Below are 56,879 nucleotides of genomic sequence, written 5' to 3'. Positions count from 1 at the left end.
TTTGACGTTATGAAAAAGATTTTCTCTTTTGTTGTCGTTATGGCTGCCGTCGCAATGGTAAGCTGCTGCGGTAATTCGAACAAAAAGGCTGCCGAAGGCGAAGCTGCCGCCGCTGCCGCTACGACCGAAGCCGCTGCCTGCACGGAGTGCACCGAGAAGTGCGACTCGACGGAGGCTTGCTGCGCCGAGAAGTGCGATTCGACCAAAGACTGCGCCGAGAAAGCCGAGGGCGAGTGCTGCAACAAATAGTTCTTGTCAGGCATGAGAGTGAAGGAGATTCGAAAGAATCCCCTTTTTTTATGCCCGGATTTCCGGTTGCGGGGGCGGTGCGGAGTTCTCCGGCGCGGAATGTGCGGCTTATCGCTAAAAAATATATCTTTGCGAAAACTCTTTTACGATGAAAGTACTGCTGATAAACGGAAGCCCCCATCGCGAGGGAAACACTTTTATAGCCCTTTCCGAGGTCGCACGGACCTTGGAGTCGGAGGGCGTGCAGGCCGAGATCGTCCATATCGGGACCAAGGCCGTGCAGGGATGTATCGCCTGCGGAAAATGCGCCGAGCTGGGGCATTGCGTCTTTTCGGACGCGCTCTATACGACGGTGCGGGAGAAACTCGCCGATGCCGACGGAATCGTCGTCGGTTCGCCGGTCTACTATGCCGGTCCCAACGGGTCGCTCTGCGCCCTGCTCGACCGTGTGTTCTATTCCTGCGGGAAATATCTCGCCTACAAGCCCGGCGCAGCGGTCGCCGTATGCCGCCGGGGCGGGGCGAGCGCGACGTTCGACCGGCTGAACAAATACTTTACGATTATGAACATGCCGGTCGTTCCGTCGCAGTATTGGAACAGCGTCCACGGACGTCTGCCGGGCGAAGCCCGCGAGGACGCCGAGGGGCTGCAGACGATGCGCGTATTGGCCCGCAACATGGCCCGCCTGCTGAAGGCGGGCGTCGGTCCGGCGCTGACGCCCGAAGCCGAGGAGCGGCAGTGGACGCATTTTATCCGGTAGCGGAGCGCGGCCGGACGCGGTGCGCCGGATTGAGTGCGTCGCGGATATGTACGAAGGGAGCTTGGCTCCCTTTTTTTGTCGCACGGACTTCGTCCGGGGTGCTTCCGCGCTATTGTCCACGCATACAGCGGGGTGCGGAAAAGCCCGAAAAAATATCGGCCGGAGGGGGGCGGTTTTATGGAAAAAAACGATAACTTGCCGCCATGAAAGAGACCGTGCTCGAAAAACTCAAGGTGCTGGCCGAATCGGCCAAATACGACGTCTCGTGCGCGTCGAGCGGCGTTACGCGCCGGCATCGCGCGGGCGGTGTCGGCAGCACGGCGGGGTGGGGCATATGTCACTCTTTCACGGCCGACGGCCGCTGCGTCTCGCTGCTGAAAATCATGCTCACCAACGTCTGCATTTACGACTGCGCCTACTGCATCAACCGGCGCAGCAACGACATTCGGCGGGCGGCTTTCACGCCGGACGAGCTGACCGAGCTGACCATCGAGTTCTACCGGCGCAACTACATCGAAGGACTGTTTCTCTCGTCGGGCGTCGTCCGCAACCCCGACTATACCATGGAAAGGATGGTCCGCGTGGCGCGCGACCTGCGGACGGTGCACCGTTTCAACGGCTACATCCACCTGAAAAGTATTCCCGGCGCCAGTCCCGAACTGGTGGCCGAGGCGGGGCGTTACGCCGACCGCATGAGCGTCAATATTGAAATCCCGACCGAACGCAACCTGTTGCTGCTGGCTCCCGACAAGAACTATGAAAGCATCTACCGCCCGATGAGTTACATCCAGCAGGGGGTGCTGCAGAGCGCCGAGGAGCGCGGCCGTTTCCGCCATGCGTCCCGTTTCGCCCCTGCGGGGCAGAGCACGCAGATGATCGTCGGGGCCACCGACGAGAGCGACCGCGACATTCTGCTGCTTTCGTCGTCGCTCTACGACCGTCCCACGATGAAGCGCGTCTACTATTCGGGGTTTATTCCGGTGAATCCCTACGACAAGCGGCTGCCTGCGCTGGACAAAGCTCCGCTCGTGCGCGAAAACCGGCTTTATCAGGCCGATTGGCTGATGCGGTTCTACGGATTCCGGGCCGAGGAGATCGCCGACGAGCAGACGCCCCGGCTTGATCTGGAGATCGACCCCAAACTGGCGTGGGCGCTGCGGCATCCCGAATTTTTTCCGGTCGATGTGAACCGCGCGGACTACGAGGCGCTGCTGCGCGTGCCGGGCGTCGGGGTCAAGTCGGCGCGGCTGATCGTCAGCTCGCGCCGTTACCGCACGCTGACCATGCAGTCGCTGCGGCAGATCGGCGTGGTGATGAAGAAGGCGCAGTATTTCGTCCGCTGCCGCGAGCTGACCACGGGGCAGGGGGTGAACGAACTGCGGCCGGAGCAGGTGCGCCGCCTGCTGACTGCGCCTAAACGGCAGAAACCGGATAAAAACGAAGGTCAGCTGACCCTTTTCTGAATGCGATGTTGGTTTTTCGTTACGATAAATCTTTCGACGGGCTGCTCTCGGCGCTGTTCGACGCCTATGCGATGCGGGCGTTCCCGGAGCAGCTGATCGGTCCCGGAGAGCCGGAACCGCTTTTTACGGAGCGCGTGCACGAGGTCGCGACCGATCCGGCGCACGCCGCCCGTGTCTGGCGCGGACTGGAACGCAGGCTTGTCGTCCGGGCGCGTTCGATGCTCGTCTACGCATGGCACGGAGAGCAGGAGCGGAGCGATCTGCTGATGCTGCGCTGCATGCGCCGGGTTTTCGACGAGGGCGGAGGCGTGCTGGCCGATCAGGCCGATCCCGACATGAAGGCGCTGCACCGGCTGGCGCTCAAAGTTTCGCACGAGTGCGAGCGGCTCAGGCAGTTCGTCCGGCTTCAGAAGGCTGCCGACGGCACCTATTTTGCCGCAGCCACTCCCGAACACGACGCCCTGCCGCTGTCGCTGGATTACTTTACGGACCGTTTCGCCGACCAGCGGTGGCTTATCTACGACCGGCGGCGCGATTACGGATATTATTACGACGGGCGGACGGCGCGCCGGGTGACGCTCGAAGACGACCGCGGCATGATCGCCGACAAGCTCGCCGACCGTTGGCTGGCCGAGGACGAACGGCAGTTTCAGCTGCTCTGGAAGAATTATTTCCGGGCGCTGGCGATTCCCCAGCGGATCAACGAGTGTCAGCAGCGGCGCATGATGCCCCGCCGTTACTGGAAGCATCTGACCGAAATGGAGTGAGCCGCTGATGGCGGGGCAAAAGAAAAAGTCCGCAGATTATTTCTGCGGACTTCGGTTTTGCGGGGCTTGCGTGTTTCACGCCTCTGGCGGAGAGGAGGGGATTCGAACCCCTGAAACCCTTTAGGGGTTTACTCGCTTTCCAGGCGGGCCAGTTCAACCACTCCTGCACCTCTCCTTGCGGTTCGCAAAGGTAATAATTATTTTCAGAATTTACCAATGATCGGCGATTTTCCGCTGCCGAAAAGATAAATTCGGCCCCTCCGGCGGCCCGGCCGTTTTGCCGGGCACCGATCCGCAGCCGTTTTCGGAGGGGAATCCTCCCCGTCGCCGATTTAGAACGGATAGCCGATGGCCAAATGGAAACCGAGTCCGTCCTTGAAGCTGGAGATGTTGTAATAGCCCGTTTTGTCCGGATTCGGATAGGGCGTGTGCAGGCCGATTCCGAGATCGGCGCGGATGACCAGATAGCTGATGTCGTAACGCAGTCCGAAGCCCGTTCCCAGAGCGATTTCGTTGAGCAGCCCTTTCCATTTGAGTTCGGCGCCGGGACGCTTGGGGTCCTTTTTCAACAGCCAGATGTTGCCCGCGTCGAGGAAAACAGCCCCGTTCAGCCGTCCCATGATGCCGAAGCGGTATTCGACGTTGGCCTCCAGCTTGAAGTCGCCGGTCTGGTCCAGATAGCCGTTGCGGTCGTCTGCGGGCGGGCGGTAGCTGCCCGGACCCAGCGACCGGATCGTGAAGGCCCGGATGCTGTTGGCTCCGCCGATATAGAACTGTTCGCTGTAGGGCATCACTTCGGAGTTGCCGTAGGCGTATCCCACTCCGACGAGAAAACGGGTGGCCAGCCAGTTGTTGCGGCGTCCGATGCGGTGGTAGAACTTCACTTCGCTCACCTCCTTGACGAACTGCGAGAAGCGGTTGCCGAACAAATGCTGCGGCTGTTTGCTGCCGAACAGGCTCAGGACGCCCGAAAGGATGTTTCCGGCCGAGGTGACGCTGTTCTGCCAGTAGAAACGGCGGTTGCCGGTGCGGCCGTAGGTTTTGTCGAAGGTGTAGGTGTAGTTGATCGACGGAACGAACTGGTTGCGGAAACTCATGGCGATCGCCGGATTCTCGTCCATCGTCTTGTCGAAAGCTTCGGTCGTGTGCAGCAGTTTGTTGTAGGTCAGCTTGAATACGGTCAGCGAATGGCGGCTGTAGGGCGAAGTCTGGAAATTGTAGCCCGCCGAGCCGCTGAAGGCGATCAGCCGGAAGAAGCTGGGGCGGTTCATCAGGTCCACGCCCAGCTGGAACGTCGTGCTGCCGGGGTATCTCAGCCTGCGCGTTGCGAACGACGGCAGCAGCAGCCGCGGAATGTTGAGGTTGGCGTTCAGCCCCAGTTCGTAGGAGTTGAGCCGCGACGAACGGCCCCCGGAGTTCTTGTTGCCCGTCTGCCATTCGTACGAGCCGTTCAGCTTCACGGCGAGCACCTCGCCGCCCCGGAAGAGGTTGTTGTTGCTGACCTTGAAGGTGATACCCGGACCGATGAAGCTGTTCGACTTGGAGGTTACGTCGGTCTCCAGCGCCGCTTCCAGCGGATAGTCGAACTGGGCGTCGATGACCACGTCCAGCGTGTCGGCGCCCCGCAGCGAGTCGAGCGGCGTGACGCCCAGATTGACCGAGCGGAAAATGCCCAGTTTGTTGAGGGCGGTCTGCGTGCGGTTCTGAGCGTCCACGGTGAAGAGCTGGCCGGGTTCGAGCGAGAGCGTCCGAGAGAGTATCTTCGGGCGTATTTTCATCGGCCTTTGGGCGATGACCCGCACGTCCCGCAGGCGGAACGTATCGGCCGGACCGGGTTTGATGTTGGTGAGGCGGACCGTGATGTCGCCCACGCGGTAGGGTTTGAGGGCCACCTCCGGGACGTTCGGTTTGAGGTTCAGCCGCAGGTCGACCCGTCGCCGTTCGACGGTCGTGTCGGCGAGGTATTCCATGTATTCGGGCCGGAAATAATAATAGCCCCTGTTGCGCAGCAGCTGTGATATGCGCTTGCGTTCGAGCGTCAGCGAGTCCATGTTGTACTGCGCCCCGACCCGCAGCAGGGAGGTCGCCCGCATGCTGTCGATCAGGGGCTGCAGGCCGCCCCCGGCCTGCGGGTAGGAGATGTTCGAGTAGTACCACGGCGGCGCGATGCGGAGCGTATAATAGACCTTGGCCTTTCTGCCGTGCTTGCGGTAGAGCAGGGAGTCTTCGGCTTGGGAGCCGAAATAACCGTAGTTTTCGAGCACCTGCTCGGCGACTTTGGTCCGCAGTCCGGGCTGTACCTTGGAGATCAGCACGGGCTGTTTGGCCAGCCGCTTGTAGAGCCAGTATTTGAATCCCTTCTCCTTCGGCGTGTAGAGGTAGTTGTAGACCCAAAGGCCGATCGGCAGCGGCGTGCGGAGATAGGGGCTGTAAAGCGGGTTGTTCGGGGCCACGGAGAGCGGCTCCTTCACGGCCGATTCGGCCGCTGCGGAGAGCACGACGCCCGAATCGGGTTCGATCCGGATCTTCCTAACTCCCGTGTACAGGACTTCGTCCGTTCCCAGACGCCGGGTCGTGGAACAGGCCGCCGCGAGCAGTGCGGCGCAGAGGAGTATGCAGCTATTTCTGACGCGCATCGGACTCGTTTCGTTTTTGTTTTTCCTTTTCCGCTTTGGGACGCATCGGTTTGAACAGGTCGCCCAGCCGGAGCAGTTTCTTCCGGATGACGAAGCCCACGCCCGTCTCGGTGATCTCGCCTTCGAGGATGCTTTCGTAGCCGGTGTGGCGGAAGACCTTCAGATACATGTTGTCGCGTTTGGTCAGCATGTATTCGAGCGAAATGTCGTCGATCAGGTTCTCCTTCAGGTTCTGCGACGGGGCGGCGTCGGTGCTGAACTTGCCCCCGATGACGGCGCGCACGCGGTTGCTGAAGAGACTTTTGGACAGCCGGTACGAATAATCGGTCCGCTGGCCGTTCGGGTCGTCCTCGCCGTAGGAGTCGATGCCGAAGCTGAGGTCCACGCCCTTCAGGTTGTTCTGCGCCCACTGGTTCAGCTCTTTCTGTATGAACGAGTTGAGCGGGTTCTCGGTGCTGACCTTGGCGGTCGTTCCCGGACCGGTGTAGGTGTTGTAGATGAGCAGGTTCATCGCCTGATTGGCCCGCTGTTCGGCCGTCAGCGAATTGAGCTGGTTCTGCATCGTGAGGTCTTCGGGGGCGGACAGTCCGAAGCTGACTTCGAGGTCGTTCAGCGTATTGCGGATATTGATGGAGATGTTGAAATTCACCGAGCGCGAATCCTGCCCGTCCGCGGAGACGCTGGCCCGGACGGTTTCGACCGCCGTAATGTTGAAGGCCGGGTCGGCGACGTTTCCGACCCAGTCTACATAGCTGTCCGGCGTGATCTTGAATATCTTCTGGGAGATCACGGGCGGATTGTAGCGCACCGTCCCGCCCGAAAGGACGTATTTGCCCGACAGGCTGACGTCTCCCAGCGGATTCATCGTGAAGGTCAGGTTGCCGCCGCCCTGCAGGTCTATCCGGTTGCTGCCGTCGGCGGAGAGGTCCACGGCGGCTTGGACGTCGTCGTTGATGTCGACGTTCAGGAGGATGTCCATACCGCCGATCCGCACCGTCGGGGTGGCCTCGGCGAAGCTTTGGTTGTCCATGTCGCGGAACGAAACGAAGGTCACGATGTTCTGCGGACGCTCCTTCACGTCCATCGGCGAGTCCTGCATGACATAGTTGATGTCGGTGTTTTTGAGCAGTGCGACGCTGCCGCGGACGACGAGTTCGTCCAGAGGGCCTTTGGCCGTCGCGTCCAAATCGAGATAGGCTTTCCCGTAGACGTCCGTTCCCTCCTTCCGGGCCACGTTCACGAACTGGAAATCCGACGCCCGCAGCGCGATGTCGGCCGTTATGCGGCCGAAGTCGGTCAGATCGACGTAGCCTCCGATCGTCAGCGGGCTTTTGTTGGGGGCGGTGACCGCAAAGTCGTCGAACAGGACCCGGCTGTCGTCGATGCGGATCGTGTCGGAAGAGAGACGGAACGAAGTGCCGATCATCGGCACGCGGACCTCCGTCTGTGCGAACTGCAGACCGCCGTTCAACTGCAGCCGTTGCGGCGTTCCGCCCGCGTGGAGCTTCCCGGAGAGGATGCCGGAGAGACGGAGCATGTCGGCGGGCAGAAAGACGTCGGCCCGCTGCAGGGGGAATCCGGGGATCGACGCCGTGAGGTCGAGCGGGCTTTCCCGCTCTTTGCGGTAGTCGCCCCGCGCGGTCAGGACGTCGGCGCCGTCCAGCGTGAGCCGCACGTCGGCCTGCTGTTCCCGCCCTTGTGCATAGCGTACGCCCAGCCCGACGTCCCCGAAGCGCTGCTTGTCGTACGAGAGTCCGGCGACTGAAACGTCGCCCCGGACGGCCAGCGAGTCGGCGCCCGTGTTCAGGGTCACGGCGGCGCCCAGCACGCCGCCGACGGGCGGGGCGGAGGGGAGCATCGCCAGCGCTCCGCCGATGTTCAGCCCTGCGATGTCGAGCCGGATGCCGCGGAGCGAGTCGGTTTCCGGAACGGTATGGATCGCAAACCGCTGGTCGCCGTGAGTCATGTCGAGGTCGGCGCTCAGGTTTCCGTCGAACCGGTAGACGAGGTAATTGCCGGGATTCACCGTCCACGGCTCGGAGCCGAATACCGGGGCGAGGGGCGTTACGGACGCACGGATCAGGCTGTCGTTCCACGCTGCGTCCACCCCGAAGCGGAATCCTTCCCGGCCTGCGCGGTTCTTTTGGTAGAAATTCACCGCTCCCGTGTTCCGTACGACGTGGCCGTACACTCCCGCGAGGGCTATGTTGTCCAGATTTCCGGGGGCGTTCGCCACGCGGAGGGCGTATTCCAGCCGGCTCCCGTTCTGCACCGCGGATGCCGTCAGGGTGTCGAGAACGATGCTGCCGTAAGCCAGTTTTTCCACGCGCATCCGGAGCGATACGGGCAGGGAGTCGCAGTTCGTGCCGGCGATGTCGAGGTTGCTGAAAGCGATTCTTTTGGTTCTCAGGAAACTGCTGAGGATGTTGTCGCGTCCTGCCGAGACCCGCAGTCCGAAATCGGGCAGGACCGTTTTGAGCGAATCCATATCGACGTGCTGCGAGCGGATCTGCTGTGCCAGCACCCCGGCGCTCCGGGACGCGGCGGCGGTCAGCGAATCGAGCGGTTCGGGGGCGGCGAACGAGAGCGTCAGATCGCCGGAGGTCAGTCCGGCGCGGGTGGCTGCGGTGTCGGTGCCGAACGTGACGTTCGTCCGGCGGATGCGGTCCGTGCGGTTTTTGCTGCGGATTACGATGCTGTCCAGCGTGAGACGTGCGGCCATGCCGCCGGCATCCGAAGCGGAAGCGTCGGCGTCGAGCGCGAACGATCCGCCGATCTGCTCCGGGGTGATTCCCATGTCGGCCAGATCGAAGTCGAAGACATTGCCCGACACGCCGATCCGCTGTTCCCGCTCCGTCAGCGTTCCCGAAACGGACAGCAGCAGACGGAGCGCTTCGTCACGGTCGGAAAGACGGCCGGAGAGGTGCTGGTTTTCGAGGTCCGCATCCAGCTCTATTCCGCCGAAATCGTGGCTCCGGTACTCCGCGCGGCCGATCCGCATCCGGACGCTTCCCCGTGTCTGCGGCAATAACGGATCGAATCCGGCGCCCCCGGCCGTCAGCGTGAAATCCAGTGCGCCCAGCGAGTCGGCCGGAAGGAACCGGTTCAGCGGAAGGCTGTCGCATCGGACTTCCGCATCGTATATCTGTTTTTCCGGGTCGATCCGGCCGTTCAGCGTCAGCTGGCCGCCGTCGGCGTTCAGCGTCGAAGCGAGCGAGTAAAGTCCCCGGTCCGCGTCCGCCGCTCCGCGGAGCGTGATCCGTTCGGGAATCGTCACGCGCCGCCGCAGGGCCGTGTCGGGCAGCATCTCCAGCAGAAAAGCCATGTCGCGGAACTCCCCTTCGAAACGGGCCGCGGCTTCCAGCCGCTCCGGGGCGAGCAGGTTTTTCGCGGTGCCGTTCACCGCAAGGTCGATATGTCCGGGCGACGAGATGTCCAGCCCCGCCTTTTTGATGTCGCCCAGCGTTCCCGCCGCCGAAAGCTTGATCCGGACGATCCGGTCGTCCAGCGCGGCGGGAATCAATTGCGGATAGAGCAGTTTTATCTCCTCCGTATTCAGGCTCGCCGAGAGGTCGGCGGTCAGCGGGGTGTCGGGCGCCATTCGCATGATTCCGGCTCCGGCGTGCGCCTCGGCCCGGACGCCGGAAAGCGGCGTCGCAAGTTCGAACCCGGAGAGCGAAATGCCGGTGGAGTCCATTGCGAACGCCCCGGCGGCATTCCGTACGGACAACCCGCTGCGCTCGGTGAATGCCAGCCGGCGGATCCGAAGGGCGATGTCGGCGCCCCGGTTGTAGATCGAATCGACCGACAGGTCGAGCGGCGAGAGGACGATGAACGCCGGATCGAATCCCGCCGCGGGGCGGTGGTGCAGCGTTCCGTATTCGAGGCTGTTGTCGTTCAGCGTGACGCTGCCGACCCGGACGGTCCACGGCAGGGCGGGAGCTTCGCCGTCGTCGGCCGCTGCGTCGTGGGGTGATGATGCGTTATCGGCGGCCGCTGTTTTATCGGGGTGCGCCGCTTTGCCCTGAGTCGCTGTCTTGTCCGGAGCCTTTTCTCCGGCGTCCGCCGGGGCTGTCAGGTAGGCGTATCCGCCCCGGTTCAGCAGGATGCTTTTCACGGATACCTGCCGGCTGTCCAGCAGAACCCGGCAGCTATCCACCTCCCCGTCCGGCAGCCGGACGGAGAGGTCGGTTACCGCGGGGGCGGTCCGCATCCCGAAGACGAGGTTTGCGACCGTCAGTTTCCCGACGTCGATCTGCCACGGCAGGGCCGCGGCGCTGTCCGCCTTTTCGGCGGGAGCGCTCTCCGCCGTATTCAGAAATACATCCCCGTCCGTCAGCGCGATGCGGGAAATGCCGACCGTTTTGGCCGGCAGGCCGACCCGGCAGTCATTCACGGCGAACTGTCCGGCGGCGACCTTCAGGTCCATGCCTGCCGTGGAATCTCCGTAATGCGCCGCGAGTTTTGCCAGTTCGAGACTCCGCACGGCGACCTCTTTGCGGAGCAGGGGCCACACGGCGACCTCCAGCGAAAGGTGTCCGCAGGAGAGGAGCGTGTCGCCCTTGTCGGTCAGCAGCGTATTGTCCACGGACAGCCGCAGCGGGAAGGAGAGCCGCAGACGCTCCACCGACAGGTCCATTCCGAGCGTCCGGGATGCGTAGCCGACCGCTTTGCTCCGGACGAAATCCTGAACGGCCGGGATGTAGAGCAGGGCGGGGACCAGTATCAGGACGAGGAGGATGACGAGCAGCGTCCGGAACGTATATTTCAGTATCTTTTTCAGCATTTGCAGAGTGACTGATTCCGTGTTTGTCAGGCGGCGACGCGTCTGCGTGCGATTGTCCGCCCGGTGCGCGGGGCCTGCGAAATTTCGCGCAAATTACTAAAAACCCGATGATCGGGCAAGGGCTCCGCTCCCCATAAACGGTCTCTTTTTAAACAATTATCGTCTTTTCCCTTCCCGTGTTGCCGCCGGTCGTGCGAAAAGTCGTTTAAACGTTCCGGGCGGATTCCCCGAAATCGAACCGCAGCTGCACGCACTCGGTGCAGGCTTCGGGCGAATTGCCGACCGTAAGGCCGATCAGGCGGATCTTCCGTCCGCGGAAATCGACCGCCGCCAGCAGCTCCTCGGACACCTGTCTGAGCGTTTCGGCCGAATTGACGGGAGCGAAAAGCGTCTTCGACCGGGTTATCTGGCGGAAATTGTCGAACTTGAGTTTCAGCACGACGGTCTTTCCCTTGAATTCGTGCCGCATCAGGCGGTTCCAGACCTCTTCGCGCACGGCCGACAGCTCCAGCCGCAGCTGTTCCCGGTCGTCGGTATCTTCGGCGAAGGTCGTCTCCGCGCCGAGCGATTTGCGGATGCGGTTCGGCGTGACCTCGCGTTCGTCGATGCCGCGGGCATAGCCGTAATAGCTGTGTCCGGCCTTGCCGAAATGGCGGACCAGCTCCGCTTCGTCCCGCAGCCTGAGGTCGGCGCCCGTATGGATTCCCATGCCGTGCATCTTCCGGGCCGTCACCTCCCCGATGCCGAAGAACCGCTCGATGGGAAGAGCCGCGACGAACTCTTCGATCTGTCCGGGCGGGATCGTGAACAGTCCGTCGGGTTTCCGGTAGTCCGAAGCGATCTTGGCCAGCATCTTGTTGACCGATATTCCGGCCGATGCGGTCAGTCCGGTTTCGGCGAGGATGCGGGCTTTGATCTCGCGGGCGGCGAGGGTCGCCGAGCGCAGGTGCGTCACGTCGAGGAACGCCTCGTCGAGCGAAAGAGGCTCGACGAGTTCGGTGTAGTCGCGGAAGACGGCGCGGATCTGCCGCGACACCTCCTTGTAGACGTCGAAACGCGCCGGCACGAAGATCAGGTTCGGACAGAGCCGTTTCGCCAGCGCGGAGGATATCGCCGAACGCACCCCGTAGGGCCGGGCTTCGTAGCTGGCCGTGGCGACGACGCCCCGCGGGCCGTCATGGCCGACGGCGATCGGCTGGCCCCGGTATTCGGGGCGGTCCCGCTGTTCGACGGAGGCGTAGAACGCATCCATGTCGATGTGTATGATTTTCCGTTGCGTCATGGTGGTGATTCCTGCAAAGATAGTGAATAAATGCCGCTCTTTCGTCCGGTGATTTTGCGTATCTTTGTCTCCGGATTAATTCTGAAGAAAATGGCGGACGACTATTTAGGACGGAAAATGGAAGAGTATCTGGCCCGGACGGCATCGGGGCCGCGCAATCGCAGGCCGTTGGCGACGCTGGGCAGGCTACTGCTCAAAAACCGGAGCCATCGCGGTTACGACGCGCGGTTCGTCGTGCGCGGGGATCAGCTCCGGCGCATTATCGGCGTGAATGCCAAAATCCCCTCGGCGCGGAATCAGCAGGTGCTGCGCTTCCGGCCCGTGCTGGCGGACGAGGCTCCCAAAGTATTGCCCCATATCCGGCTGGGAGGGGCTTTGCCCGAACTTCATCTGCCCCTGCCGGGGACCGAGCCGAACGCTTTCATCATCATCTGCTCGACGGTCGCCGAGGATCGCTATGTCGATATCGATCTGGGCATTTCAGCCCAGAGCATGCTGTTGCAGGCGGTCGAAATCGGGTTGAACGGCATCTGCATCGGAGCGTTCGACAAGGAGCCGATCAGGCGGGAGTTCGGACTGGATGCGGAGCCGCTGCTGATTCTCGCACTCGGCAAGGGCATCGAGAAGATCGAGCTGACGGAGATCGGCTCCGACGGCGACCGCGCCTATTACCGGAAAAACGGGACGCACTATGTCCCCAAAGTCCGTCTGGAGGATCTGCTGATCGGATGATGCGCCCTCTTTCCGCGTCGGGCGGGTGGCCGTGCGGCAGCTTAAAGCTCCGTGCCGTTGGCCGCGAGGATGCCGGCGTTGAGATAGGTGGCGAAGAGTATCCAGCAGAGGTACGGAACGAAGAGCCACGCCGCTCCGGCCCGGATTTTCCCGCTCTGCGCAATGTAGGCGGCGACGAGAATGTCGAGCAGCGCGATGTCGATCATTCCCAGCAGGGGGCTTCGGCATACGAAGAAGAGGATGCTCCACAGCACGTTGAATCCCAGCTGTGCGAACCATAGCGCCATAACCCTCCGGCGCAAGGGCGAGACGGAGGTCAGAACCAGTCCGGCGGAGAGGCCCATGCAGAGGTAGATGATGCTCCATGCGATGGGAAATGCCGCATTGGGCGGCGTCAGCGCAGGTTTTACCAGATGCGGATACCATTCGCGGATCGCGTCGTTCTGCCACCATCCGACCAGCCCTCCCAATACGAAGCAGAGCAGTGTGGGAAGAATATAAGCCCAAGCCTTTTTCATCGTTCAGCCGTTTCTGATTGTGTGTGCAAAATCGGTGCCCGCCCTGTTGCCGGACGATCCGGCGGCGTGAATCCCCTGCAGGTCTGCCGGACGGTCGGCGGATAAAAGACGGGACTGCCTGAACCCGGTCAGACAGTCCCTTGCGACACTCTATCGAAAGACGAACTGCGTCGTTAGCAGTTGCCCTGCGATTTTTTGGTGTACTGGTTGTGTCCTTCGGGATTGTTGCTGCGCGATACGCGGCCCGTGGCGGACGACTGGCTTTTGGCGGTTCCTCGGCTCGTCGAGCTGGCGTGCGAGGTGGTCGTGCGGGACGACTTGGTCGCCGATTTGTTTTGTCCGGTCTGCGTGCGGCCGGCGGTCTTGTTGGTTGACTCTTTCATGACTGATAAAGAATTTAGTTTGACATTGTGCTGTCGTTCGTGCCGAAAAAACCTTTCGGCCGAAAGCAAGTTTGTAACGCTGCACTGTTGACGCAATATGCGGCGTTGCTCGGAAAGAATACAAAACGTATACCATTCCGGCCCGGCAGGCCGTTCTTTCGGCTGTTTCGGCCTATAGGGGACGCATTATTTTTTGACCCAGACGGCCAGTTTTCCTCCGTGTACCCTGAAGAGGGCCTTGCCGTCGTCTCCGATGACTATTTCGTCGTCGTAGCTTCCCGTGATCTCGTGCCACGTCTCATTGGCATGCGTTACGCCTACGGACATCACCTTTTCGCCGTCTTCGCCGTTGGAGAGCAGCAGCGCAAGTCCCGAATCCGGATGCTGCTCGTCGCCTGCGCGGGTGAACCCCACGGTGTTGGGATGGTCGAAGTAGTCGGTCTGCTCGCCGAAAGCCCGCGAGCGGCGTGCGTCGAGCAGTATGTCGAGAACGGCCCGGTGGGGCGACGCTTCGCCCTTCATGCTGTAATAGTCGCCGTAGAAGATGCAGGGGTACCCCTCCTTCATCAGCAGGATCAGGCCGTACGCCAGCGGCTTGAACCACGACTTGACCTGCGATTCGAGCGAACTGCCGCGCTGCGAGTCGTGGTTGTCCACGAACGTCACGGCGAGCGTGGGATGTTTCCGCACGAGGGTGTCGTCGAGCAGCGTCCGCAGGTCGAAATCGCGCCCCTGCTGCGAAGCGGTGAAGAGTTTGAAGTGAAGCGGCGCATCGAACAGGTCGATCTGGTGGTCCACGGCGTCGAGGTAGGCTTCCAGCGACTCGAAATCGCCGCTCCAGTATTCGCCGACGGCGTAGAACTCCTTGCCGCGCGAAGCCCGGACGCTGTGCATGAATTCGCCGATAAAGGTGTTGCGGATGTGTTTGAGCGCATCGAGACGCATGCCGTCGGCATCGAGCGTTTGGGCGATCCATGCGCCCCAGCGTTTCATCTCCTCGATCACTTCGGGATGGTCGAAATCCACGTCGTTGAAGATCAGGAAGTCGTAATTCCCGTTCTCGCCGTCTACCCCTTCGCTCCACTTCTTGCCTTCGCCTTGGATGAGGTAGATGGCCCGCTTGCCGGTCTCGTAAACCTGATCGGTTCCGGAGAAGTGGTACCAGTGCCATTTGAAGGGGGAGTACTTGTCGCCGCGCCCCGGAAAGGTATATCCGGTCCAGCCTTCGACTTCGACGGGGGCGCCGATCACCTGCTCGCGGTTTTCGGGATCGACTTCGCAGGCCATGAACTTCTCGGTGTAGTCGGCGCCGGTTTTCTGGTTCATCACCGTGTCGATATAGACCGAAATCCCGTTGGCGTGCAGCGCCGCGATCGCCTCCTCCAGCTCTTGTCGCGTGCCGTACTTGGTGCGGACGGTGCCTTTCTGGTCGAACTCGCCCAGATCGTAGAGGTCGTAGACGGCGTATCCCTCGTCCTGCTGTTCGTCGGCTTTGTAGGCCGGCGGGATCCAGACCGAGGTGACGCCGACGTCGTGCAGGTGTCGGGCGTCCTCTTTCAACTGCGTCCACAATTTACCGTCATTGGGCAGATTCCATTCGAAATACTGCATCATTACTCCGTTTTTCATAAATATATGTATTTGATGTTTGCGGTATTTTGCTGCAAAGCGCATGCAAAACAGGAAGAACGCTCCGGCTGAAATTCCGGAGCGTTCACACCCAGCGGGCCGACGGGATATTTAGTCCTGTTCGACCGGCTGGCGGCGGGACGCCTTGGTGTCTTGCGGTTCGTACTCGCACCACCGGAGGTTCTTCTCCGGCGTCGCCTTGCGGATTTCGCCGCTGCGCTCCTTGCTGAGTTTCTTGTCCGCACTGCGCACCGAAGCTTCGGTGCGGGGTGTTCCCTGCGGTTTGAGCTGCGTGAGTCCGTCGGTTTCGAGCACCTGCTCGCGCGGGTCCTCGACATAGAGCCACTCTTCGCCCAGTCCGGTGCTTTCGCCCTCGTTCCACGGGCCGCGGGCATCCTCTCCCGTCGAATGATTGGAGTAGATGTTGCTGTAGCGGGGATCGCTCTGGAGCACTCCCGGCGGGAAGTTGGGCTGGATGGTCCCCAGCGCCGCTTCGAACTGCTGGAAGTGCGCCACTTCGCGTGTCATCAGGAAGTTGAGCGTCGCCAGCACGTCTTTGTCGTCGGTGAACTGCATCAGGTATTCGTAGACGATCTTGGCGCGCGATTCGGCAGCTATGTCCGAACGCAGGTCGACCGTCAGGTCGCTGTTGGCATTGACGTAGGAGCCTTGCCAAGGCACGCCGTTGCTGTCGGTGAGACGCGGACCGCCGCCCGTCAGTACGCCGAACTGCGGATTGATCGAAAAGGCCGAATGGATGAAATCGTCCTTCGAAATGCTTTCGCCGAAGACGTCGTTGCGCTCGGCCGCATCCTTCAGGTTGCCGTTGACGCCGGCGAGCAGCATCTGGATCGTGGCGCCGACGATTTCGAGGTGGCCCAGCTCTTCGGTGGCGATATCCATCAGCATGTCGTATTTGTCCGGATAGGGGTTGTGGCAGGCGAACGCCTGCACGAAATACTGCATCGCGGCTTTCAGCTCGCCGTTGCCGCCGCCGAATTGTTCGAGCAGCAGCCGCGCGAAGCGGGGATCGGGTCTCGACACCCGCGCTTTGAACTGGAGTTCTTTGGAATGGTAAAACATATATTCGCTGTATTAAGTTGAATATGCCGGAAGCCGGCCTGACTATTGTTTCTGCTTGAGACTCTCCTCGTTCATGCGGCTTCCGACGCTCTGTTTCCGGTCGGAACCCTTCTCCTGCCAGTAGGAGCTCTTCTTCGAGCCGTATTGCTCCTTGTTGTCCGGCTGCTGCCGGTAGCTGCTGCCTTCGGTGCTGCCTGCGTGCATGCCGCTGTTGTCGCGGTTGTGGCTCCGGCTGTCGAGGTCGTTCGTATTGCCGTTTTGCATCGGGGAGGTCTGCGTATCGTTTTGCTGTTCACGGCTTTCGCCGTGCATCTGGTTTGTCTTGTCCATAATCGTGATTTTTAAATGATTCGGTTTAATCTGTCCGTCCCGGATTCGGGGCGGTCGTGACCTTCGGTCTTGACGATCTTGTTGTAAAGGCCCATGATCAGCAGCGGGGCGGCCCACTGGCCGACGAGCAGCGCTGCGGATTTACGGCCGCGGAACATCATGCAGGCCGAGACCGCCAATGCGCCCAGACCGGCGCTCAGGTAGACCATCGAGGGAATTTTGGAGGTCTTTTTTTCTACGGCAACGGTAACCTTGCCTTCTTGTGATTTGTCGTTTGTCATGATTGTACGGGTTTAAAAACCGGAGCAGTTTCCTGCTCCGGCCGCAATTAACACACACGACGATCCTTAGTAGATCGTTATCTTGACGATTCCGTCGACGGCGGGAACCGGGTAGGTGTCGCCGACTGCGCTGATGGCCTTGTCTTCGGGCATCAGCGTTCCGCCGAATACGGACTGGGCATTGCCGGCGCCGGGATACTGGCTTACGGCCGTACCGTCGTCGAGCAGGACGGTCTTGCTCGTTATGTCGCCTTTGGTCAGTGCGTTAAGCTCAGGACCGTTGGCGAAGAACCAGTCGTTCGAATAGCCGAACATCGTTGCGAACGCTACCTTTTCGTTGGCTGCGGCCTCATAGGTGCATTCCATGCTCTCGCCCGGCAGGGCGGTCTTCGTAATCGTGTAGATCTTGCGCACCTGCGGGACTTTTTCGAGCGAAGCTTTCAGCTGTCCCGGATCGCCGCGCTGTGCGAGAGCCGCCAGACCGAGCTGTGCGTCTTTCTGTCCCAGCTGATAGATCGGGTTGGTGTTGCCCGTGTAGACTACTACGATGGCGCCGTGCAGCGTGGTGATGATTCCCGTCTGATCGGCTACGAGCGACTTCAGGGGATCGACGTTGCCCGCTTCGGCCAGCTTGGTCAGCTCCACGCCCGATTTCTGATCGACGTTGAAGAACGGCTTCTCCATCACCAGCTTGCCGTCGAGCATATTCGATACGACGAATACGCCGCCGGAGAACGGAGTCTCGTTCGAGGTGCCGTTAGAGATGTTGGAGATCGTGCAGGTGAACAGCGACTGTACGGCGTCGAAAGTCAGACTTACCTGAAGCAGGCTCGAAGCCGCCGGGTAGGTGTGACCCTCCGTGTCCGTACCGTTCACCTCGCTCACTACGCCGGCCTGAGCTACGCCCGGATGGTTGACGTTGGGGCCGGGCTGTTCATTGACGCGGGTTCCGTTGTCCCAGAGTTTCACGGCATTGGCTATGACGCCGGTATAGGGGACGCCCGCATCGTTGAAGAGCGCGATGCCCGGATTCTCAGGGGCGAAGAAGAGGTCGTTGGAGTAGGAATACATCGTGGCGAACATCAGCCGCTGTCCTTTGGCCGCATGGAATGTGAACGAAGTCGTCGCACCGGGAGCCACGGCGGCGAACGTGCCGCTCTGAACGTAATTCTTCGTCGGGATTACGTTTTCGAACTTGATCGTCGGCTTCGTGCCGGGGGCGCTGTTGTCGTCATCGTCGTCACAGGCCGTAAAGGCGAATCCTGCGAAAAGCAAAGCCGCAGCGAATGCGGTGAAAAAGTACTTTTTTTTCATAGTTGATAGAATGATTAATTAAGTTAATACTCGGTTAAACCGTTATTGCCATTTATATTAAGGTATATGCTCGTATTTGTTGTCCGGCACCCTTTTCGATGCAGTTGCGTGCATCATTTATGCCATGAAAAATACTTTTGGATGGATTGAAAAAACGGGAGGATGGATATTCCTGCAAAACACGCAGTAAGGGGTGGATGGATTTTTTTCGGGTTTTCGGACCCTGAGGTAGAAGCTTCTTCCTGCGGAGGTTCGGTCGCTGTTCGGCAGATTTTTTGCGGACCCCGGAGTGTAGGCCCGCCACTCCCCGGCCGGGGAGGCTCCGGGTGAAATAACCACACAAACGGGACTGCGATGACAAAAAACCTTTTGACCCTGCAACGGGACGAGACTACCTTGTGCGAAGTTTACCGCCGGCTGGCCGGACTGGAAAAGGATCCGGTCCGCCGACGGACGCTGCTGCGTATCATGCAGGACGAAAGACGGCATTGCGAGGTCCTCAGAAGCCGTACGGGCCGTACGGTGACTCCCGATCCCAAACGTGTTTTGTGGTATGTGGGCATGGTCAGGGTGCTGGGACGGGCTTTCGTGGTCCGGCAGATGGAGCAGTGTGAGAAAGGCACGGCGGCAAGCTATTCGCGCTATCCCGAACGCGAGGAGTTCGTGCGGATAGCTTCGGAGGAGCGACGTCACGGGGAGGAGCTGACGACGCTGGCCGGCGGGATGCGATTGTGCTACATAAGTTCGGTCGTGCTGGGGTTGAACGACGCTTTGGTCGAGTTCACGGGGGCGTTGGCCGGATTCACGCTGGCGCTGAACGAGCCGCGGCTCGTGGCGCTTACGGGCGGCATCACGGGCATTGCCGCGGCCCTCTCGATGGCGGCTTCCGAATACCTCGCGACCAAGTCGGAAAAGGGCCGGGAGAAGCATCCGCTGCGGGCTGCGGTCTGCACCGGAGTCACCTATCTGGTGACGGTCGCCATACTGATACTTCCCTATCTGCTCTTTTCGAGTGCGCTTGCCGCGCTGGGCGTCATGCTTCTGGCGGCCCTGACCGTGATCGCCCTGTTCAATTACTATTACGCCGTGGTCCTGTGCGAGAGTTTCAGACGGCGTTTTTTCGAAATGGCCCTGCTGAGTTTCGGCATCGCCGGAATCAGTTTCCTGATCGGCTATATCCTCAAGTTGTTTACGGGTGCGGACGTATGACGCGGCCCCTGAAAAAATTGATTCTCAGTATGAAAAATATTTTTCGAACAATTTCAACCTCAATGGAATACCATTTGCAGGTATTCCGGTATCATTCATCACTTAAATTCTTTATATTATGAAAAAAATTCTTTTACTCGTCGCGGCTGCGGTATTTGCTTTTGCCGTAAGCGCTGCTCCCCAGAAGGTGGATTTCGGTAAACTGCCGAAGAACTCGCAGGAATTCATTCAGAAAAATTTCCCCGGCGAAAAGGTGAAGGCCGTGGAGATGGACCGCGAGGCGTCGTGGGACAAGTACACTGTCTACTTCAACAGCGGCAACCAAGTCTCTTTCGAGGGCGGCAGCGGCGATTGCTCGCAGATCATCATGAAGAACGGTTCGGTTCCCATGTCGGTGATTCCCGCCAAGATCAAGACCTATGCAGGCAATAACTATGCGGGGCAGCGGATCGTCATGATGGAGACGACCGCCGACGGCTACAAGGTGGCCCTCGCGGACAAGACGGTGCTCGATTTCGATAAGGACGGCAACTTTACGAAAGCTACGAAATAGTTTTTGCCGTATGAAAAGCGCAGGGGGCGACCGTCGTCATGCTCCCTGCGTTTTTATGTCTCGAACGGGCCGTGCAGGTCCGAATTGTAATCCTATCATGCCATGTGTTATCATATTTTCCTCGCTGCCGGGCCTGAGGAACTTGCCCGGCATTTCGGCCGGAAGGCCGATCTGATCCGTAATCTCCGCCCGCCCGTCCGTGCCTGCGCGTTTTCGCACCTCCCCTATCCGGTCCTGACCGGGGACGAACAGATCCGGTATTCCCGGTGGGGGCTGATTCCCTATTGGCTGCGCAGACCGGAGGATGTCGTGACGGTCCGCAACCAGACGGTCAACGCCCGTGCGGAAACCATTTTCGAAAACGCGTCGTTCCGGGTTCCGATCCGTCAGAGACGGTGTCTGGTTCCCGTGAGCGGATTCTACGGATGGCGCCATGAACAGCATCGGAAAATCCCCTTGTACGTGACCCTGAAGGAGCGTCCTCTCTTCTCATTGGCCGGGATTTACGATCGCTGGTACTGCCGTGCGACCGCTGCGTGGACGACGACATTCTCGATAATCACTACCGAAGCCAATCCGTTGATGCGCTACGTCAACAACGCCAACGGCCGGATGCCCGTCATTCTCCGTCCCGACGATGAGAGCCGCTGGCTCAGTCCCGCGCTGTCCGATGCGCAGATCGCCGCCCTGCTCAAATCTTATCCGGAGCAGGAGCTGCACAGCGAACCCGTGCGGTGCGACTTCATGCACGAAGTCGCTGCCGATCCGGGCATACTCGTACCGGCTTAGGCGGGCGCAGCAAAAAAGGGAAGTCCGAAGACTTCCCTTTTCTGTTGCCGGGACTGCCGGGTCATACTTTCTCCTTGATCCGGTTCGCCGCCTGCGTCGCCGTCTCTTTTACCTTGTGGGCGGCTTTGGTCATGCCCTCTTTGGTGGCATTCTTGACTTTTGTGCCGGCCTCTTCGATTTTGCCGGCCATCTTGTGAACGCCCGTTCGGGCTTCGTTCTTCGCTTCGATGGCCGCCTCTTCGGCGTCATCCTTCAGCTTCTGCATGTTTTCCTGCAGGTTGTGTCTGGCCTTCTGGCCGTGTTCTTCTACCTTGTGAACCGCTTTTTCGGCGTGCTCCCGGTAGGTTTCATTCTCTTTAGTCGAATACTTTTCCATAATTACATCGTTTTAGCGGGTTTGTGCCGTGTGAACAGCGATACGATCCACAGCAGGACGATGGCGCCGATGATCGAGGCGAGGAAAGTTCCCCATGTGCCCGTCGGAACCCATCCGAACAAAGAAACGAGCCAGCCGCCCAGAATGCCGCCGATCAGACCGACGATCAGATTGACCAGCAATCCGGAGCCGCTGCCCTTGAAAATCAGGCTGGCGATCCATCCGGCCGCCAAGCCGATGAGTAAATACCATAAGAAATACATAATTTTTATAATTTTGGTTGACAGTCAATGTAATACAAAATTTGTACCCCGGAGGATGAACTTCCGGGAAATTATTCGCAATATGCGATAAGCGCCGAGGAGGGGGCCATGCGGACGACCTCTCCGGAGAGACGCTCGCGGCTGTCGGGATCGATCCGGCCGTCGCGGCAGACCACGATCCGCTCCGCTTCGGGAATCCGGAATTCGGCCGGATGGCGATTGCCGTTGTAGGCCACCAGTATCTCTTTCCACGCATCGCCGTTGGCGTGTTCGCCCAAAGTATAGGCGATCACGCCCGAATCGCCCGTGTCGAGGAACCGGAGCCACTGCCGCAGCCCTTCGGCCGTCGGGATGCGGAACGCCGGATGCGCTTTACGCAGGGCGATCAGTTGCCGGATGTAGTCGAACAGCCCGCGGTGTTCGGCTTTCAGCGCCCAGTCGATTTGGTTGACGGCATCGGGCGAGCGGAAGCTGTTCGGTTCGCCCTGCTTGTCCTGCATCATCTCCTCGCCGGCGCGGATGAAGGGAACGCCCTGCGCCGTGAGCAGGATGGTGTGTATCAGTTTGTCGATCGGGAGCAGCTCCTCTTCTGCCCGGTCGCCCGTGACGGAGAGCCGGAGTTTGTCGATGACCGTGTAACCGTCGTGGCTGGCGACGAAGTTGACCGCTTGGGACGGGGCGGCCGCGTAGGGCACGGAGCTGTACAGCAGTCCGTTGTAATCTACCTGAGGATGCTGCGTGGCGCCGACGATCCCGAATTTTACGGGTTCGTAGTGTCCGCCGATATTTCCGGAAGCGTATCCGCAGGCGTGTTCGTCGAACGTGCTGCCCCGCACGGCGTCGCGGAAGTCGTCGCAGAAGACGGCGATGCCCTCCATCTGTCCGACGTGGTCCCGCACGGCGCGTTTTTCCGGCGGCAGGGGAGAGTCGGCCGCAAGCCACCCCTCGCCGTAGATGAAGATGGTCGGGTCGATTTTCGACAGCTCCTCCCGGATGCGGTTCATCGTCTCGATGTCGTGTATGCCCATCAGGTCGAACCGGAAGCCGTCGATATGGTACTCCTTCGCCCAGAATTTGACGGACTCGACGATGTAGTGCCGCACCATCGCGCGCTCCGAAGCCGTTTCGTTGCCGCAGCCGGAGGCGTCGGAATAGGAGCCGTCGGCGTTGTGGCGGTAAAAGTAGCCGGGGACGGTAAGGTTGAAATTCGAATGCTCCACCGAGGCCGTGTGGTTGTAGACCACGTCGAGAACGATGCGCATGCCGTTCCGGTGCAGGCTTTGCACCATTTGCTTGAACTCCCGGATGCGTGCCGCGGGGTCGGCCGGATCGGTGGAGTAACTGCCTTCCGGAACGTTGTAGTTCTTCGGGTCGTATCCCCAGTTGTAGGTCTTGTCGTTCAGTCGGGCTTCGTCCACGGTCGCGTAATCGAAGGAGGGCAGGATGTGTATGTGCGTTACGCCCAGCTCTTTGAGGTGGTCCAGTCCCGACGCCTCCCCTTGGGGTGTCTTGGTGCCGGTTTCGGTCAGGGCGAGGAATTTGCCTTTGTTTTCGATCCCGGAATCGGGGGCGACGCTGAAGTCGCGGTGGTGCAGTTCGTAGAGAATGATGTCGGAATACATTTTCAGTTCGGGCGCACGGTCCGCCTCCCAGCCTTCGGGATCGGTCTCGCGCAGGTCGATTACGGCCGCCCGGTCGCCGTTTACTCCGACCGCCTTGGCCCAGATGCCGGGCGTTTCGTCCAGCCATTTCCCCTCTTTCTCGATCTGGAAGGTATAGAAAGTCCCTTTCAGATCGCGCTCCGCGGCGACGCGCCATGTCCCGTCGTCGGAGGGCCGCATCTCCAGCCGCTCCTCCGGTTCCCCGCCTTCGCCCGAAGCGTAGAGGTTCAGCCGGACCTTGTCGGCCGTGGGCGCCCAAAGTGTAAAGACGGAACGCTGGGGAGTGTACGCCAGCTCCAGATCGCTCCCGTAATAACAGGGATATTTGTCGAACGCATCCGGCTGGCCGGTCGCGGGACGGTTTTGCTGAGTCGTCATGGGATGTTTTTTAGGAGTTCTGAATTTGCGTACCGTCTGCGGCTGCCGGTTCGCCGCCGGCTTTTTCCGCGTCGTCCTGATGCACGAGCAGCGTGCGTGTGGGGAAGGCGAATGTGAGTCCCGCTTTGGCGAAGGAGTCGAGGATCTCCAGATTCACGTCCGATGTCGTTTTCAGGACGTCGCCCTGCTTCTCGATGTAGTAGTAGAACGTGACGACCAGCGCCGAGTCGGTGTAGTCCGAGAAGTAGGCCGTGACGTCCGACGGATTTCCGGAAACGTCCTTGATTTTCGCGGGGATGGCCCGCAGTATCTCCAGCGCCTGTTTCATCTTTTCGGCTCCCGTGTCGTAGGTCAGCCCCAGCTTCACCATGGCCCGCCGCATCGGCTCCGAGGAGATGTTGACGATGGAGGCGTCCGTGATCTTGTAGTTCGGATAGCTCGTGATGCGCCGGTCGTAGCCCAGTATCCGCGTGCTGCGCATGCCCACGTCGATCACGGTTCCCTCCAGTCCGTTCACGTTGATCGTGTCGCCGATGCCGAAAGGCTTGTCCGTAAAGATGGTGAATGCGCCGAAGATGTTCTTCACCGTGTCCTGCGCGGCCAGCGCGAAGGCGATGCCGCCGATGCCCAGCGTACCCCACAACGCATTGATGTCGACACCCACGTTGCTCAGGGCCGTTACCAGACCGATGATCCAGATCAGGACCAGAATCGTCCGCCTGACCACCGGCATCATTTTCACCGCATGGCCGTCCGACCTTTGTCCCCAGTACTGCTGGAGCAGGGCCGTGGAGAGACGTGCGAGGACCCACGTTATGTCCAGTATGATCAGTATGCGGTAGGCGTTGTCTACGTACTTCACCAACTGGTCGGGATAGACCAGCCGGTGAATGGCGATCCAGATGCCCAGCAGCATCACGGCGAATTTCAGGGGCGCTTCGAGGGAGTAGTAGATGATGTCGTCCACCCGGTTGTTCGTGCGGGCGATAAACGGCTTTATGACCTTCCTGCCCAGCAGGGAGAGCAGTTTTACGACGACGAACGCCCCTATTACGATGAGTATGGAAACGATCCATGTCTGGACCGTATTTCCCCAAATTTCATATTCCAACATTTTTCGATCGGTTTTAAATTATCTGTTCAATTTGTTATTTATGTCTCCTCTTTTGCCATCCGGATTTTTACAATGGCGCATGCCGCGAGGTTTTTTTTCTTATCCGGAGATTCAATTTTTATGCCTTTGGAGACAAATTTGCACGATTTCGAAATGAAAATCTGGTTGAGGATGAGGATGATAATTCATAAATCGAGGAAGAAGGCGGTGTGTATCACCGTCGCAGGACTGCTTGCGGGCATCGCCGGCGGACTTGTTCTGTACTATGTCCGCGACGTCGTTCTGGGGTGGTGTTTCGTGATAACGGCGGGCTTCGCCCTGTTGTACGGCATGGGATCGCTGTTCGACCGCCGGACCTATATCGTCCTGACCGAATACGGCATCACCGAACCGTTCGCGATCCGCGAGCAGATCGAGTGGGATGCCGTCCTTTACGCGGACGACTTCTATTTCCGGGGCCGGTACTGGGTCCGGCTGCTGCTCGGCCGCGACTACAAGCCGCAGCTCATAAGGCCGGCTTGGTTCTGGCGGTTCGACCGTCTCTACGAGTCGAAAGGCGTCAAGGCGGTTTATATCCGTACGATGGGACTGGAGGTCGATTCGATGCGGCTGGCCGCACTGATCCGCAGGATGAAAGAGGCGGATATGTCCGAGAGGATCGGACTGCTCAGGGAATTCCGTTCGGAGTGACGCGGAATCCGGTGTACTTTTTCAGCCGATTTTCAGGTACACCGAATAGGCCACCGCCGACCTGCGTTACATTGCTTTTTAATGCCTGTGGACTAAATACACAAAACCCTGCAAATGTGTGATTTGCGGGGTTTTGCTATTTTATTCGTTGTATTTCAGCGGAGAGAGAGGCTTCATAACCTATAATTCACATTGATTCGGATTAATTGATAAATAGTACTGTATTAAAGTGATTTATATTTGCATAGTTCAGAATAGTTTTTTGTAGTTTATCGTATTTTATGGAAAAGTGTGCTTATATTTGTGCGTAACTATTTCATGTAGAATATGGCGGTAAACTTTTATCTGAACAGCAGAGGCGATAAACACGGGGATTTCCCGATACGTGTTTCCATAGCCATCGGCGGAATAAGGCTTCTTACGTCCGTAGGGTACAGTATCAACCCTGCGAAATGGGACAGTTCCAAGCAGAAGGTCAGGCAGGGGGCGTCCAATGCGAAGGGAATAACGTACAACGTCATCAATTCCCACCTCAATAATATCGTTCAGCAGAGTATTGATTTCGAGAATAAATGCCTGACTGAAAAACTGAAGGTTACCAAGGAGCTGATTCAGCAAAATATCAACACCAACAAAAACAAACTGGATGACGTGGGTGAGATACGTGAAAAAACGCTGTTCGATGTCTTCGATGAGTTCATTAAGGAGATAGGAAATATAAACGGGTGGACGCACGGTACGTATGAAAAATACATCGCCCTGCGGAATCATCTGTATATCTTCTCGCCAAACTTGTCGTTCGACGATCTGACGGAAAAGGGACTTGCGGATTTCATTACTCATCTTCGGGACGAAAAAGGGCTTCGCAACAGCACGATAGGAAAGCAGTTGGGGTTCTTAAAATGGTTTCTGAAATGGTCTGCGAACAATGGTTACCACAAGAATATGGCTTACCTCTCCTTTAAGCCCAAATTGAAAACGACCGAGAAACGTATCATTTACCTCACTTGGGATGAACTGATGACCGTTTACAACTTTCCGATACCGGAGAGTAAGAAATATTTGGATCGGGTTCGGGATGTTTTCTGCTTTTGCTGTTTCACTTCGCTGCGTTATTCGGATGTCTATAATCTGAAACGGTTTGATATCAAAAACGGGGCGCTTCATATTACAACGGTAAAAACAGCGGACAGCCTTACAATCGACCTGAATAAATACAGTCAAGCAATACTCGATAAATACGACGGGGTTCCGTTTGAGGATAATAAGGCATTGCCCGTAATATCGAATCAAAAGATGAACGATTATATCAAGGAACTCGGCCAATTGTGCGGTCTGGATCAACCCGAAACGGTTACCTATTATGTAGGGAACGAACGGGTCGATGAGGTTTATCCGAAATACGAACTGATGGGTACACATACGGGGCGGCGGACATTTATAAGCAATGCAATCATGATGGGCATACCCCCGCAAGTGGTGATGAAATGGACGGGGCACAGCGACTATAAAGCGATGAAGCCCTATATAGCCATTGCGGATTCGGCAAAAGCCGAGGCGATGAAATTGTTTAATGAAAAATAGATATGAATAATCCGACAGCAGAAATCGACAATCTCATACGCAGGATTGACGACGAACTTTTAATATTGCAGGATGCGCCCCGACTGAAAAAATACAAGTTCTATAATTTCGGTGTTGCATTGAAGCATTTAATCGAGTCCTGCCAAAAACACGGATTGGATACCAATCCGTATTATGGGCATAAAATTCAGGAATATATCGCGGTCTATCGTGATTTATTCGGCGGTGCTGATTTGAAAAACAATGTGGTGTCCGATTTGCAGCCGAATGGCGTTATCATTGTATCCAGCAGTCTGCCCCCAAAGGTTAGTAAGGTGTGTGAGCTATTGGCGGGATGCAAGGTCGATTACTCCGTTTTTGTTTCCGAAAAGTGTCCGGAGCCGAATATTATCCTATCAAAATACAATGTTGATAAATATTCCGATGAAACGGAATACTATAAAGCCTGTGCAGGAGCCTACTGCCATCTAACCGAGGTGTGTTGGAATGTAGGACGTCGGTTTAACATGGGTGCGAACGGTCATGGTACACTTATTATTTTTGAGCAGTATATCGCCGATTTGAAAGCGAAACGGGCGATGAAAGATACCCCTCCATTTGAAACGTTTGTGCCTAATATGGAGCTATTCGCATCGCTTTTTGTTCCGGAAAGAAAAGGTTGGTGGAACAATCTCATCATCGACATTACCGGAGCCTTGAAAAGCGGAAAAGGGGGATTGACCGTTGTAGCCATGGCAAAAGTGCTGTATGATAGCGGCAAGTTGCATCCGGTGACGAAACCCAAGAATTTTGCGGCGTGGCTGAAGATATTTTGTCAAGCATGGAGCCTTGACAAAATTCCCACCAGCAAGGCAGGGAACAATGGAGTTAAGAAAGAGATAACCCGAATTCATCGTCTGTTTTATTATTTAGACGGAGCGATTCCCAAATAATTCCCGTTTCCGATTCCCATAGATTCCCTTTTGGCAGGCAGCCCTCTGAATTTCAGAGGGCTTTTTTATGCTCTTGATTCCTATATATTTGTAATTCTGTTGATTGCATTGCGTTTGTTAATTTTGTCGTGTCAGCTGATGGCAACGAGGGGTCGCTCCCCGATTCATTAACAATTATTTCAGACATGATGAACTTGTATGAATTAAAACGGAAACCGGTGTGGCAGATGAACGGGGAGGAACTTTTGGAACTCCAACGTTTAGCCGCACCCCAAAGAGTTGAATCCGCCGAGGTAAAGGAGCCTCGATTGGTCTATGGTCTGCGTGGGTTGTGCGAACTACTCGGCTGTTCGCGCACTACTGCGAATAAGATTAAGCACGATCCTCGTTTGCGGGGATGCTACTCGCAGGCAGGGAAGAAAATCGTATTCGATGCCGAAAAGGTACTTAAAGCGTTAGGAAGGGAATAAGTATGGGAACGATTAATTATGCAGAACTACAACAGGATATACTGAATACCTTGGTGAAACAGGTAACTCCTGTCAATTTCAAGAATTTGGCTTACCCCGAAGCGAAGCTGCTCCAAAAACAGCTTGCCGGATGCGCCCCTGACAGCGATATGGCGCAGAGCATTCAGAAGAAACTGTTGAAAATGAAAGTCAATGAAAAACACTACGTGATTTTCACCATTGAGGAGATTGCGAGGTTGGCCGAAAAAAACGATTGGGGGCTGTGCCGCAATCAGAACGAAATATACCTGTATAACGGGATGTTCTGGTCGAGGCTCGATGTCGATGCCTTCCAGAAATTTCTGTTGAAAGCCTCGGAGCGGATGGGCGTTCCTATCGTATCGTCCAAATACTACCAATTCGGGAAGAAACTGTTCGAACAGTTTATGATGCAGTCCTATTTGCAAAGCCCGGCGGCCAATTCCAATGTGGTGCTTATAAATCTACTGAACGGAACGTATGAGATTAGAAACGGTCAGGGGAAACTGCGGAAATTCTGCAAAGATGATTTTCTGACGCATCAGCTCCCTTTCAAATACAATCCAGATGCGGCGGCTCCTCTCTTCGACAAATACCTGTCCAAAGTACAGCCGGATGAATCCGCCCGAAAGGTGCTGGCCGAATACATCGGCTACCTCTTTATAAAGACGGGCAATACGATTCTGAAAGAGGAAAAGGCATTGATGCTCTACGGCGGCGGCGCGAACGGTAAGTCGGTGTTCTTCGAAATTGTAAACGCCCTGCTCGGCGCTGAAAATGTCATCTGTCATTCGTTGCAGGATTTGACCGATGGGAGTGGATATTACCGGGCGCAGTTAGCGAATAAGTTGGTGAACTATGCGAGTGAAATCAATGGCAAATTGGAGTCGTCCATATTTAAGCAACTTGTTTCCGGTGAGCCTGTGTCGGCCCGGTTGCCCTATGGCAAGCCGTTTCATCTTACGCACTATGCCCGGCTTATTTTTAACTGTAATGAACTTCCGAGAGGTAACGAGTTTACGGATGCTTATTTCCGTCGGTTTCTGATTGTCCCGTTCGATGTAACGATTCCGCCCGAAGAACAGATTAAGGACTTACATAGCCAGATTATCGAAAACGAGCTTGCCGGAGTATTCAATTGGGTGCTTCGCGGACTTGCAAGACTTCTGAAACAGAATGGATTTACCGAATGTATTGCGGCGCGTAGAGCCGTTGAAGATTACAGATTGCAGTCCGACAGTTTGAGGCAGTTCCTCAACGACGAAAGGTATAAATCGGATGTCAATGTGAAAACAAAGATTGTCGATTTATATATCGAATATAAATACTATTGTCAGGAAAACGGGTTTTACCATTTGACCAAACCCAATTTCATCAAGCGGCTTAAATCATACGGCATTCAGGTTGCGACGATAAACGTGGGCAACGTTGCATATTTGAAGAAACATAAATCCGATGAAGAATAAATTTCATTCTAAATCTTCATAAAATTAACCTTCTTAACCATTCGGCCAACCTTGGGCCGAAGTATTAAAAGTTTTCGGTATGAAAAACAGACTGGATGTAGCTGTCAGCTACTACGAGCACATCTATACAAAATTCCCAGTAAGAGCGACTCTAATCGACCTCTTGACCACAAATCGCTACAAATCCCGTGTTCTGGCTGTCCGGACAGAATCAGACGCAAGGAAGAAAAAAGAGTTGAAAACTCGACTGCCTGCATTCACGCCGTCCGGTTTGTTCCGGGGCGGGGCGGCAAACACGTTGCTGAAACCCACCGGACTGATTTGTATGGACATCGACAGGAAAGATAATTTGCAGGTCGAGGGGTATGACAGGTTGAAAGATCAGCTCGGTAGACTACCTTATGTCGCATTTTGCGGACGGTCTGTCGGCGGTGAAGGATATTATGCGATTGTCCCTATAGCGCAGCCTAACAAGCTACTGTTGCATTTCCGGAGTTTGCAGACCAAGTTTTCCGCGATGGGGATTACCATAGACCCGTCCTGTTGTGACATTTCCCGAAAACGATTCGTGTCTTATGACCCGGAGCCGTATATCAACCAAGAGGCGGAAATATACGAGGGATTGGGATTGGCGGACGGCGCGGCTGTGCCTGACATTACCGGGAATGCAACTCTACCCGGAACGGACAGCGAAGACGAGCCGCTGAAAGAGGTGCTCAAGTATATCCAAATAATCGAGCAGAAAAAGGTAGATATTACCGCAGGTTATGCAAATTGGCTGCGGATAGGCTATGCGTTGCATAACGCCTTCGGGGATTTCGGCCGGGAGTTATTTCATCGGGTCAGCAGTTTCCATCCCCGATACAGCTATGTCGAAACGGATAGGTTGTTTAGCGGCCTTTCGAAAGGAAACTGCGCAAATCAGGTAACCATTCGCTCGTTCTTCTATTTTGTTCGCCAACATGGGTTGGATGCGGCTGCTGACTTTGGGGTTAGTGATGAGAAAGGTTAAAAATATGAGCCTGTCGAAAATAGATTTAATTTTCATTCTTTCATTGAATAGGCTATATATGCGCATTTTTAATGGTCAGGTAATGGATTTCTTTGGTTGAAGTGTTTTGTTGTCCTATAATGAAAGAAAACGGCCATTTCGCATGGGGTATGATATCTTTTTGGAATAGGGTTCGATAAAAGGTGCATAAAGACCATAATCTGTACGTGGAATTGTCGCGCGCAGCGCTGACGCCCGCGCGATGTCCTGCGAATACAGTTGAAGGACTGGGCTTTTATCTGTCGGAATTTTCACTATCTTTGCCATCGACATATAAAATAGCGTTTGCTATTTGTTTTTGCTGAAAAACGACCAAATTTTATCAGGAATCAAAAACAATAAGTTGAACGCTCACGCTTGGCGTGGGCTTTACTTATTTGATTCCGGGTGCTTGGTCGTACCTTCAGCAGATAAGATAAAGACCCGCGCCATTTTTGGTGTTGGTCATAACACGACCTAACGATGGAGTATAACAAGAGCCGGGAAATTCTGCGCGATTTCTATGCCCAAAATGGCATTTTGAAATATTTTGAACGCGATAATACCTACCTTGAATCGGCCTTCCATGAGATTAACGAAATGTGGTCTCGGAATCTGGAGTGCATAAAAGAGGTCAAATACCTTATGATTGCCGAAGCCCCCTTATGGGGTAAGGACAAAAGCTATATCTACAATCCCGAAACGAAAAACACGTCGTTTTTCTACAAGAGCGACTTGGAATATGTACTGAATATTCAAATCGCCGACAAGCAGGATTTCATAAACTGTTGCAATGAAATAGGGCTGCTTATCATTGATATTTCGCCTTTTGCACTTAACACAGAGGATACGATTATTAATTATCGCAGTATTAGTGCAAGTAAGTATCGTAAACTCGTAAAAAATACCTTCCCATTTTATTTTGAACAGAAATTAAAGGCAGTCAGTAATAAAAAATCAGACTCTATTAAGGCATTCTTCCGGTACGCAAGAGTGAAGAAACGATTCCTGCCATTAATCTCGGAGGCCTTAATCGATTGCCGTTTCATTAAATCGGCAAATGAGATTTTAGAAATATCTCAGCGAGGTGGAAATATGAACCGGATGAAATTTAGAGTATTATTTTGTTAAATGGTTTTTTATGGGTATTTTTACTGATAGTTAAACACGGGAAATATCCCTAAATATTGTTTTAATGAAATTGCCACGGTTAAATAGCCCAAATCTTTGGAGAGACAGCATTACAACGGGTCTTGCCATACTTGCTGTATTTGAAACGGCATTAGCAATTTCTGCGATTTCGTTAGATTGCGTATGGGGTGATTATAATTGGGTAATCAAATTATTATTGGTGCTTGGATTATTTTTTCTAATAGTTGCTATTGTATTTTTAGCCAAATATTACAAAGCCAAGAGGGGTGTGTCTTTAAAAATTCGTGGCATTAAAGTAAATATTAGACAAGGAGATATTTTTAAGGGTGCAGGATGGAAAGTTATTGCGTTTAATGAGTTTTTTGATACTACTGTTGATGATATAGTTATTGCTCATAATACAATTAATGGCGTTTTTATCGATTATCATGTTGAAGATTTAGACGATTTGAAGAATGCCATTACAAATGCACCCGACAATCCTAAACTAAAAAAACGTACCCGTGACGGAAAAATAGTTTACCCTTTAGGTCGAATTATTACTTATAAAAACTATATGCTTCTGGCGTTTACTCATTTTGATAATAATGAAGCACATCTTAGCCAAAAAGACTATGAGGATTGTCTGCGAATAATGTGGACAGAAATATCACGGACATATGCGAATAAGCCGATTTTTATTCCACTTTTGGGAGGAGGTATAACAAGGTTTGATGGGACACCGAACAAATCAAAATCTGACCTACTAAAATGTATGTTATGCACCTTAAGGACCAGTCTTGTAAATATAAATCAACCGATAACAATTCTTCTAACAGAAGAAGCAATAGAAGAAATTAATATTTATGAAATGAAAGGAGTGAAATAATTATGGTCTACAGAACAAGAACTTACATCGCAGCGGATTGGGATAATGATAGTAATGCCGTTCAGCAACTAAATTATTGGAATGATAATAAGTATTTTAGTTTATCATTTACTAATGCTCATGACTTACAGCAAGCGCGAGATAGCAGTCTTAATTGCAGTATAAAGCGCTCTCTTGGGGAAAGGCTTGATGCGTCTCATACATTCGTGCTTATAGTAGGCAATAACACAAAAACCGTCAGAAGCGGACGTTGCCAATATTGTAATAGTTATAACAGTTATGGTGGGTATTGTGCCAGAGGATATTCTGTAGATAATCGCAGTTATATTGAATATGAATGCGAAAAAGCTGTCAGGGATGGCCTAAAAATCATCGTTTTATATAATGCCTTTAAAGTCGATAGGGCTAAATGTCCAGATGTAATAAGAAATGTGGGGATACATATGCCTATGTGGGGTTACGGCTCCAATGGACAAGCGGTATGGAATTACCAAAATGTTAAAACGGCTTTAGGTTAAAAGCTTGGAATAATGACAATAGGGTTCGCGCTACTTTATTGGTTATTTGCGAAATAACCAATTAAAAAGCGCACAGTTTTTACGTTTGTGTGCGTAAAACTGTGCGCTTTTTCTGTAATTGATTGGTAATCAATCTTTTCTGCGGAGAGAGAGGGATTCGAACCCCCGGTACAGTTGCCCGTACACCGCATTTCGAGTGCGGCCCGATCGACCACTCCGGCATCTCTCCAATCTCCCGGACGAAAAACCTTTCGTTTGGGACTGCAAATATAGACATATTTTTTATTTCTCGGCATTTTCGTGCGAAAAAAATTTCAGTCCGCAGGAAAAAATGCGGCTATAGCGGTTCGTTTTGATGCTTTTGCCAAATAATTTCTATCTTTGTATCAGGCGGACAAGTGCAGTATTGCTGCGCTCCGGCCGTTTATATGGTGAAAACGATACTAAAAGCGGTATGGTTTTCGTTTATTGGAAAAGAACTAACGCAAACACCATGTGCGCTATGAAAAAGTTGAATATTTTAATTGGAACCCTTATCCTGTCCGCAGGATTGGCCGGCTGTTCGTCGAGCTACTATGCGTCGTCGGGGTATGCCAACGACGATTTGTACGCTCTGCACGATAAAACGGCCATCGCCCGCAAGCAGCAGGCCGCTGCCGAAGCCCGCAAGGCCGAGGCCGAGGCGCGCCGCGCCGAGTGGGAGGCGAAGATCGCCGAAGCGCAGGCTTTGGCTGCGGAGAACGGTTATTACGACGAGTCGGGTTCGAACCCTTACAACGATATTCTGGCCGATACGTACGAGAGTGCCTATGCGCGCCGTCTGAGGGGATTCGAGTCGCCGACCTACCGGATGCCGTCGAGTTACTACAACTTCCGCTACGGCAGTTCGTTCACCTATGCCACGGCGTACGATCCGGCTTTCTACAACATCATCATTTCCGGCGACGAGGTCTGGGTCGAGCCCAAATACATAACCTCGATGTTCGGAACATGGGGCGGCACGCCTTACGGCGGCTGGTATTTCGGCTGGAACTACTCGCCCTCGTGGTGGGGCTATCCCAGCTACGCATGGGGCGGCTGGAACTGGGGCTTCGGCTTCACTTGGTATGATCCGTGGTGGGGTCCCGGATGGCATCCCTACTGGGGACCCGGTTGGGGGCCCGGATGGGGCGGCGGCTGGCATGGACATCACCATGCGGGATACAGGCCCCGCGACTATTACGGCAATCCCGGCGGACGCGGCAGGAGCTACACTCCCGGCCGAAGCACTTCGGGGGCGCGGTACGGCAACGGAGGTTATGCCGGCGGTTCGCGCGGCGGCCGCAACGGCTCCTACAGCACCAGCTACGGCAGCCGCAACGGCGACAGTCCGTTCAGCAGCGGCTCGCGCGGCAGCAGTTACAACAACCGGGGCAGCAGTTACAATAACCGCGGCAACAGCTATAACAGCGGTTCGCGGGGCGATTTCAACAGCGGCTCGCGGAATGACTTCAACAGCGGTTCGCGCGGCAGCAGCTACAACGACCGCGGCAGTTCGAGCAGCGGCAGCAGCTTCAACAGTGGCGGTTCGCGGGGCGGCAGCTCCGGCGGCGGTTACAGCGGCGGCGGCTCGCGCGGTGGCAGTTCGGGCGGCGGAGGACGCGGTTATGGCAGTCGGTAGCAACTAAAACGGAGAGAATTATGAAAAGCATGAAAATAGTGGCATTGTGCGCGGCCTTCGTTGCTGCGGCGCCTTTGCAGGCGCAAAATACGGGTCTCGAATTCGGCGGTTCGGTGCTGAACCACGACATGTTGTGGGCTACCGATCTGGCGCAGCTTTCGCAGACGCACGTTTTCGGCACGGCCCGCGTGATGGGTATGGGCGGGGCTTTCACCTCGCTGGGCGCCGACTTGTCGTCGATGTCGCTCAACCCGGCGGGGCTGGGCATGTACCGCCGCAACGAGATTTCGCTCACGCCGCTCGTGCCCATGGCGAAGGCGTCGACCGCGGGAACGGCTTCGTGGAAGGGAAACAGCAAATCGCAGTTCGCATTCGCCAACGTGGGCGTCGCCCTGAACGTCTTCGAGAGTTCGAGAAGTTCCCTGACCAGCCTGACGCTCGGTATCGGCATGAACCGCATCGCGGATTTCAACAGCCGCTACTCGTTTTCGTCGGAATCGCGCTACGATCCCGACCGGCCCGACCGACTGATGCCGACGATCGCCGATATCTTTTCGCAGCAGATGAATAATTTCGGTGTAAGGCCCGACCGCGAGGCCGAGGGCGGAGGCCCGAACGGACCGGTTCCCGTCGATGCGTGGAATCCCAATGTCTGGCCGGCCATATTGGCCTACGACGCCTATATGCTGGGGAACTATGGAACGGTGAAGGACCCGATCTGGGCGGTGGAGCGTATCGGCCGCAACGCTTCGGTGCTGCATTCGATGGATGTGGTGAATTCGGGTTCGATCAACGAGTTCACGATTTCGATGGGCGGCAATATCAACAATATCCTCTACTTCGGCGCGTCGATCGGCATTCAAAGCGTACATAAGAAACTGGGCGTGACCTATCAGGAGGAATACGGCTATTTCAATACGGACGGCATCGGACACGACGGCAGCGGCAATGCGCTCGCCGAGCAGCTCGACGTGATGAATCTCTATCAGGAGATGGAGATGAACGGCAGCGGCGTGAATTTCAAGTTGGGCTTCACCGCACGGCCCCTGACCGGCCTGCGTGTCGGCGTGGCTTTCCATACGCCGACCTACTATTCGCTCGACTATTCCTATCGGGCCGATATCTTTTCGGATATCAGGAATAATGCCGACAACAAGGTGGCTACGGTGGGAAATGCCACGCCACGGGCCAACAACAGCGGCGGCAACAGCTGGGATTTCACCTCGCCGGCGCGCCTGATGTTCGGCGCTTCGTATACGTTCGGCACCTTCGCCATCGTGTCGATCGATTACGAGCGCGACTGGTACAACGGGATCCGCGTGAAGAACGTTCCGCAGTATAACTACTTCTCCGAAGAGGACTACAAGGCGGAGTTCAAGCATAATTTCCAAGGCACGAACTCGATCCGTGCGGGCGTCGAGGTCAAGCCGCTGCCGATTCTGGCCCTGCGCGTGGGCGGCGGTTATACCGATTCGATGCTCAAGGAGCGGGATTTCTATGTAAACGACGCCTATACCAGCATGCCGACGACCTATGAGAGCTACTATTTCTCGGCCGGCGCCGGCGTGAACCTCGGACGCAACACGACGTTGGATCTGGCCTATCAGTATGTCACCAACAAGCAGACGCAGTACCAGCTCTTCTTCAGCAGGCCCGAAAACGGCGGCGACATGGAGACGTGGAGCGGTCTGTACGACACCTCTCTGAAGCGTCACTATCTGGCCGCGACGCTCAGCTTCCGTTTCTGATGCGGCCGTTTCGTCAATATAAAGGTCCGTCGCGGTGACGGACCTTTGTTTTTTTATTATATTTGCAGGCTGAAACAAAATCAAAAATAAAGATATATGGCAAAGGAACTCAAGGACCTCACCAAGTCGGACGAGAACTACTCGCAGTGGTACAACGATCTGGTCGTGAAGGCGGGGCTGGCCGAGAATTCGGCCGTACGCGGTTGTATGGTCATCAAACCCTATGGCTATGCCATCTGGGAGAAGATGCACGATGCGCTGGACAAGATGTTTAAGGATACGGGGCATCAGAACGCCTATTTCCCGCTGTTCATCCCCAAATCGTTCTTCTCGAAAGAGGCCCACCACGTCGAGGGCTTTGCCAAGGAGTGCGCCGTGGTGACGCACTACCGTCTGAAGAACGATCCCGAAGGCAAGGGCGTTGTCGTCGATCCCGACGCCAAGCTCGAAGAGGAGCTGATCGTGCGTCCGACCTCGGAGACGATCATCTGGAATACCTATAAGAATTGGATTCAGTCGTACCGCGACCTGCCGATCTTGTGCAACCAGTGGGCGAACGTCGTGCGCTGGGAGATGCGTACGCGCCTGTTCCTGCGCACCGCCGAATTCCTGTGGCAGGAGGGCCACACGGCGCACGCCACGCGCGAGGAGGCTGTCGAGGAGGCCGAAAAGATGATTCATGTCTACCAACGGTTCGCCGAAGAGTGGATGTCGCTGCCGGTGGTGGTGGGCCACAAGTCGCCCAACGAGCGTTTCGCCGGAGCTGAAGATACGCTTACGATCGAGGCGCTGATGCAGGACGGCAAGGCGCTGCAGAGCGGCACGTCGCACTTCCTCGGCCAGAATTTCGCCAAGGCGTTCGACGTGCAGTACGTCAACAAGGAGGGCAAGCTCGAATACGTGTGGGCTACCTCGTGGGGCGTTTCGACCCGTCTGATGGGCGCGCTTATCATGGCGCATTCGGACAACAACGGTCTGGTGCTGCCGCCGAAACTGGCGCCGATTCAGGTGGTGATGATTCCCATCTACAAGGGCGACGACCAGCTGGCCGAGATCCGCACGCGCTTCGAGGCCATTGCCGCGCAGCTCAAGGCCAAAGGCATCAGCGTGAAGATCGACGACCGCGACAACGTGCGTTCGGGCTTCAAGTTCGCCGAATACGAACTCAAGGGCGTTCCGGTGCGTCTGGCGATGGGACCTCGTGACATGGAAAACGGCACGATCGAACTCGTCCGCCGCGACACGCTCGAAAAACAGACCGTTTCGCAGGAGGGACTCGTGGAGCGTATCGAGGGCCTGATGACCGAAATTCAGGAGAACATCTACCGGAAGGCGCTCAACTACCGCGAGTCGATGATTACCAAGGTCGATACGTGGGAGGAGTTCAAGCAGGTGCTCGACGACAAGGGCGGCTTCCTGCTCGCGCACTGGGACGGCACGGTCGAGACCGAGGTGGCGATCAAGGAGGCCACGAAGGCCACGATCCGCTGCATTCCGATCGACGCGCCCGACGAGGAGGGCGTATGCGTCTTCTCCGGCAAGCCGTCGCACCGCCGCGTGCTGTTCGCCCGCAGCTATTAGTCTGCGGCGGGCGCGATGCCGCGCGATCATATGGAATATCCCCGGCGAATATCCGCCGGGGATTTTTCGGCCCGTTGTGTCGGGTGGTGCCGGCCGTGCGGGGCGCGCTTAGGGATGGGGGAAGCCGGCCGGAAAAGCGATCGCCGGTCTTGTGTTTCCGTAAATTTCACTATTTTTGTTCATTGTCGTAAAAACGTGCGTTATGTCCGGTGAGGCTGAAATCCGCAAAAAGAAAATATACCGCGTGACCTTTATCGGTTTCGCGGTCAATCTCCTGCTCGCCGGGATCAAACTCGCGGCGGGTATTCTGGGCCGAAGCGGCGCCATGGTCGCCGACGCCGTACACTCGTTCTCCGACATGGCGACCGACGTGGTGGTGATCGCCTTTGCCAAGATTTCGGCCAAACCCAAGGACGAGGGACACGACTACGGCCACGGCAAATACGAGACGCTCGCCACGATCATCATCAGCCTTGCGCTGGCTGCCGTAGGTACGGGGATTCTGGTGAACAGCATCGGTGCCATCCGCGTCGTTGTGGACGGAGGGCTGCTGCCCCGTCCCGGCACCGTGGCGCTGCTGGCCGCCGCGGTCTCCATCGTCGTCAAGGAGATTCTTTACCGCTATACGGTGCGCGAAGGCCGCCGGGTGTCGAGTCCGAGCATGATCGCCAACGCATGGCATCACCGCAGCGACGCCCTTTCGTCGCTGGGAACGCTGGCCGGCATCGGGTGCGCCTATTTTCTGGGCGATAAGTGGCGCATCGCCGACCCGATCGCGGCGCTCGTCGTGGCGGTTTTCATTTTCAAGATCGCGTTCGACCTGATTCGCACCGGACTCGACGAACTTCTGGAACGTTCGCTTCCGGAGGATGTGGAAGAGGAAATCCTGCGTGTCGTTGCGGCGAATCCCGAAGTGCGGGAGCCGCACAACCTGCGCACGCGCCGTATCGGCGCATCGATCGCCGTCGAGGTGCATGTGCGCGTGGACGGCACGATGAGCGTCTGCCGCTCGCACGAGCTGACCGAGGACATCGAACGCCGCCTGCGCGCCCGGTTCGGCGAAGGCACGATGATCGCCATTCATGTCGAGCCGCTCAAGGCGGCGTGCCGTGCGGAGTGATGCCGGGTGGCGGGGTGGATTCCCGCGAAAAACGGCGTGCCGGTTCACCCGCCTCTTCGACCGTTTCGCCTTGACCGCTGATTCCGAATAAAATGCCTTTCGGTGCTGTTCCGGCACGGATTTTGCTGTTTCTGCAATCCGAATAAACAGGCCGGGACATTCCCGCCGGAGTAGAAAGAAATTTGGATTTTCGGAAAAAAGTGTTTATCTTGCCGCCGATAAGGCTCCGGAGCTCCGGGTTTCCGAAAGCCCGAACGATGAAATTATCGACATACACAACTTAAAAAGGATTGCCTATCGGGAAAAGTCTACTCTTAACTACATTTAGGAGACAAGAGTATGAACGTGCAAGTATTAAGTGACCAGGTATTGCTTAATCACTACCTCTCAGGTGACCAAAGTGCCATATCCAAGCTCATCGAACGCCATAGCCGCCGTGTGCGCGACTACATCAATATGATGGTGAAGGACCGCGATGTTGCAGAAGATATCTTCCAAGAGACATTTATCAAAGCCGTGCGTGTAATCGACGACGGCCGCTATACGGACAACGGGAAGTTTCTCTCGTGGGTGCTGCGCATCGCGCACAATCAGGTGATCGACTATTTCCGCGCCCAGCGGCAGAACAAGGCCGTCACCGAAGCCGAAGCCGGATACGATGTATTGGGATCGCTGCGTTTCGCCGAGCGGAACGTGGAGGACGCCATGGTCAGCGAACAGATCGAGCGCGACGTGCGCGCTCTGGTCGAACTGCTCCCTGCCGAGCAGCGCGAGGTGGTGATGATGCGTTATTTCGCCGGTCTCAGTTTCAAGGATATCGCCGAGCAGACCGACGTGAGTATAAACACCGCGTTGGGCCGGATGCGCTATGCGCTTATCAACCTGCGGCGGATGATCAAGGAAAAAAATATGATTTTGTGCTGACCGGCACACAATATTTCCAAAGGCGCGGCGTTTAGTTAGTACAAAGCAAAATTACAAGATGCCTATGGAGGATATTGACAAAAACGAAGTTTCGGACGACGGCATCTCCGATGAAGAAGAACTTCTGCATCGGGAGGTGATTCAGGGTGATGCGGATCTTTACTACCTTCACCACTACCTCTCGGAAGTTTTTCGGAATGGGGATAATTTTTAAGGGTTAATTTTTGATGGGGAAGGGCGCCGGGAGGCGCCCTTCATTTTAAGGGATACGGCCCGTTCGCGCATCTCTTTTTTTAATTGGACGATTATGAAATTCAGCAATGTGAGATTATTGGTCAGGGACTATGAAAAGTGCTTCCGGTTTTATACCGAAAAACTCGGTTTGGAGACGGCTTTCGATATCGAAGGCTGTTACGGCAGTTTCAAGGTGGCCGAAGGCATCGAGGGGTTGGCGATATTTACGTCCGACCTCATGGCGCCGGTCGCCGGGAACGCAGACAAGGAGCTGCCGGCCGGCTGCAGGGATAAGATGATGGTATCGTTTGAAGTCGACAATGTGGACGAAGCCTTCGAAACGCTCTCTGCAAGGGGCGTGGAGTTTGTCAACCGGCCGACCGACATACCCGGCTGGGGAATGCGGGTCGTGTATCTGAGGGACCCCGAAGAAAATCTGATCGAACTTTTTACGCCTTTGGCAGCGAATTTATGACACGCATACGAATCAAACGCGTTTACGAACCCGCCGCTCCGGACGACGGCTGCCGCGTGTTGGTCGATAAACTGTGGCCGCGCGGCGTGCGCAAGGATGCGCTGCATTACGACATGTGGGCCAAGGAGATCACGCCCAGCCCCGAACTGCGCGCATGGTACCACGCCGATCCGCAGACCCGCTGGCCGGAGTTCCGGCGCCGGTATCTCGAAGAGCTGCGCGGCTCGCAGGCCGTGCGGGAGTTTGTCCGCCGCATCGCCGGAAATGAGACCGTTACGCTGCTGTACGCATCGAAAAATGCGGCTGAGAATCATGCGCTTGTCCTGCAGGAATTTCTCGAACACGCCGTGACGGAGATCGCGCACGCCTGACCGGCGTGATGCGCGGTTCGCTCCCGCCGTTCGGCCTTGTGTTCCTATGGCTTGTGCCGTTTCCGGTTGCATCGGTTTCGCCGCCGGGAGGGGTTGGTGTGCCGTGGTGTGGGAAAGGGGAAGCCCCTCTAAGGAGGGGCTTCCCGTGTGAACTTTTTTTTGTGTGGCAGTCGCTGTTTGGGGACGGCAGAGTTCCCGGTGCGGCGGCGGAGAACAAAAAAAGCCCCTCGGTGCGAGGGGCTTGTACGGTGAGGCAGACTTGACGGCGTACGGAAATATCAGCGGTTGCCGAGACATTGGTGCGCCCGCCGCAGCTGGATCGAAAGCGAACAGGCGGCGATGCCGGCGAAGAGCAGCGAAATGCCGACCCAGATCACGACGGCCGTGGTGCCGAATACCAGCGGCTGGAACAGAATCCACAACGAGCAGAGCACCAGCAGGATGCCGCTGAAGACGGTCCAGCCCGATCCGGGAATCTCCATGGCGTTCATGTCGCCGCCCAGACCGATGGCGCTGAATCCGCGCAGCATGAGCCAGAAACCGAGGAAAATCGGCAGCGTGGCGGCCGAAAGCGCGACGTTGAAGATCAGGATGATGCCGAGGATGATTTCGATGATGCCCCCGGCCAGCATCCAGCCGCGGCCCGTGATGAAGTGTTTGTTGGCCGACGAAAGCACGACTTCGAGAATGCCCGAAAAGAGCATCAGCCAGCCGAAGACGAGCGACATGCCCAGATAGCTCTGGGTGGGGTAGACGAATATCAGAATGCCCACGACGAACAGGGCGATGCCGATGATCAGGAGCAGCCACCAGTAACGTACGGCCCGCTTCGAATTTTCGATCAGTGAGGAAAAATTGTTCATAGCATATGGATTTTCCTCCCTCCGGAGCAAATTGCATACCAGAGCCGGAGCGCTCAGGTCCTGAGTATGCGTGGTAAAGGCCGTTTTTTCCGCGGGTGTCGGATGCGGGTTTCCGTGGCCGTAGGTCGGCGCCTCACTGCCGCCGCAGATGTTTCGGCGCAGATGTTTCCGCAGAGATCGCTTCGGCGAAGATGTTTCGGCGCGGGGCGCTTTGCTTCGCCGTAGGTTGCTTCAGTGCGGGTTGCTTCGGTGCGGGTCGCGGGCTTCCGGCGGAATAAGCCGGCCGGAACCGGGATAGTCCCGTTGAAGCCGGAGCGCCCCTGTCCGATGCGCTATAATCCCGTCGGATCGTCGGCCTGCGCACGCTCCGGTTGCGGAGTTTCCAGCGGAACCACCTCGCCGATTTCGGGCCGCAGGAGGTGCAGCGCGGTGTCCGCGGCCAATGCCGCCTCGGTCGCCAGCGGCTCGTCCCAGCGGTGCTTGGCAAGGGCGTATTTCGAGTGGTGGACGGTCATGATCCGCCTTGCACCCAGCTCTTTTGCGGCTTTGGCCAGTTGGTCGGGCATCGTGTGGATGTATTTCCACGCTTCGTCGTACTGGCCGTTTTCGAGAACGGCGAGGTCTATGTCCGGAAACTCTTCTCCGATCTCGGCGAAATGACATCCGTATCCGCCGTCGCCGCCCATGTAGATTTTCCGCGCGGGCGTTTGCAGCAGGAACGATCCCCACAACGTCTGATTGGACGACCGCCCGCGGCCGGAGAAGTGGCGCGAGGGGAGACAGCGGACGGTGAATCCGTCGCCGAGCGTCTGTTGTTCGTGCCAGTCCAGCTCGACGATCTTCGCCGGGTCGAAGCCCCAGTACTCGAAGTGCTCGCCCACGCCCAGCGGACAGATGACCGTGCCGATGCGCTCTTTCAGCTCGCGGACCGTGCGGTAGTCGAGATGATCCCAGTGGTCGTGCGTGACGATGAGGTAGTCGATGTCGGGCATCTCTTCGGGGCGGTAGATGTCGGTGCCTTTGAACGGACGGTTGAGCATCGAGAGCGGCGCCGCGTTGCGGAAAACCGGATCGACGAGCGTCCGGCGCCCTTCGGCCTGAATCAGCTGGGACGAGTGCCCGAACCAGACCAGCAGGTTGCTTTTGGGATCGAGCGCCCGCAGGTCGGTGCGGATCGCCGGCACCGCATCGTGGGGACGGAGTCCCTCGCGCTTGCGGAAGAGGAATTCCAATATGCCGCGCAACCGGCTCTTGTCGCCCGTCATCATCGGACCGGCTTCCTGATTGCGGAACCGGCCGTCGCGGTAGTTCGGCGACTGCCGGATGCGTTCGAGCCGTTCGCCTTGGGGCAGACGCCCGAAGCTCGGCAGACGGACGATGACGAATGCGGTGGCCAGCGTCGCGAGCAGGATGCTTGAGAGTATTATCATTTTGCCTCTTTTTTGCTTGCCCGACATGATTTTTCAGGTTTGTATGGTGCAAATATACCGTTTCTTCCGAGACGGTGCGTATACGGATTACGGTTCGGGCTACCATTATTCCGGAAATGTCTCCGGCAGCGGCCGCCGATAGGTTGTTCCGGGCTGTTTTGACCGACGATTCGGCTGATTTGTTCTATTTATTATGATATAATGCCAAAGTTTTATATTTTTATGACGGATTGTTTCTGCAATGTGATGCCTTATACGTCTTACTCTGAAAAATTACCGGGACCCGGTTGCCGGATTTTATTCCGCACTCTGGTCTTGACGTTCTGTTTGTGCCTGCTCTCCGGATTCGAAGTCCGGGCGCAGTCCGCGCAACGGAAGTTCGTGGTCCGGGGCCACGTTACCGACCAGACGGGGGCGCCTCTTGTCGGGGTTACCGTCGTGGAACACGGGACTTCGAACGGCGTGGCGACCCTCTCCGGAGGTGAATTCTCCATCAGCGTCGCTCCCGGCGCCGTGCTCGACGTCTCGTGCGTGGGCTATGTGCCCCGCAGTGTCCCGACCGAAAACCGCACCGGGTTGGACATCACGCTGGAGGAGGACGTGAAAGTTATCGCCGACGTGATCGTGACGGCTCTGGGACTGGAACGCAACTATGCCGACCTGACCTATTCGGCCGACAAGATCAAGGGAACGCAGCTCACGAACGTCAAGTCGTCGAACATGATTCTCTCGCTCGCGGGCAAGTCGGCCGGCGTGCAGGTGAACGAAAGCTCTTCGGGCGCGGGCGCCTCCTCCAAGATCAGCATCCGCGGCGTCCGCTCGGTGGCCAGCGACAATCAGCCGCTGTACGTGGTCGACGGCATGCCGATTCTCAACTCCTCGCCTGAGCAGGTCTATACGGCCATCGGGGGTGTCGCCGATGCGGGCAACCGCGACGGCGGCGACGGCATCTCGAACCTCAATGCCGAGGACATCGAGAGCGTCTCGATCCTCAAGGGTGCTCCGGCGGCCGCGCTGTACGGCAGTCAGGCCGCCAACGGCGTGATCCTGATCACGATCAAGAAGGGCAGCGCCGAGAAACGGCAGCCCGTGACCTTCACTTCGAACCTTACGTTCCAGAGCCCTTTCCGCCTGCCGGACTTCCAGAACCGTTACGGGGTGAGCGGCGTCGTCGAAAGCTGGGGAACTCGCGCCGTGATGAAGGCATACGACAACGCCGGGGATTTTTTCCGGACGGGCGCGTTACGGCGATGAACTCGCTGTCGGTCTCTTCGGGCACCGAGTAGATGCAGACCTACTTCTCCTACGCCAATACCGCCGAGCGCGGAATCACGGGCTCGAACCGCCTGATGCGGCATAACTTCAACCTGCGGGCGACAACCGGGCTGTTCCGGGACCGGATCAAGCTCGACGGCAACATCAGCTTCATGCGTCAGGTCGTGAAGGACAAACCGGTGCCGGGCGGATTCTACATGAACCCGCTGGTCGGGCTTTACCGTTTTCCGCGCGGCGTCGATATGACTCCCTACCGCGAGCATTTCGAGGTCTATGACCCGGACCGCAAACTCGGCGTGCAGAACTGGATCGCTCCGAGCGACGATTTCGAACAGAATCCCTATTGGATCACCAACCGCATCCGCAGCAAGAGCCTGCGCAACCGGGTCATGGCCTCTCTCTCCGCCGACTGGAAGGTGAACGGCTGGCTGCGCATCCGCGCCCGCGGCAACGTCGATCATATCGACGACAAGGTCCGCCAGAGGTTCTACGCCTCGACGGCTCCGGCGCTGGCCGGGAACAACGGCCGCTACATCGAAAGCGGTTATTCGGAGACCCTTTTCAACGGCGAGGCGCTGGCCCTCTTCGACAGGCGGTTCACGCCCGACTGGACGTTCAGCGCGACGGTCGGCGTCTCCCTGAACGACCGCACGGTGAATTCGCTGCGCATCGACTCGAAGACCGCGTCGCTCTATTACCCCAATGTATTCAACGTGGCCAATATCGTCATGAACAGCTCGGCCTACGTCGATGAGCAGATCGACGCCCGCCGCCAGATACAGTCGCTCTTCGCCACGGCTTCGGTCAAATACGCCGAGAGTCTCAACCTCGAAGTCACGGGGCGCAACGACTGGGCTTCGACGCTGGCCTACACTTCGCACGAGGGCAGCGGGTTTTTCTACTGTTCGTTCGGCGCGTCGTGGGTCGTCGGCAAGATGTTCAAACTGCCCGAATGGATGTCGTTCGCCAAGGTGCGCCTGACGTGGAGCCGCGTGGGCAACGACATTCCGATGTTCATTACCAACCCGAAGGCCCACATTACGGCCGGCGGGGGCATCAACGCCGCCGATGCGGCTCCGGGCACCGACCTCAAGCCCGAAATGACCAATGCGCTCGAAGCGGGTTTCGAATGGCGTTTCTTCGGCGACCGGCTGGGAATCAACGCCACTTACTACAAGACCAACACCCACAACCAGTTCTTCAAGCTGCCGGCCCTGTCGGGCGAAGCCTATGCTTTCCGGTACGAAAATGCCGGCAACATCGAGAACGAGGGCGTCGAGGTGTCGCTGAGCGCCTATCCGGTTTACGGCAGCGGTCTGACGTGGCAGTCGGTCGTGAACTTCGCGCATAACAGGAACCGGGTGATAAAACTGCACGACGAACTGCGCGAATATGCCTACGGTCCGTCGAGTTTCTCGTCGTCCTACGCCATGAAACTGGTCGAGGGCGGGGCGATCGGCGACATTTACGGCCGGGCGTTCGAGCGCGATGCCGACGGGCATATCGTTTACGAAACCGAAGGCGATTACGCCGGCCTGCCCCGCACCGCGGGCGACGGCAATACCGTCAAGGTAGGCAATGCGAATCCCGTGTTCGCGCTGTCGTGGAGCAACACCTTCTCTTACAGGGGCGCGTCGCTGTCGCTGATGCTGGACTGCCGTTACGGGGGCCGGCTGCTGTCGCAGACCATGGCCGACATGGACTCCTACGGCGTCTCGGCCGCAACGGCCGACGCCCGCGACCGCGGTTACGTGACGCTCGAAGGGCGGCGTATCGACGACGTGAAAGGATTTTACAAGCTGGTCGGAGGACGCGCCGGCGTGACGGAATATTACATGTACGACGCCACGAATATCCGGCTGCGCGAATTGGCCGTCTCCTATGCGCTGCCGCAGAAGCTGGTCCGCCGCACGCGGGTGCTGAGCGGCGTCACCATGTCGCTGGTCGCGCGCAACCTCTTCTTCATTTACAACGCCGCGCCGTTCGATCCCGATCTCATCCTTTCGACGGGCAACGACAATCAGGGAATCGAAGTGTACGGCATGCCCACCGTGCGCAACATAGGATTTAATATCAAACTGGAATTTTAAGCATGAAATGCCGGCATACATATCTTTTCGCGGGACTTTGTGCGCTGCTTTTCGGCGCGTGCACGGGTAATTTCCGCGACATAAACGACGACCTCTCCGGCATTACGGACGGCGAGCTGGAAGCCGACAACAACGGTTTGGGATACCGTCTGGGCATTATCCAGCAGGGGGTCTATTTCAATTACGATTTCGGCAAGGGCAAGAACTGGCCTTTCCAGCTCACGCAGAATCTCAATGCGGACATGTTTTCGGGCTACATGCACGACCCGAAACCCCTGCAGGGCGGGAGCCACAACTCCGACTATAACCTGCAGGACGGCTGGAACAGCGCCATGTGGCAGTTCACCTACTCCTATGTGATGCCCGAAATCTACCGGCTGGAGCAGACCGCCGCTGAGCTGATGCCGCCCTTCTATGCCATTGCGAAGATACTCAAGGTGCTGGCCATGCAGCGGGTGACCGACTATTACGGTCCGGTGATTTATACCCGTTTCGGCGCGCAGGGCGCCGAGTACGTGCCCGACGGCCAACGGGAGGTCTACATGCGCTTTTTCGACGATCTGGATCAAGCTTCGGAAATCTTGTCGGATTATGTCGCGGAGCGTCCGACGGCCGGCGAATTTGCGAAATTCGACCTGCTGCTCGACGGCAGCTATGCCGCATGGCTCCGCTTCGCCAACTCCCTGCGCATGCGTCTGGCCGTGCGTCTTGCGTCAGTCGCGCCGGAGAAGGCCCGCGCGGAGTTCCGGAAGGCGGCCGCCGACCCATACGGGGTGATCGAGGTCAATACGAACAATGCGGCGGTCAAGACTTCGGGAATCTACTCGAATCCGCTCGGCGCGATCAACCGGAGCTGGAACGAAGCCGTCATGAACGCCTCGATGGAGTCCGTGCTGACCGGGTTCGGCGATCCGCGTATCGCGAAATTTTTCGAACCCTGCGCCGACGATCTCGTTATTACGGACGACGGCGGGGAATCCGTTTCCGTTCCGTTGAAAGGGCAATATCACGGCATCCGTCAGGGAACCGCCTTTTCGCATAACTATTACGCCGCCTTTTCGCGGCTCACTGTCGAGCCGACGACCGAAGTCGTGCTGATGTCTGCGGCCGAAGTGTGGTTTCTGCGCGCCGAAGCCGCCTTGCGGGGATGGACCGATGAAGACGCCGGAACGTGCTACCGCGCCGGTGTCTCCATATCGTTTGCCCAATGGCAGGTGTCGGGTGCGGAGCAGTATCTGGAAAACGACGCTTCCGCGGCCGATTACCGTGACCCGATCGCCCCGGAGAACGATATTGCGGCCCGGTGCCGCGTGTCGCCCCGCTGGGACGAGTCGGCGGCCGCCGAGATCAAACTCGAACGGATCATCACCCAAAAGTGGATCGCCATGTATCCCGAAGGCTGCGAAGCTTGGGCCGAGCAGCGGCGGACGGGTTATCCGCGTCTGTTTCCGGTGCGCTTCAACCATAGCAAGGGCCAGAGCATCGATACCGAGACGATGATCCGCCGCCTGCCCTATCCCGCGACGCTCGAAACCTCGGACCCCGAACAATACGAAATGCTTCTGAAAGAGCTTGGAGGTCCCGATCACGGCGGCACCCGCCTGTGGTGGGACACGGGGTGCAATTTCTGAGACTTGTCCGTCGGCCGGAAACTGAAACACACCGCTTTTGCGGTGTGTTTTTTTTGTGTCCGGCGACGTCCGGCTGGTCTGTGTGCGGTGAATCCCGGCGGCGTTGCCCGGCTTCTGGGCTTAGCCCCGGCTCTCCATGCTGTCTACCGAGGGGTTGACCGCCACGACGTCCTGTTCGATCTGCTGCCGGGAGGGAGTTCCGTTTGCGGATGCGGGGGCGATGGGGCCGTCGTCGGAAATGTCGTCCGGCGTGATCTGGGTGCGCGTGGTTTCCTGAGTCTGCTGCGGATCGGCGGAAGGCTGTCCCACTTGCATTCCGCCCTTGTTTTCCCGCAGAGCTTCCTTGTCGTATGCAGGTCGTTTCATAATTCGAATTCTTTTTTTGTTCCGCGTGCAAAGGTCATACCATAGGGCGGCCCGCTGCCGGATATCGTCTCCGACGGGAATTTGCACGGAATTTGGGGCGGGTGCAAAGGTATTCACCGTAAACCGGACGATTATGAAAACAAGGAATTTGTTGCTGGGTATGGCCGCTGTCTGCGGCAGTTCCTTTCAGGCGGTCGCCTGCACGGGCATCGCGCTCACGGCTGCTGATGGCAGTTATGTGCAGTCGCGCACCATCGAGTGGGCCCGCGGCGTTTTGCAGAGCGAATACGTCGTCATCCCGCGCGGTCAGCGGCTCCGCTCCTTTACACCCTTGGGAGCCGACGGCATGACCTTCACGGCCAAATACGGCGTCGTGGGGCTGTCCGTGGTGCAGAAGGAGTTCATCGCCGAGGGGATCAACGAAGCGGGGCTGTCGGCCGGACTCTTCTTCTTTCCGCAATACGGAGGGTATGAACCCTACGAACCGGCGCAGAACGACCGCACGCTCGCCGATCTGCAATTCGTGACGTGGGCGCTGACGCAATTTTCGACCGTCGATGAGGTCAAAGCCGCCGTCGGAGGCGTGCGCATCGTCGCGTTGGAAAAGACGTCGGTCGTACACTGGCGCATCGGAGAGCCGTCCGGACGGCAGGTCGTGCTGGAAATCGTAGGCGGAGTGCCGCATTTTTACGAAAACGAGGTCGGCGTGCTCACCAACGCCCCCGGTTTCGAGTGGCAGCTCACCAACCTGAACAATTACGTGAACCTCTATCCGGGCGACGCCCCCGTCCGCCGGCTGGACGGCGTAACGCTGCGGCCTACGGGCGGCAATTCGGGGTTTCTCGGCCTTCCGGGCGACGCTACGCCGCCGTCGCGCTTCGTGAGGGCCGCCTTCTACCGCGCCACGGCTCCGCAGCGCGCCACCGGGTTCGAGACCGTACAGCAATGCCTCCACCTGCTCAACAATTTCGACATTCCCATCGGTATCGAACATCCCGAAGGCGAGTGTCCGGACATTCCGAGCGCCACGCAGTGGACCTCGGCTATCGACCTGACCAACCGCCGGATCTATTACAAGACCGCCTACAACAATACGATCCGCTGTATCGACCTCGCGGGGATCGACTTCGGGAAAACGGCCTACCAGTCCCATCCGCTGGACCGGAACCGGGAGCAGCCCGTGCAGCAGATCGCTATTCCGGAGTAAGACGGCGGTTGCGGTCCGTTTTCAGCCGCTTCTTCGTCGGCGTCGCCGGGGCTGAACTCCTCGTCGGCGAAAAAGTCGGCTAGTCCCGTGAGCTGTTTCTGGCGCAGCAGTGCGTTGCGCTCCGTGCTGATATGGCGCATGGTCCACCGGTCGGACCGCCGCGTCCGGATAGGTTTCCCTTTTGCAATTGGCCGGCGGAGATTCCCTGACGACCGGTTGGCCGCTGGGTGTGGTTTCCGGCCGGCGGTTTCTGTGCCCGTCGCACCCATACATTCCGTGCCTTTGCATCCAAAAAACAGAAAGCTGCCCGCAGCAAGGCCGGGCGGCTTTTTCATGTTCGTCCCGAATATTGGTGTGGAAGCGTTCCATATCGGCTTGGAAAGCTTTTCCGGATTCCGGACCTTTGCCGCGCAAACGAAAAAAACGGCTTTTCGACCATGTCTGTACGACTTTGCGAAATACTGAACTACGGGGATGTCATGCTCGAACCGGGTGCGGATCATCGGCGTTTTACGCTATGGCGGCCCCTCGCCGTCTGTCACCGTTATTGCCGATTGGCGAAACGCTCCAAATTTCAGGACTATAGGGTGAATCTCACGTATGCCGAAATGCGTAAAATAGGATAAGGATAATGTCGTCCTGCTTAAAACTTCAGTGGTTATGAAAAAGGAGAACGAGAGTCCCTAGCGTTACTATCGTGTCGTAAGCGTCAAAAAGATCGATCGGTGGGTTTTCGACCGATACGATCATCGCAGAACCCACGCCAAAATCTATGAAACGGTCATCCGGCCCAAATTCGGGATGTGCGAGAATACGTTTCTCGACTACCGTCATGAATCGGACGAGTTGCTGGAACTGTTTCCGCAGTCGGCCAGCGTCGAATTTTCGCTGTGGCTTCCGACAGTACAGACCAAGTACATGGTTCCCGCCGAGGCGAACCGATTCAGCCTGATGCTCTGGGATTCGATCGACAAGGCTTTTCGCTGTATCCGGCGGCGGGAGCCGGGCTGCTGCATAGACGCCGACAAGTTACTGACGTATATGACGCTTTATCTGGAAGAAAGATCATCCGTCGGGATGAAGTGACGCAACTTATGAATGAAGAGAGGGGCTGTCCGAACAATTCGGGCAGCCCCAATGTCTTCGGGCGGTCTTTTCGTTTTCGGTTCGGGGAATCGGTCGAAGCCTTTGCAAAATGATGATATACAGTCGATTTTCCTCTTTTTGCGCCGGACGGGCAACAAAAAAGGAGCCTCGGAAAAAGGCTCCTTTGTGCGGATAAAGGGACTCGAACCCCCACGCCGTAAGGCATCAGATCCTAAGTCTGACGTGGCTACCAATTACACCATATCCGCTCGGTATGTGCAAAGGTATATAAAAATTCACAAATCGCAATCCGGGGCGGGGATTATAAGGCTTTTTTATTTACTTTTGTAGATAATTTTACCCGATTATGCCGCAGAATATCACACTCGTCCTGACACCCCGGCAGGCTGCCGATGCGAAGTATTACACGTCGCTCGCCGCACGGCGTTTGGGCATGCCGGAGCAGGATATCGCTTTGGTGCGGGTCGTCAAACGGTCGATCGACGCCCGGCAGCGGCAGCCCAAGGTGAACCTGTCGCTGGAGGTATATGCAGACCGCGAACCCCGACCCGCGCCCGTGCATTTCGACTATCCGTCGGTCGCGGGGAGGACCGAAGTGGTGATCGTCGGGTCGGGTCCGGCGGGCCTTTTCGCCGCTTTGCGGCTGATCGAGCTGGGCCTGCGGCCCGTGATTCTGGAGCGGGGCCGCGACGTCTCGGCCCGCAAGGTCGATATCGCGCAGATCAACCGCAACGGCGACGTCGATCCCGATTCTAACTACGCTTTCGGCGAAGGCGGTGCGGGGACCTTCTCCGACGGGAAGCTCTTTACGCGCAGCAAGAAGCGCGGCGACTATAACAAGGCGCTGCAGACGCTCGTCTTCCACGGCGCGACGCCCGAAATCCTTTACGAGGCCCATCCGCATATCGGTACCGACAAACTGCCGCGTATCATGCAGCGCATCCGGCAGACGATCCTCGATGCCGGCGGCGGGTTCGTTTTCAACAGCCGGGTGACGGACCTCGAAATCAAAGGCGGCCGGGTGCGGGGCGTATGGTGCGGCGCGACGCTCGTCGAAGGTGCGGCCGTGGTGCTGGCTACGGGACATTCGGCCCGTGATATTTACGAACTGCTGCACCGGGAAGGCGTGCGCCTTGAAGCCAAGGCTTTCGCCATGGGTGTGCGTATCGAACATCCGCAGGCGCTGATCGACTCGATCCAGTATCATTGCGAAACCCGCGGCGAATACCTTCCTGCGGCGGCCTATTCGCTCGTGAGTCAGGAGAACGGCCGCGGCGTCTATTCGTTCTGCATGTGCCCCGGCGGATTCATCGTTCCCGCCATGACCGATGCCGCCCAGTCGGTGGTAAACGGCATGTCGCCCAGCGGCCGCACGTCGCCCTATGCCAATTCGGGGCTGGTGACCGAAGTGCGGCCGGCGGATTTCGAACACCTGCGCGCCGAATGGGGCGAGCTGGCCGGGCTGAAATTCCAGCAGCAGTTCGAGGAGCTGGCGCGGCGGTACGGCGGTGACCGTCAGATCGCTCCGGCGCAGCGCGTCGCCGATTTCGTCGCGGGGCGTGCGAGCGCGTCGCTTGCCAGAACTTCCTATATTCCGGGGATCGTCCCTTCGCGGCTCGACCGGTGGATGCCCGGATTCATCGCGCAGGGACTGCGGCAGGGACTTGCGACCTTCGGCCGCCGGATGCGCGGCTTCGTCACCAACGAAGCCGTCGTGGTCGGCGTGGAGTCGCGGACCTCTTCGCCCGTGCGCATTCCGCGCGATCCTGCGACGCTGATGCACCCCGAAACGGCCGGGCTTTTCCCGGCGGGTGAAGGCGCCGGATATGCCGGCGGCATCATCTCGGCGGCTCTCGACGGCGAGCGGATTGCCGAAGCGGTGAAGAATTACATAGCTTGAGGATATCTAAAAACCATATGACCGATGGAACCTAAAAAGTACCTTTTGTTCGTTACCCTGCCTTATGCCTACTCGATCCTGCGGCCGCTGGAGCATGAAATCCGCCGCCGCGGCGATTCTGCGGCGTGGTTTATCGAAGCGGATTGTCCGGTTGCGCTGGAGGAGGGCGAAGTGCATCTGAAAACGATCCGCGAAGCCGTCGATTACAATCCCGTCGCGGTTTTCGCGCCGGGCAACTACATTCCGGATTTCTTTCCGGGCGTGAAGGTGGCGCTTTTCCACGGTTATGCCATTCAGAAACGCATCGAGGCGATCGACGACCATTTCACCGTGCGCGGCTGGTTCGACATCTACTGCACGCAAGGTCCCAGCAGTACGCCTTATTTCAAGGAGCTGGAGCGGCAATACGGGTTTTTCCGGGTCTACGAGACCGGCTGGCCCAAAGCCGACACCTATTTTTCACCCGAAACGCAGCTCAGGCCCCGCAACGACCGGCCCGTCATTCTCTATCCGCCGACCTTTACGCGCAATGTATGTTCTGCGCCCCATCTGATGAAGGAGATCGAGCTGCTGGCCAAAACCAAGCCGTGGGACTGGATCATCACCTTCCATCCGAAGCTGACCGATCCCGATATCATCGCCGGATACAAGCGGATCGCCGCCGAAAACGACAACGTGACCTTTTTCGAGGGACCCGATAAGATGCCGCTCCTGCAGCGAGCCGACGCGATGTTGTGTGACAGTTCGTCGATCATTCTGGAGTTCATGTTCCTCGACAAACCCGTCGTAACCTTCCGCAATTCGCATCCCGGCCCCCATCTGATCGACGTGGACCGTCCCGAAAAGGTCGGTCCGGCGCTGGAGCGGGCGCTCTCCCGGCCCGAAGAGCTGATGCGCGAGATTCGCGCCTATACGATGCACCACGAGCCGCACCGCGACTGCCGCTGTTCGGCGCGCGTGCTGGACGCCGTTGACGACTATATCGCCCGCGGACATGCGGGACTGAAGCGCAAACCCCTGAATCTGATCCGGAAGTGGAAGCTTCGCCGTCAGATGCGCTACTATCCGCTGCTGGAGATGTTCCGCCGCTGATTGCGTGCGAAAAACGAAACGCCGCATCCGAGGGATGCGGCGTTTGCCGTTTGTATATGTTATATGTTATATGTTATATGTTATATGTTATATGTGCAGTCCCTTGATGACCAGCTTGACCCATAGCCGGGAGTTTATCATGCAGCTCAGCCGGGCGATCCACAGGGCTTTCGTGTCGTAGAATCCTTTGCGGAATTCCGAACGGACGTAGGCGCGGTAGAACTTCCAGTTGTCCAGTATGCCCTGCGCCAACTCGTTGGCCAGCTCTGCGTTCCAGCCTTTGGTCCTGCGCAGTTCGCGGCGCAGGCGCGAAAACTGCGTCCGGGTCGTGAGGTAGAGTATCTCGTCGCAGTAGCCCAGCGACTTGTACTGTTCGTGGATGTAGCGGCGTATGCGCATCAGCATCATCGGGTCTATCTTTCCGCGCAGCAGACTCGTGGGGACGTACCGGTAATGGTATGTGGGGTTGCTGTTGCTGACGAGGTGGGTGATATGGGCGCAGTACTGGGCCGTGAATATCTCGTCTTCGGCGTATCGGATGCTGCGGTCGAAACGCAGGCCATGGCGTTCGATCGTGGCGCGCGAGAACATTTTGTTGCAGGTCCAGCCGAGGCAGTGCCTGCGCAGCAGCTGCGCCAGTACGGGCATGCAGGCTTCCCGGCCGCCCGTGATCCGGCAATCCGGTATCGCATAAATCCGGGTGTGTCCGTGGGGATACCTGCCGCTTGCGGGACGCTCTTCGAACAGGTTCGTGAAGGCGACTCCGTCCTCTCCGATATCGCTGTCGGCGAGCTGCCGGAGGTGATCCGGAGTGATCCGGTCGTCGGAGTCCACGAAGACCACGAATTCGCCCCGTGCGTTGTCCAGTCCGAGATTTCGGGCTGCGCTGACACCGCCGTTGGGGATGTGGAATACGCGGATGCGTTTGTCCTTTTCAGCGTAACGGTCGCAGATTGCTCCCGAACCGTCGGTCGATCCGTCGTCGATGAGCAGCAACTCGAAATCGGTCATGCTCTGCGAGAGAATGCTCCCGATACATTCATCGAGGTATTGCGCTGTATTATAGACGGGGGTGATAACTGAAACAAGCATATGAAATCTGAAAATTGTCGGGATTCGGTCAGCTGCCTGCGCCTGCGGGGACGGCAGTCTCGGCGTCGGTATATACGATCCGCTCCGATGCGGACAGGTGCCGGTCGAGTCCGCACCGGCAGCGGGTGCGGTGTTCGGAGAGACTTTGTTTGTAGCGTTCCTCGTTGGCGGACTGCCGGTCGCGGTCGCATTTGCCGTGGTAGAGGTGGAAGACGATGCCGCGGAATTTCATGCACCGCTGTCTCACGCCGCTGTTGTTGAGCCGGGTTGCCAGTTCCGAATCTTCTCCGCCCCAGCCGCGGAACTCTTCGTCGTAGCCGTTTACGCGGATCAGGTCGCTGCGCCAGAAGGCCATGTTGCACCCCTTGACGAAACGGGAGGGACCCAGCGTCCGGTAGAGATAGGCCATCAGCGGAATCCGGACGACGTTGTTGCTGTTGCGGACGCCCTTCATCAGCGGGGTCAGCGAGGTGATCTCGCCCCGCAGCACCTGATTGGTGAGCATCTCGGTAATGATGCCGCGCGATCCGGTGACGAAGCAGCCGGGCTGCGCGAAAATCATGTGGTCCTGAATGAAATGACGCTGCAGGATCAGGTCGCCGTCGATCTGGATGACATACTCGCCGCGGCTGGCCGCAATGGCCTTGTTGCGGATTTCCGCCAGCCGGAATCCGTCGTCCTCGTGCCAGATATGGCGTACCGGTACGGGCGAAACCGCTTCGAAGTGGCGGACTACGTCGCGTGTGGCGATGCCCGAACCGTCGTCGGCGATGATGATTTCCGAAGGCATGACAGTCTGCTGCATCACGCTGTCGAGGCACAGATAGAGGGCTCTGGGCCAATTGTAAGTGGAGATGATCAACGATACAGTCATTACAGTAACATGTTTTTAGGATGCCTTACCGGTACGGCCGCATACGGCACGACGCAATATCTTTGCCGTTGTGCCTTCGTTCCGTAGTTCCGGTTTCCGGTATGTTGTATAATGCCTACCGCTTTGTTCATTGCGCAAAGGTAGTGATTTATTCCCGTCTTCCATCAGCGGCAGCCCTTCAATAGGGTGTCACTATGTATAAACGCGCGTTTCCGGTAAATACTGCGTGGAGTCTGAAAAAAAATATTGCGGGCTGTAAATATTTTTCTGTATTTGCTATGTGTTTGGTTATTAACGTGTTGCTCTATTTATACGACAAAAAAATTATAAAAATATTTTAATAAAAACTTGCACGGAATCTTTTTTCGCCTTATCTTTGCAGTGAAGTTTTAAGGTTCATTTAGGTTAGTAGTTTTAGGTTGGTGAGGAAACTCTGGAACCCGGACAGCAGTCCGATTCCGTGTTTCCTTTTTTTGTGCCCGTTTCCGAACCGCCGGTTTTCTCCCGGCCGATTTTTTCCGGCGCTTTTTTTCGGCGCTTTTTTCTCCCGGCCGA

The 56,879-nt window shown here is 57.1% G+C and carries 50 protein-coding genes, 3 tRNA genes and 1 pseudogene; 31 read left to right on the top strand and 23 right to left on the bottom strand.

The features are described 5' to 3' along the window. Nucleotides 1–9 precede the first annotated feature (9 nt). The 4 genes from HMPREF9720_RS05395 (at nt 10) to HMPREF9720_RS05380 (ending at nt 3,239) form a co-directional block, all read left to right on the top strand. Complete coding sequence (locus HMPREF9720_RS05395) at nt 10–249, top strand: hypothetical protein (protein ID WP_009597244.1); 240 nt, start codon at nt 10–12, stop codon at nt 247–249. 148 nt (nt 250–397) lie between these two features. Continuing rightward, entirely contained in the window at nt 398–1,009 is a 612-nt protein-coding gene (locus HMPREF9720_RS05390; RefSeq protein ID WP_009597241.1) for a flavodoxin family protein, read from the top strand. Between the two features lie 203 nt (nt 1,010–1,212). Beyond that, nucleotides 1,213–2,472: a putative DNA modification/repair radical SAM protein gene (locus HMPREF9720_RS05385; RefSeq protein WP_009597206.1), complete on the top strand. Its 1,260-nt coding sequence runs from the start codon at nt 1,213–1,215 to the stop codon at nt 2,470–2,472. Nucleotides 2,473–2,477: 5 nt separating this feature from the next. After that, entirely contained in the window at nt 2,478–3,239 is a 762-nt protein-coding gene (locus tag HMPREF9720_RS05380; RefSeq protein WP_009597221.1) for a TIGR03915 family putative DNA repair protein, read from the top strand. A gap of 84 nt (nt 3,240–3,323) precedes the next feature. Here HMPREF9720_RS05380 and HMPREF9720_RS05375 read toward each other — a convergent pair. The 4 genes from HMPREF9720_RS05375 to dinB all read right to left on the bottom strand — a co-directional run bounded on the left by HMPREF9720_RS05375 (nt 3,324) and on the right by dinB (nt 11,943). Next, nucleotides 3,324–3,414, bottom strand: a tRNA-Ser gene (locus HMPREF9720_RS05375). 157 nt (nt 3,415–3,571) lie between these two features. Further along, the gene (tamL, locus tag HMPREF9720_RS05370; RefSeq protein WP_009597192.1) at nt 3,572–5,875 is read right to left on the bottom strand and encodes a translocation and assembly module lipoprotein TamL; all 2,304 of its coding nucleotides are present in this window, start codon (nt 5,873–5,875) and stop codon (nt 3,572–3,574) included. Beyond that, nucleotides 5,859–10,661 carry a translocation/assembly module TamB domain-containing protein gene (locus HMPREF9720_RS05365; protein ID WP_009597198.1) on the bottom strand — a complete coding sequence of 1,601 codons (4,803 nt, stop codon included), beginning with the start codon at nt 10,659–10,661 and terminating at the stop codon, nt 5,859–5,861. The genes tamL and HMPREF9720_RS05365 overlap by 17 nt, the downstream gene beginning before the upstream one ends. 205 nt (nt 10,662–10,866) lie before the next feature. Further along, nucleotides 10,867–11,943, bottom strand: coding sequence for a DNA polymerase IV (gene dinB, locus HMPREF9720_RS05360; protein WP_009597229.1), 1,077 nt, complete (start codon nt 11,941–11,943; stop codon nt 10,867–10,869). Between the two features lie 90 nt (nt 11,944–12,033). On the opposite strand from dinB, the gene HMPREF9720_RS05355 reads away from it, so the two are divergent. Further along, complete coding sequence (locus tag HMPREF9720_RS05355; RefSeq protein ID WP_009597210.1) at nt 12,034–12,675, top strand: nitroreductase family protein; 642 nt, start codon at nt 12,034–12,036, stop codon at nt 12,673–12,675. 41 nt (nt 12,676–12,716) lie between these two features. On the opposite strand, the gene HMPREF9720_RS05350 is transcribed toward HMPREF9720_RS05355, so the two are convergent. The 7 genes from HMPREF9720_RS05350 to HMPREF9720_RS05320 all read right to left on the bottom strand — a co-directional run bounded on the left by HMPREF9720_RS05350 (nt 12,717) and on the right by HMPREF9720_RS05320 (nt 18,213). Next, nucleotides 12,717–13,193, bottom strand: coding sequence for a TspO/MBR family protein (locus HMPREF9720_RS05350; protein WP_009597169.1), 477 nt, complete (start codon nt 13,191–13,193; stop codon nt 12,717–12,719). A gap of 173 nt (nt 13,194–13,366) precedes the next feature. Further along, the gene (locus HMPREF9720_RS05345) at nt 13,367–13,576 is read right to left on the bottom strand and encodes a hypothetical protein (RefSeq protein ID WP_009597228.1); all 210 of its coding nucleotides are present in this window, start codon (nt 13,574–13,576) and stop codon (nt 13,367–13,369) included. 186 nt (nt 13,577–13,762) lie between these two features. Continuing rightward, nucleotides 13,763–15,205, bottom strand: coding sequence for an alpha-amylase (locus HMPREF9720_RS05340; RefSeq protein WP_014775518.1), 1,443 nt, complete (start codon nt 15,203–15,205; stop codon nt 13,763–13,765). A 111-nt stretch (nt 15,206–15,316) separates the two neighbouring features. Further along, nucleotides 15,317–16,288, bottom strand: a complete 972-nt coding sequence (locus HMPREF9720_RS05335; protein ID WP_009597216.1) for a manganese catalase family protein — start codon at nt 16,286–16,288, stop codon at nt 15,317–15,319. Nucleotides 16,289–16,330: 42 nt separating this feature from the next. Then, a complete protein-coding gene (locus tag HMPREF9720_RS05330; protein ID WP_009597233.1) occupies nt 16,331–16,618 on the bottom strand; it encodes a hypothetical protein in 288 nt (95 codons plus the stop codon). A gap of 11 nt (nt 16,619–16,629) precedes the next feature. Next, the gene (locus HMPREF9720_RS05325) at nt 16,630–16,899 is read right to left on the bottom strand and encodes a hypothetical protein (protein WP_009597172.1); all 270 of its coding nucleotides are present in this window, start codon (nt 16,897–16,899) and stop codon (nt 16,630–16,632) included. Between the two features lie 66 nt (nt 16,900–16,965). Then, the gene (locus tag HMPREF9720_RS05320; RefSeq protein ID WP_009597240.1) at nt 16,966–18,213 is read right to left on the bottom strand and encodes a spondin domain-containing protein; all 1,248 of its coding nucleotides are present in this window, start codon (nt 18,211–18,213) and stop codon (nt 16,966–16,968) included. Between the two features lie 354 nt (nt 18,214–18,567). On the opposite strand from HMPREF9720_RS05320, the gene HMPREF9720_RS05315 reads away from it, so the two are divergent. The 3 genes from HMPREF9720_RS05315 to HMPREF9720_RS05305 all read left to right on the top strand — a co-directional run bounded on the left by HMPREF9720_RS05315 (nt 18,568) and on the right by HMPREF9720_RS05305 (nt 20,764). Then, nucleotides 18,568–19,422 carry a VIT1/CCC1 transporter family protein gene (locus tag HMPREF9720_RS05315; RefSeq protein WP_009597217.1) on the top strand — a complete coding sequence of 285 codons (855 nt, stop codon included), beginning with the start codon at nt 18,568–18,570 and terminating at the stop codon, nt 19,420–19,422. Between the two features lie 118 nt (nt 19,423–19,540). After that, nucleotides 19,541–19,975, top strand: a complete 435-nt coding sequence (locus HMPREF9720_RS05310) for a PepSY-like domain-containing protein (RefSeq protein WP_009597208.1) — start codon at nt 19,541–19,543, stop codon at nt 19,973–19,975. Nucleotides 19,976–20,077: 102 nt separating this feature from the next. After that, entirely contained in the window at nt 20,078–20,764 is a 687-nt protein-coding gene (locus tag HMPREF9720_RS05305; RefSeq protein ID WP_009597193.1) for an SOS response-associated peptidase, read from the top strand. A gap of 61 nt (nt 20,765–20,825) precedes the next feature. On the opposite strand, the gene HMPREF9720_RS05300 is transcribed toward HMPREF9720_RS05305, so the two are convergent. From HMPREF9720_RS05300 to HMPREF9720_RS05285, 4 genes are all read right to left on the bottom strand, one after another. After that, nucleotides 20,826–21,140 (bottom strand): hypothetical protein, encoded by a 315-nt coding sequence (locus HMPREF9720_RS05300; protein WP_009597230.1) that lies wholly within the window; start codon nt 21,138–21,140, stop codon nt 20,826–20,828. Nucleotides 21,141–21,142: 2 nt separating this feature from the next. Continuing rightward, the gene (locus HMPREF9720_RS05295) at nt 21,143–21,403 is read right to left on the bottom strand and encodes a GlsB/YeaQ/YmgE family stress response membrane protein (RefSeq protein WP_009597184.1); all 261 of its coding nucleotides are present in this window, start codon (nt 21,401–21,403) and stop codon (nt 21,143–21,145) included. 71 nt (nt 21,404–21,474) lie between these two features. After that, a complete protein-coding gene (gene pulA, locus HMPREF9720_RS05290) occupies nt 21,475–23,442 on the bottom strand; it encodes a type I pullulanase (RefSeq protein ID WP_009597246.1) in 1,968 nt (655 codons plus the stop codon). 10 nt (nt 23,443–23,452) lie between these two features. Beyond that, on the bottom strand, nt 23,453–24,556 hold the full coding sequence (locus HMPREF9720_RS05285) for a mechanosensitive ion channel family protein (RefSeq protein ID WP_039939960.1): 1,104 nt from the start codon (nt 24,554–24,556) through the stop codon (nt 23,453–23,455). Between the two features lie 171 nt (nt 24,557–24,727). On the opposite strand from HMPREF9720_RS05285, the gene HMPREF9720_RS05280 reads away from it, so the two are divergent. The 9 genes from HMPREF9720_RS05280 to HMPREF9720_RS15005 all read left to right on the top strand — a co-directional run bounded on the left by HMPREF9720_RS05280 (nt 24,728) and on the right by HMPREF9720_RS15005 (nt 33,284). Continuing rightward, complete coding sequence (locus HMPREF9720_RS05280; protein ID WP_009597249.1) at nt 24,728–25,246, top strand: STM3941 family protein; 519 nt, start codon at nt 24,728–24,730, stop codon at nt 25,244–25,246. Between the two features lie 327 nt (nt 25,247–25,573). Next, nucleotides 25,574–26,830 (top strand): site-specific integrase, encoded by a 1,257-nt coding sequence (locus tag HMPREF9720_RS05275; RefSeq protein WP_009597218.1) that lies wholly within the window; start codon nt 25,574–25,576, stop codon nt 26,828–26,830. 2 nt (nt 26,831–26,832) lie between these two features. Continuing rightward, nucleotides 26,833–27,762: a hypothetical protein gene (locus tag HMPREF9720_RS05270; protein WP_009597237.1), complete on the top strand. Its 930-nt coding sequence runs from the start codon at nt 26,833–26,835 to the stop codon at nt 27,760–27,762. A gap of 185 nt (nt 27,763–27,947) precedes the next feature. Continuing rightward, nucleotides 27,948–28,232 (top strand): DUF3853 family protein, encoded by a 285-nt coding sequence (locus tag HMPREF9720_RS05265; RefSeq protein WP_306509120.1) that lies wholly within the window; start codon nt 27,948–27,950, stop codon nt 28,230–28,232. Nucleotides 28,233–28,234: 2 nt separating this feature from the next. Continuing rightward, a complete protein-coding gene (locus HMPREF9720_RS05260) occupies nt 28,235–29,716 on the top strand; it encodes a DNA primase family protein (protein WP_009597235.1) in 1,482 nt (493 codons plus the stop codon). Nucleotides 29,717–29,795: 79 nt separating this feature from the next. Next, nucleotides 29,796–30,728, top strand: coding sequence for a BT4734/BF3469 family protein (locus HMPREF9720_RS05255; RefSeq protein WP_009597215.1), 933 nt, complete (start codon nt 29,796–29,798; stop codon nt 30,726–30,728). Between the two features lie 501 nt (nt 30,729–31,229). Further along, the gene (locus HMPREF9720_RS05250; RefSeq protein ID WP_009597179.1) at nt 31,230–31,877 is read left to right on the top strand and encodes a hypothetical protein; all 648 of its coding nucleotides are present in this window, start codon (nt 31,230–31,232) and stop codon (nt 31,875–31,877) included. A gap of 64 nt (nt 31,878–31,941) precedes the next feature. Next, entirely contained in the window at nt 31,942–32,766 is an 825-nt protein-coding gene (locus HMPREF9720_RS15010) for a macro domain-containing protein (RefSeq protein ID WP_009597200.1), read from the top strand. 2 nt (nt 32,767–32,768) lie between these two features. Then, complete coding sequence (locus tag HMPREF9720_RS15005) at nt 32,769–33,284, top strand: TIR domain-containing protein (RefSeq protein ID WP_083817605.1); 516 nt, start codon at nt 32,769–32,771, stop codon at nt 33,282–33,284. 142 nt (nt 33,285–33,426) lie between these two features. Here HMPREF9720_RS15005 and HMPREF9720_RS05245 read toward each other — a convergent pair. Next, a tRNA-Ser gene (locus HMPREF9720_RS05245) sits at nt 33,427–33,513 on the bottom strand. Nucleotides 33,514–33,786: 273 nt separating this feature from the next. Here HMPREF9720_RS05245 and HMPREF9720_RS05240 point away from each other — a divergent pair. The 4 genes from HMPREF9720_RS05240 (at nt 33,787) to HMPREF9720_RS05225 (ending at nt 39,393) form a co-directional block, all read left to right on the top strand. Further along, nucleotides 33,787–34,944 carry a hypothetical protein gene (locus HMPREF9720_RS05240; RefSeq protein WP_009597191.1) on the top strand — a complete coding sequence of 386 codons (1,158 nt, stop codon included), beginning with the start codon at nt 33,787–33,789 and terminating at the stop codon, nt 34,942–34,944. Between the two features lie 20 nt (nt 34,945–34,964). Further along, nucleotides 34,965–36,692, top strand: coding sequence for an OmpP1/FadL family transporter (locus HMPREF9720_RS05235; protein WP_009597202.1), 1,728 nt, complete (start codon nt 34,965–34,967; stop codon nt 36,690–36,692). Nucleotides 36,693–36,788: 96 nt separating this feature from the next. Then, entirely contained in the window at nt 36,789–38,273 is a 1,485-nt protein-coding gene (proS, locus tag HMPREF9720_RS05230) for a proline--tRNA ligase (RefSeq protein ID WP_009597231.1), read from the top strand. 202 nt (nt 38,274–38,475) lie between these two features. Then, nucleotides 38,476–39,393 (top strand): cation diffusion facilitator family transporter, encoded by a 918-nt coding sequence (locus HMPREF9720_RS05225; RefSeq protein ID WP_009597181.1) that lies wholly within the window; start codon nt 38,476–38,478, stop codon nt 39,391–39,393. Here HMPREF9720_RS05225 and HMPREF9720_RS15380 read toward each other — a convergent pair. Then, on the bottom strand, nt 39,368–39,670 hold the full coding sequence (locus tag HMPREF9720_RS15380) for a hypothetical protein (RefSeq protein ID WP_139022463.1): 303 nt from the start codon (nt 39,668–39,670) through the stop codon (nt 39,368–39,370). The genes HMPREF9720_RS05225 and HMPREF9720_RS15380 overlap by 26 nt on opposite strands. 62 nt (nt 39,671–39,732) lie before the next feature. Here HMPREF9720_RS15380 and HMPREF9720_RS05220 point away from each other — a divergent pair, with 62 nt between their 5' ends. The 4 genes from HMPREF9720_RS05220 to HMPREF9720_RS05210 all read left to right on the top strand — a co-directional run bounded on the left by HMPREF9720_RS05220 (nt 39,733) and on the right by HMPREF9720_RS05210 (nt 41,397). Further along, on the top strand, nt 39,733–40,317 hold the full coding sequence (locus tag HMPREF9720_RS05220) for an RNA polymerase sigma factor (RefSeq protein ID WP_009597243.1): 585 nt from the start codon (nt 39,733–39,735) through the stop codon (nt 40,315–40,317). Between the two features lie 64 nt (nt 40,318–40,381). Further along, entirely contained in the window at nt 40,382–40,531 is a 150-nt protein-coding gene (locus tag HMPREF9720_RS15615; protein ID WP_022043830.1) for a hypothetical protein, read from the top strand. Nucleotides 40,532–40,624: 93 nt separating this feature from the next. Further along, nucleotides 40,625–41,026, top strand: a complete 402-nt coding sequence (locus HMPREF9720_RS05215) for a VOC family protein (RefSeq protein WP_009597196.1) — start codon at nt 40,625–40,627, stop codon at nt 41,024–41,026. Beyond that, a complete protein-coding gene (locus HMPREF9720_RS05210) occupies nt 41,023–41,397 on the top strand; it encodes a DUF488 domain-containing protein (RefSeq protein ID WP_009597188.1) in 375 nt (124 codons plus the stop codon). Before HMPREF9720_RS05215 ends, HMPREF9720_RS05210 begins: the two co-directional genes overlap by 4 nt. A 278-nt stretch (nt 41,398–41,675) precedes the next feature. Here the strand turns inward: HMPREF9720_RS05210 and HMPREF9720_RS05205 are convergent, their stop codons facing one another. Continuing rightward, nucleotides 41,676–42,260, bottom strand: coding sequence for an HdeD family acid-resistance protein (locus HMPREF9720_RS05205; protein ID WP_009597194.1), 585 nt, complete (start codon nt 42,258–42,260; stop codon nt 41,676–41,678). A gap of 332 nt (nt 42,261–42,592) precedes the next feature. Continuing rightward, entirely contained in the window at nt 42,593–43,717 is a 1,125-nt protein-coding gene (locus HMPREF9720_RS05200; protein ID WP_009597190.1) for an MBL fold metallo-hydrolase, read from the bottom strand. A gap of 219 nt (nt 43,718–43,936) precedes the next feature. Between HMPREF9720_RS05200 and HMPREF9720_RS05195 the strand changes: the two are divergent. Beyond that, nucleotides 43,937–47,055: pseudogene (locus HMPREF9720_RS05195) on the top strand (SusC/RagA family TonB-linked outer membrane protein). Between the two features lie 2 nt (nt 47,056–47,057). Further along, nucleotides 47,058–48,686, top strand: a complete 1,629-nt coding sequence (locus HMPREF9720_RS05190) for a SusD/RagB family nutrient-binding outer membrane lipoprotein (RefSeq protein ID WP_009597177.1) — start codon at nt 47,058–47,060, stop codon at nt 48,684–48,686. A gap of 120 nt (nt 48,687–48,806) precedes the next feature. On the opposite strand, the gene HMPREF9720_RS05185 is transcribed toward HMPREF9720_RS05190, so the two are convergent. Continuing rightward, nucleotides 48,807–49,052, bottom strand: coding sequence for a hypothetical protein (locus HMPREF9720_RS05185; protein WP_022043826.1), 246 nt, complete (start codon nt 49,050–49,052; stop codon nt 48,807–48,809). A gap of 133 nt (nt 49,053–49,185) precedes the next feature. Between HMPREF9720_RS05185 and HMPREF9720_RS05180 the strand changes: the two genes are divergently transcribed. Together HMPREF9720_RS05180 and HMPREF9720_RS05175 are read left to right on the top strand one after the other, a co-directional pair. Further along, nucleotides 49,186–50,259, top strand: a complete 1,074-nt coding sequence (locus tag HMPREF9720_RS05180; protein ID WP_009597176.1) for a linear amide C-N hydrolase — start codon at nt 49,186–49,188, stop codon at nt 50,257–50,259. An 801-nt stretch (nt 50,260–51,060) separates the two neighbouring features. Continuing rightward, nucleotides 51,061–51,345 carry a hypothetical protein gene (locus HMPREF9720_RS05175; protein WP_014775535.1) on the top strand — a complete coding sequence of 95 codons (285 nt, stop codon included), beginning with the start codon at nt 51,061–51,063 and terminating at the stop codon, nt 51,343–51,345. Between the two features lie 187 nt (nt 51,346–51,532). Here the strand turns inward: HMPREF9720_RS05175 and HMPREF9720_RS05170 are convergent. Then, a tRNA-Leu gene (locus HMPREF9720_RS05170) sits at nt 51,533–51,614 on the bottom strand. Nucleotides 51,615–51,712: 98 nt separating this feature from the next. Here HMPREF9720_RS05170 and HMPREF9720_RS05165 point away from each other — a divergent pair. Together HMPREF9720_RS05165 and HMPREF9720_RS05160 are read left to right on the top strand one after the other, a co-directional pair. Further along, nucleotides 51,713–53,266, top strand: a complete 1,554-nt coding sequence (locus HMPREF9720_RS05165) for an NAD(P)/FAD-dependent oxidoreductase (protein ID WP_009597189.1) — start codon at nt 51,713–51,715, stop codon at nt 53,264–53,266. Between the two features lie 24 nt (nt 53,267–53,290). Further along, on the top strand, nt 53,291–54,358 hold the full coding sequence (locus HMPREF9720_RS05160; protein WP_009597178.1) for a CDP-glycerol glycerophosphotransferase family protein: 1,068 nt from the start codon (nt 53,291–53,293) through the stop codon (nt 54,356–54,358). A gap of 87 nt (nt 54,359–54,445) precedes the next feature. Here the strand turns inward: HMPREF9720_RS05160 and HMPREF9720_RS05155 are convergent, their stop codons facing one another. Further along, nucleotides 54,446–55,450 (bottom strand): glycosyltransferase family 2 protein, encoded by a 1,005-nt coding sequence (locus HMPREF9720_RS05155; protein ID WP_009597207.1) that lies wholly within the window; start codon nt 55,448–55,450, stop codon nt 54,446–54,448. Between the two features lie 28 nt (nt 55,451–55,478). Then, nucleotides 55,479–56,324 (bottom strand): glycosyltransferase family 2 protein, encoded by an 846-nt coding sequence (locus tag HMPREF9720_RS05150; protein WP_009597245.1) that lies wholly within the window; start codon nt 56,322–56,324, stop codon nt 55,479–55,481. Nucleotides 56,325–56,879: the final 555 nt, after the last annotated feature.

Source organism: Alistipes sp. HGB5, from assembly GCF_000183485.2.
GTDB lineage: Bacteria > Bacteroidota > Bacteroidia > Bacteroidales > Rikenellaceae > Alistipes > Alistipes finegoldii.
Note: the sequence above shows the minus strand (reverse complement) of the source record. Positions and strands in the feature narration are given on the sequence as shown.

Bases quoted from the DNA above. Each gene is read 5' to 3' on its own strand.
- HMPREF9720_RS05395 (WP_009597244.1), top strand. From the start codon at position 10: ATGAAAAAGATTTTCTCTTTTGTTGTCGTTATGGCTGCCGTCGCAATG.
- HMPREF9720_RS05390 (WP_009597241.1), top strand. From the start codon at position 398: ATGAAAGTACTGCTGATAAACGGAAGCCCCCATCGCGAGGGAAACACT.
- HMPREF9720_RS05385 (WP_009597206.1), top strand. From the start codon at position 1,213: ATGAAAGAGACCGTGCTCGAAAAACTCAAGGTGCTGGCCGAATCGGCC.
- HMPREF9720_RS05380 (WP_009597221.1), top strand. From the start codon at position 2,478: ATGTTGGTTTTTCGTTACGATAAATCTTTCGACGGGCTGCTCTCGGCG.
- tamL (WP_009597192.1), bottom strand. From the start codon at position 5,875: ATGCGCGTCAGAAATAGCTGCATACTCCTCTGCGCCGCACTGCTCGCG.
- HMPREF9720_RS05365 (WP_009597198.1), bottom strand. From the start codon at position 10,661: ATGCTGAAAAAGATACTGAAATATACGTTCCGGACGCTGCTCGTCATC.
- dinB (WP_009597229.1), bottom strand. From the start codon at position 11,943: ATGACGCAACGGAAAATCATACACATCGACATGGATGCGTTCTACGCC.
- HMPREF9720_RS05355 (WP_009597210.1), top strand. From the start codon at position 12,034: ATGGCGGACGACTATTTAGGACGGAAAATGGAAGAGTATCTGGCCCGG.
- HMPREF9720_RS05350 (WP_009597169.1), bottom strand. From the start codon at position 13,193: ATGAAAAAGGCTTGGGCTTATATTCTTCCCACACTGCTCTGCTTCGTA.
- HMPREF9720_RS05345 (WP_009597228.1), bottom strand. From the start codon at position 13,576: ATGAAAGAGTCAACCAACAAGACCGCCGGCCGCACGCAGACCGGACAA.
- HMPREF9720_RS05340 (WP_014775518.1), bottom strand. From the start codon at position 15,205: ATGAAAAACGGAGTAATGATGCAGTATTTCGAATGGAATCTGCCCAAT.
- HMPREF9720_RS05335 (WP_009597216.1), bottom strand. From the start codon at position 16,288: ATGTTTTACCATTCCAAAGAACTCCAGTTCAAAGCGCGGGTGTCGAGA.
- HMPREF9720_RS05330 (WP_009597233.1), bottom strand. From the start codon at position 16,618: ATGGACAAGACAAACCAGATGCACGGCGAAAGCCGTGAACAGCAAAAC.
- HMPREF9720_RS05325 (WP_009597172.1), bottom strand. From the start codon at position 16,899: ATGACAAACGACAAATCACAAGAAGGCAAGGTTACCGTTGCCGTAGAA.
- HMPREF9720_RS05320 (WP_009597240.1), bottom strand. From the start codon at position 18,213: ATGAAAAAAAAGTACTTTTTCACCGCATTCGCTGCGGCTTTGCTTTTC.
- HMPREF9720_RS05315 (WP_009597217.1), top strand. From the start codon at position 18,568: ATGACAAAAAACCTTTTGACCCTGCAACGGGACGAGACTACCTTGTGC.
- HMPREF9720_RS05310 (WP_009597208.1), top strand. From the start codon at position 19,541: ATGAAAAAAATTCTTTTACTCGTCGCGGCTGCGGTATTTGCTTTTGCC.
- HMPREF9720_RS05305 (WP_009597193.1), top strand. From the start codon at position 20,078: ATGTGTTATCATATTTTCCTCGCTGCCGGGCCTGAGGAACTTGCCCGG.
- HMPREF9720_RS05300 (WP_009597230.1), bottom strand. From the start codon at position 21,140: ATGGAAAAGTATTCGACTAAAGAGAATGAAACCTACCGGGAGCACGCC.
- HMPREF9720_RS05295 (WP_009597184.1), bottom strand. From the start codon at position 21,403: ATGTATTTCTTATGGTATTTACTCATCGGCTTGGCGGCCGGATGGATC.
- pulA (WP_009597246.1), bottom strand. From the start codon at position 23,442: ATGACGACTCAGCAAAACCGTCCCGCGACCGGCCAGCCGGATGCGTTC.
- HMPREF9720_RS05285 (WP_039939960.1), bottom strand. From the start codon at position 24,556: ATGTTGGAATATGAAATTTGGGGAAATACGGTCCAGACATGGATCGTT.
- HMPREF9720_RS05280 (WP_009597249.1), top strand. From the start codon at position 24,728: ATGAGGATGATAATTCATAAATCGAGGAAGAAGGCGGTGTGTATCACC.
- HMPREF9720_RS05275 (WP_009597218.1), top strand. From the start codon at position 25,574: ATGGCGGTAAACTTTTATCTGAACAGCAGAGGCGATAAACACGGGGAT.
- HMPREF9720_RS05270 (WP_009597237.1), top strand. From the start codon at position 26,833: ATGAATAATCCGACAGCAGAAATCGACAATCTCATACGCAGGATTGAC.
- HMPREF9720_RS05265 (WP_306509120.1), top strand. From the start codon at position 27,948: ATGATGAACTTGTATGAATTAAAACGGAAACCGGTGTGGCAGATGAAC.
- HMPREF9720_RS05260 (WP_009597235.1), top strand. From the start codon at position 28,235: ATGGGAACGATTAATTATGCAGAACTACAACAGGATATACTGAATACC.
- HMPREF9720_RS05255 (WP_009597215.1), top strand. From the start codon at position 29,796: ATGAAAAACAGACTGGATGTAGCTGTCAGCTACTACGAGCACATCTAT.
- HMPREF9720_RS05250 (WP_009597179.1), top strand. From the start codon at position 31,230: ATGGAGTATAACAAGAGCCGGGAAATTCTGCGCGATTTCTATGCCCAA.
- HMPREF9720_RS15010 (WP_009597200.1), top strand. From the start codon at position 31,942: ATGAAATTGCCACGGTTAAATAGCCCAAATCTTTGGAGAGACAGCATT.
- HMPREF9720_RS15005 (WP_083817605.1), top strand. From the start codon at position 32,769: ATGGTCTACAGAACAAGAACTTACATCGCAGCGGATTGGGATAATGAT.
- HMPREF9720_RS05240 (WP_009597191.1), top strand. From the start codon at position 33,787: ATGAAAAAGTTGAATATTTTAATTGGAACCCTTATCCTGTCCGCAGGA.
- HMPREF9720_RS05235 (WP_009597202.1), top strand. From the start codon at position 34,965: ATGAAAAGCATGAAAATAGTGGCATTGTGCGCGGCCTTCGTTGCTGCG.
- proS (WP_009597231.1), top strand. From the start codon at position 36,789: ATGGCAAAGGAACTCAAGGACCTCACCAAGTCGGACGAGAACTACTCG.
- HMPREF9720_RS05225 (WP_009597181.1), top strand. From the start codon at position 38,476: ATGTCCGGTGAGGCTGAAATCCGCAAAAAGAAAATATACCGCGTGACC.
- HMPREF9720_RS05220 (WP_009597243.1), top strand. From the start codon at position 39,733: ATGAACGTGCAAGTATTAAGTGACCAGGTATTGCTTAATCACTACCTC.
- HMPREF9720_RS15615 (WP_022043830.1), top strand. From the start codon at position 40,382: ATGGAGGATATTGACAAAAACGAAGTTTCGGACGACGGCATCTCCGAT.
- HMPREF9720_RS05215 (WP_009597196.1), top strand. From the start codon at position 40,625: ATGAAATTCAGCAATGTGAGATTATTGGTCAGGGACTATGAAAAGTGC.
- HMPREF9720_RS05210 (WP_009597188.1), top strand. From the start codon at position 41,023: ATGACACGCATACGAATCAAACGCGTTTACGAACCCGCCGCTCCGGAC.
- HMPREF9720_RS05205 (WP_009597194.1), bottom strand. From the start codon at position 42,260: ATGAACAATTTTTCCTCACTGATCGAAAATTCGAAGCGGGCCGTACGT.
- HMPREF9720_RS05200 (WP_009597190.1), bottom strand. From the start codon at position 43,717: ATGTCGGGCAAGCAAAAAAGAGGCAAAATGATAATACTCTCAAGCATC.
- HMPREF9720_RS05190 (WP_009597177.1), top strand. From the start codon at position 47,058: ATGAAATGCCGGCATACATATCTTTTCGCGGGACTTTGTGCGCTGCTT.
- HMPREF9720_RS05185 (WP_022043826.1), bottom strand. From the start codon at position 49,052: ATGAAACGACCTGCATACGACAAGGAAGCTCTGCGGGAAAACAAGGGC.
- HMPREF9720_RS05180 (WP_009597176.1), top strand. From the start codon at position 49,186: ATGAAAACAAGGAATTTGTTGCTGGGTATGGCCGCTGTCTGCGGCAGT.
- HMPREF9720_RS05175 (WP_014775535.1), top strand. From the start codon at position 51,061: ATGTGCGAGAATACGTTTCTCGACTACCGTCATGAATCGGACGAGTTG.
- HMPREF9720_RS05165 (WP_009597189.1), top strand. From the start codon at position 51,713: ATGCCGCAGAATATCACACTCGTCCTGACACCCCGGCAGGCTGCCGAT.
- HMPREF9720_RS05160 (WP_009597178.1), top strand. From the start codon at position 53,291: ATGGAACCTAAAAAGTACCTTTTGTTCGTTACCCTGCCTTATGCCTAC.
- HMPREF9720_RS05155 (WP_009597207.1), bottom strand. From the start codon at position 55,450: ATGCTTGTTTCAGTTATCACCCCCGTCTATAATACAGCGCAATACCTC.
- HMPREF9720_RS05150 (WP_009597245.1), bottom strand. From the start codon at position 56,324: ATGACTGTATCGTTGATCATCTCCACTTACAATTGGCCCAGAGCCCTC.